43 protein-coding genes and 2 pseudogenes are annotated in these 51,763 nt (G+C 70.6%); 28 read left to right on the forward strand and 17 right to left on the reverse strand.

Translation table 11 applies throughout. The features are described from left to right. Positions 1–58: 58 nt before the first annotated feature. A complete protein-coding gene (locus GAS53_RS26590) occupies positions 59–1,141 on the forward strand; it encodes a sensor histidine kinase (RefSeq protein WP_151480243.1) in 1,083 nt (360 codons plus the stop codon). A 73-nt stretch (positions 1,142–1,214) separates the two neighbouring features. Here the strand turns inward: GAS53_RS26590 and GAS53_RS26595 are convergent, their stop codons facing one another. From GAS53_RS26595 to GAS53_RS26615, 5 genes are all read right to left on the reverse strand, one after another. Continuing rightward, on the reverse strand, positions 1,215–2,750 hold the full coding sequence (locus GAS53_RS26595) for a fused MFS/spermidine synthase (protein ID WP_151480244.1): 1,536 nt from the start codon (positions 2,748–2,750) through the stop codon (positions 1,215–1,217). Between the two features lie 186 nt (positions 2,751–2,936). Then, positions 2,937–3,344, reverse strand: coding sequence for a peptide-methionine (R)-S-oxide reductase MsrB (gene msrB, locus GAS53_RS26600; protein ID WP_151480245.1), 408 nt, complete (start codon positions 3,342–3,344; stop codon positions 2,937–2,939). A gap of 28 nt (positions 3,345–3,372) precedes the next feature. Then, entirely contained in the window at positions 3,373–4,761 is a 1,389-nt protein-coding gene (murC, locus tag GAS53_RS26605; RefSeq protein ID WP_151480246.1) for a UDP-N-acetylmuramate--L-alanine ligase, read from the reverse strand. 204 nt (positions 4,762–4,965) lie between these two features. Next, positions 4,966–5,439: an indole-3-glycerol phosphate synthase gene (locus GAS53_RS26610; RefSeq protein WP_192583295.1), complete on the reverse strand. Its 474-nt coding sequence runs from the start codon at positions 5,437–5,439 to the stop codon at positions 4,966–4,968. 133 nt (positions 5,440–5,572) lie between these two features. Continuing rightward, entirely contained in the window at positions 5,573–6,439 is an 867-nt protein-coding gene (locus GAS53_RS26615; RefSeq protein ID WP_151480247.1) for a pyrimidine reductase family protein, read from the reverse strand. Between GAS53_RS26615 and zapE the strand changes: the two genes are divergently transcribed. The 6 genes from zapE (at position 6,438) to GAS53_RS26645 (ending at position 13,027) form a co-directional block, all read left to right on the forward strand. Continuing rightward, the gene (zapE, locus tag GAS53_RS26620; RefSeq protein WP_404829294.1) at positions 6,438–7,583 is read left to right on the forward strand and encodes a cell division protein ZapE; all 1,146 of its coding nucleotides are present in this window, start codon (positions 6,438–6,440) and stop codon (positions 7,581–7,583) included. The two genes, GAS53_RS26615 and zapE, sit on opposite strands and share 2 nt — an antisense overlap. Positions 7,584–7,729: 146 nt before the next feature. After that, positions 7,730–8,104: a hypothetical protein gene (locus tag GAS53_RS26625; protein WP_151480249.1), complete on the forward strand. Its 375-nt coding sequence runs from the start codon at positions 7,730–7,732 to the stop codon at positions 8,102–8,104. A 157-nt stretch (positions 8,105–8,261) separates the two neighbouring features. After that, the gene (locus GAS53_RS26630; RefSeq protein ID WP_151480250.1) at positions 8,262–8,852 is read left to right on the forward strand and encodes a carbonic anhydrase; all 591 of its coding nucleotides are present in this window, start codon (positions 8,262–8,264) and stop codon (positions 8,850–8,852) included. 8 nt (positions 8,853–8,860) lie between these two features. Beyond that, entirely contained in the window at positions 8,861–10,336 is a 1,476-nt protein-coding gene (locus GAS53_RS26635; protein WP_151480336.1) for a SulP family inorganic anion transporter, read from the forward strand. A gap of 115 nt (positions 10,337–10,451) precedes the next feature. After that, the gene (locus GAS53_RS26640) at positions 10,452–11,570 is read left to right on the forward strand and encodes a slipin family protein (RefSeq protein WP_225859096.1); all 1,119 of its coding nucleotides are present in this window, start codon (positions 10,452–10,454) and stop codon (positions 11,568–11,570) included. Between the two features lie 95 nt (positions 11,571–11,665). Next, positions 11,666–13,027: a PhoX family protein gene (locus tag GAS53_RS26645; RefSeq protein ID WP_151480251.1), complete on the forward strand. Its 1,362-nt coding sequence runs from the start codon at positions 11,666–11,668 to the stop codon at positions 13,025–13,027. Between the two features lie 31 nt (positions 13,028–13,058). On the opposite strand, the gene GAS53_RS57665 is transcribed toward GAS53_RS26645, so the two are convergent. Next, a complete protein-coding gene (locus GAS53_RS57665) occupies positions 13,059–13,181 on the reverse strand; it encodes a hypothetical protein (protein WP_263974164.1) in 123 nt (40 codons plus the stop codon). 41 nt (positions 13,182–13,222) lie between these two features. On the opposite strand from GAS53_RS57665, the gene GAS53_RS26655 reads away from it, so the two are divergent. The 4 genes from GAS53_RS26655 to GAS53_RS26670 all read left to right on the forward strand — a co-directional run bounded on the left by GAS53_RS26655 (position 13,223) and on the right by GAS53_RS26670 (position 16,314). Next, complete coding sequence (locus GAS53_RS26655) at positions 13,223–14,116, forward strand: PPK2 family polyphosphate kinase (protein ID WP_151480252.1); 894 nt, start codon at positions 13,223–13,225, stop codon at positions 14,114–14,116. A gap of 108 nt (positions 14,117–14,224) precedes the next feature. Next, positions 14,225–15,043, forward strand: a complete 819-nt coding sequence (locus GAS53_RS26660; protein WP_151480253.1) for a polysaccharide deacetylase family protein — start codon at positions 14,225–14,227, stop codon at positions 15,041–15,043. Between the two features lie 147 nt (positions 15,044–15,190). Beyond that, positions 15,191–16,051 carry an aldo/keto reductase gene (locus GAS53_RS26665; protein WP_151480254.1) on the forward strand — a complete coding sequence of 287 codons (861 nt, stop codon included), beginning with the start codon at positions 15,191–15,193 and terminating at the stop codon, positions 16,049–16,051. 77 nt (positions 16,052–16,128) lie between these two features. Continuing rightward, a complete protein-coding gene (locus tag GAS53_RS26670) occupies positions 16,129–16,314 on the forward strand; it encodes a hypothetical protein (RefSeq protein ID WP_450164637.1) in 186 nt (61 codons plus the stop codon). 6 nt (positions 16,315–16,320) lie between these two features. Here GAS53_RS26670 and GAS53_RS56535 read toward each other — a convergent pair whose 3' ends face one another. Together GAS53_RS56535 and GAS53_RS56540 are read right to left on the reverse strand one after the other, a co-directional pair. Further along, a complete protein-coding gene (locus GAS53_RS56535; protein ID WP_151480256.1) occupies positions 16,321–16,998 on the reverse strand; it encodes an ABC transporter in 678 nt (225 codons plus the stop codon). Further along, positions 16,995–17,909 carry an ATP-binding cassette domain-containing protein gene (locus tag GAS53_RS56540; protein WP_151480257.1) on the reverse strand — a complete coding sequence of 305 codons (915 nt, stop codon included), beginning with the start codon at positions 17,907–17,909 and terminating at the stop codon, positions 16,995–16,997. Before GAS53_RS56540 ends, GAS53_RS56535 begins: the two co-directional genes overlap by 4 nt. A 98-nt stretch (positions 17,910–18,007) precedes the next feature. Here GAS53_RS56540 and GAS53_RS26685 point away from each other — a divergent pair, with 98 nt between their 5' ends. Further along, complete coding sequence (locus GAS53_RS26685) at positions 18,008–18,835, forward strand: aminoacyl-tRNA hydrolase (protein WP_192583301.1); 828 nt, start codon at positions 18,008–18,010, stop codon at positions 18,833–18,835. 90 nt (positions 18,836–18,925) lie between these two features. Here GAS53_RS26685 and GAS53_RS26690 read toward each other — a convergent pair whose 3' ends face one another. Together GAS53_RS26690 and GAS53_RS26695 are read right to left on the reverse strand one after the other, a co-directional pair. Then, on the reverse strand, positions 18,926–20,194 hold the full coding sequence (locus tag GAS53_RS26690; RefSeq protein ID WP_225859097.1) for an MFS transporter: 1,269 nt from the start codon (positions 20,192–20,194) through the stop codon (positions 18,926–18,928). 184 nt (positions 20,195–20,378) lie between these two features. Then, a complete protein-coding gene (locus GAS53_RS26695; RefSeq protein WP_151480259.1) occupies positions 20,379–20,834 on the reverse strand; it encodes a carboxymuconolactone decarboxylase family protein in 456 nt (151 codons plus the stop codon). 177 nt (positions 20,835–21,011) lie between these two features. Between GAS53_RS26695 and GAS53_RS26700 the strand changes: the two genes are divergently transcribed. The 6 genes and pseudogenes from GAS53_RS26700 to GAS53_RS26725 all read left to right on the forward strand — a co-directional run bounded on the left by GAS53_RS26700 (position 21,012) and on the right by GAS53_RS26725 (position 30,017). Next, positions 21,012–23,516: a tetratricopeptide repeat protein gene (locus GAS53_RS26700; RefSeq protein WP_225859098.1), complete on the forward strand. Its 2,505-nt coding sequence runs from the start codon at positions 21,012–21,014 to the stop codon at positions 23,514–23,516. Between the two features lie 175 nt (positions 23,517–23,691). Next, a pseudogene (locus tag GAS53_RS26705) lies at positions 23,692–24,467 on the forward strand (DUF4142 domain-containing protein). Positions 24,468–24,659: 192 nt separating this feature from the next. Next, the gene (locus GAS53_RS26710) at positions 24,660–26,033 is read left to right on the forward strand and encodes a DUF692 domain-containing protein (RefSeq protein ID WP_151480261.1); all 1,374 of its coding nucleotides are present in this window, start codon (positions 24,660–24,662) and stop codon (positions 26,031–26,033) included. Positions 26,034–26,497: 464 nt separating this feature from the next. Next, a pseudogene (locus GAS53_RS26715) lies at positions 26,498–27,262 on the forward strand (DUF4142 domain-containing protein); the annotation flags it as partial. 256 nt (positions 27,263–27,518) lie between these two features. After that, the gene (locus tag GAS53_RS26720) at positions 27,519–28,292 is read left to right on the forward strand and encodes a TIGR04222 domain-containing membrane protein (RefSeq protein ID WP_151480263.1); all 774 of its coding nucleotides are present in this window, start codon (positions 27,519–27,521) and stop codon (positions 28,290–28,292) included. Between the two features lie 129 nt (positions 28,293–28,421). Further along, a complete protein-coding gene (locus tag GAS53_RS26725; protein ID WP_151480264.1) occupies positions 28,422–30,017 on the forward strand; it encodes an alpha/beta hydrolase in 1,596 nt (531 codons plus the stop codon). A gap of 80 nt (positions 30,018–30,097) precedes the next feature. Here the strand turns inward: GAS53_RS26725 and hemQ are convergent, their stop codons facing one another. Both hemQ and hemG read right to left on the reverse strand, forming a co-directional pair. Next, entirely contained in the window at positions 30,098–30,829 is a 732-nt protein-coding gene (gene hemQ / locus GAS53_RS26730) for a hydrogen peroxide-dependent heme synthase (RefSeq protein WP_151480265.1), read from the reverse strand. Positions 30,830–30,833: 4 nt separating this feature from the next. Beyond that, entirely contained in the window at positions 30,834–32,387 is a 1,554-nt protein-coding gene (hemG, locus tag GAS53_RS26735) for a protoporphyrinogen oxidase (RefSeq protein WP_151480266.1), read from the reverse strand. A 161-nt stretch (positions 32,388–32,548) separates the two neighbouring features. On the opposite strand from hemG, the gene GAS53_RS26740 reads away from it, so the two are divergent. Together GAS53_RS26740 and GAS53_RS26745 are read left to right on the forward strand one after the other, a co-directional pair. Further along, positions 32,549–33,532, forward strand: coding sequence for a DUF4349 domain-containing protein (locus tag GAS53_RS26740; protein WP_151480267.1), 984 nt, complete (start codon positions 32,549–32,551; stop codon positions 33,530–33,532). Between the two features lie 132 nt (positions 33,533–33,664). After that, on the forward strand, positions 33,665–35,065 hold the full coding sequence (locus GAS53_RS26745; protein ID WP_151480268.1) for an FAD-dependent oxidoreductase: 1,401 nt from the start codon (positions 33,665–33,667) through the stop codon (positions 35,063–35,065). A gap of 143 nt (positions 35,066–35,208) precedes the next feature. On the opposite strand, the gene GAS53_RS56545 is transcribed toward GAS53_RS26745, so the two are convergent. Next, a complete protein-coding gene (locus GAS53_RS56545; RefSeq protein ID WP_151480269.1) occupies positions 35,209–35,565 on the reverse strand; it encodes a hypothetical protein in 357 nt (118 codons plus the stop codon). Between the two features lie 104 nt (positions 35,566–35,669). On the opposite strand from GAS53_RS56545, the gene GAS53_RS26755 reads away from it, so the two are divergent. Then, positions 35,670–36,488, forward strand: coding sequence for a rhomboid family intramembrane serine protease (locus tag GAS53_RS26755; RefSeq protein ID WP_151480270.1), 819 nt, complete (start codon positions 35,670–35,672; stop codon positions 36,486–36,488). 123 nt (positions 36,489–36,611) lie between these two features. Here GAS53_RS26755 and hemE read toward each other — a convergent pair whose 3' ends face one another. Continuing rightward, complete coding sequence (gene hemE, locus GAS53_RS26760) at positions 36,612–37,679, reverse strand: uroporphyrinogen decarboxylase (protein ID WP_151480271.1); 1,068 nt, start codon at positions 37,677–37,679, stop codon at positions 36,612–36,614. Positions 37,680–38,009: 330 nt separating this feature from the next. On the opposite strand from hemE, the gene GAS53_RS26765 reads away from it, so the two are divergent. The 3 genes from GAS53_RS26765 (at position 38,010) to GAS53_RS26775 (ending at position 41,149) form a co-directional block, all read left to right on the forward strand. Next, the gene (locus tag GAS53_RS26765) at positions 38,010–38,636 is read left to right on the forward strand and encodes a DUF3000 domain-containing protein (RefSeq protein WP_192583302.1); all 627 of its coding nucleotides are present in this window, start codon (positions 38,010–38,012) and stop codon (positions 38,634–38,636) included. Positions 38,637–39,029: 393 nt separating this feature from the next. Then, positions 39,030–39,692 carry a response regulator transcription factor gene (locus GAS53_RS26770; protein WP_129305965.1) on the forward strand — a complete coding sequence of 221 codons (663 nt, stop codon included), beginning with the start codon at positions 39,030–39,032 and terminating at the stop codon, positions 39,690–39,692. 170 nt (positions 39,693–39,862) lie between these two features. Continuing rightward, positions 39,863–41,149, forward strand: a complete 1,287-nt coding sequence (locus tag GAS53_RS26775; RefSeq protein ID WP_151480273.1) for a ribonuclease D — start codon at positions 39,863–39,865, stop codon at positions 41,147–41,149. A gap of 115 nt (positions 41,150–41,264) precedes the next feature. Here the strand turns inward: GAS53_RS26775 and GAS53_RS26780 are convergent, their stop codons facing one another. The 3 genes from GAS53_RS26780 to GAS53_RS26790 are packed head-to-tail and all read right to left on the reverse strand — an operon-like array spanning position 41,265 to position 44,352. Then, positions 41,265–42,095, reverse strand: a complete 831-nt coding sequence (locus GAS53_RS26780) for a carbohydrate ABC transporter permease (RefSeq protein ID WP_151480274.1) — start codon at positions 42,093–42,095, stop codon at positions 41,265–41,267. After that, positions 42,092–43,036: a carbohydrate ABC transporter permease gene (locus GAS53_RS26785; protein WP_151480275.1), complete on the reverse strand. Its 945-nt coding sequence runs from the start codon at positions 43,034–43,036 to the stop codon at positions 42,092–42,094. Before GAS53_RS26785 ends, GAS53_RS26780 begins: the two co-directional genes overlap by 4 nt. Next, a complete protein-coding gene (locus GAS53_RS26790) occupies positions 43,036–44,352 on the reverse strand; it encodes an extracellular solute-binding protein (RefSeq protein ID WP_151480276.1) in 1,317 nt (438 codons plus the stop codon). The genes GAS53_RS26785 and GAS53_RS26790 overlap by 1 nt, the downstream gene beginning before the upstream one ends. Positions 44,353–44,511: 159 nt before the next feature. On the opposite strand from GAS53_RS26790, the gene GAS53_RS26795 reads away from it, so the two are divergent. The 4 genes from GAS53_RS26795 to GAS53_RS26810 all read left to right on the forward strand — a co-directional run bounded on the left by GAS53_RS26795 (position 44,512) and on the right by GAS53_RS26810 (position 51,595). Then, complete coding sequence (locus GAS53_RS26795; RefSeq protein ID WP_151480277.1) at positions 44,512–46,950, forward strand: glycoside hydrolase family 2 protein; 2,439 nt, start codon at positions 44,512–44,514, stop codon at positions 46,948–46,950. Continuing rightward, positions 46,947–47,978, forward strand: a complete 1,032-nt coding sequence (locus tag GAS53_RS26800; RefSeq protein WP_151480278.1) for a LacI family DNA-binding transcriptional regulator — start codon at positions 46,947–46,949, stop codon at positions 47,976–47,978. Before GAS53_RS26795 ends, GAS53_RS26800 begins: the two co-directional genes overlap by 4 nt. 267 nt (positions 47,979–48,245) lie before the next feature. After that, positions 48,246–49,472 (forward strand): thiolase family protein, encoded by a 1,227-nt coding sequence (locus GAS53_RS26805; RefSeq protein ID WP_151480279.1) that lies wholly within the window; start codon positions 48,246–48,248, stop codon positions 49,470–49,472. Then, a complete protein-coding gene (locus tag GAS53_RS26810) occupies positions 49,469–51,595 on the forward strand; it encodes a 3-hydroxyacyl-CoA dehydrogenase NAD-binding domain-containing protein (RefSeq protein WP_151480280.1) in 2,127 nt (708 codons plus the stop codon). Before GAS53_RS26805 ends, GAS53_RS26810 begins: the two co-directional genes overlap by 4 nt. Positions 51,596–51,763: the final 168 nt, after the last annotated feature.

Below are 51,763 nucleotides of genomic sequence, written 5' to 3' on the forward strand. Positions count from 1 at the left end.
TCAGGTGTCGGCTACCGCATCCACACGCAGCCAGAGGCCGGACACGAGGGAGCAGACCGTGGATAGAACCCCTGGTTTGAGCGTTCGCGTCAAACTCACCCTCAGCTACGCCGGGTTCCTCATGCTGGCCGGCGTCCTGTTGCTCGCGGCGGTGTGGGTGTTCCTCCTGCGATCCTACCCATCGGAGATGCTGATCCGCTCCGTCCTCCTGCGGGGCTTCGGCCCAGCGGTGGCCGCAATACTGGCGTTCCTGCTGGTGTTCGGTCTCCTGGGAGGGTGGATCCTGGCCGGCCGCATGCTCGCCCCCCTGACGCGGATCACCGACGCCACCCGCATGGCCACGCACGGATCGCTCTCCCACCGGATCCGGCTGCCGGGCCGCAAAGACGAGTTCCGCGAACTCGCCGACGCCTTCGACGCGATGCTCGTACGGCTCGAAGCACACGTCGCCGAGCAGCAGAGATTCGCAGCCAACGCCTCCCACGAGTTGCGCACCCCGCTGGCGATCTCGAAGACCCTTCTCGACGTGGCCCGCACCGATCCGAACCACGACGTCGGCGAGGTCATCGACCGCCTCCACGCCGTCAACACCCGGGCGATCGACCTCACCGAGGCGCTGCTCCTGCTCAGCCGCGCCAACCAGCGGTCCTTCACCCCAGAACACGTCGACCTGTCCCTCATAGCGGAAGAAGCCACCGAAACACTCCTCCCCCTCGCGGAGAAGAACGGCGTCACCATCGAGACCTCCGGCGACATCACCCCCACGGTCGGATCGCAGGCGCTCCTGCTGCAGCTGACGACGAATCTCGTGCACAACGCGATCGTCCACAACCTGCCTGAACAGGGCACGGTGTGGGTGAATACCAGCGTCCTTCCCAGGACTGTGGTGCTCACTGTCGAGAACACCGGCGTGAAGCTCACCCCACAGCTGGCCTCGACACTCACCGAGCCGTTCCAGCGCGGCACCGAGCGCATACACGCAGACCACGCGGGCGTCGGCCTCGGCCTGGCAATCGTCAAAACCATCACCCAGGCACACGACGGAAAACTCACCCTCACCCCGCGCCCTGCCGGCGGGATCCGCATCACGGTGGAACTACCCGCGACATCCCCGCACACCGCACCAACTGATGGCGGCTGATGACAGGGTTTGATGACAGCCAGGGCCCGATCCGTTGTTCAGGTGCGTCGGCGGGGCCTGGACGTGTGTCCTGTCACTGGCTGCTCCGTGGACTGTAGGGCTGGAGGAGCTGGTCGACGGGTGCGTAGTCGTCGGTGAGCACTTGGGCATCGCCGATCCAGGAGGTGAGGTCGCCGCCGCCGGCGATCTTCCAGCCGGTTCGCCGGGCGTCCAGCGCCTCCTGGGTCGCGCGTAGGTCGACTGGCCGGTCGGAGGCGAGCACCACCATGTTGCCGCCCGCGGGGGTGGCGGTCGGGTCGAGACCGATATCGGCGGGTTCGCCGACGAGGGCGACGTGCTCGAAGGTCTCGCGGAGGGTGGCTGCTTCGGCACGCGCGAAGGCCATACCACCGTGATCGATGAGGTTGGCGACGTACAGGCCGTCCTCGTTGAGCACCCGCCGTACGTCAGTCATCGCTTCCTCCGTGGTGAGGTGCCACGGCACGCTGACACCCCCGAAGGCATCGCCGACGACGAGGTCACGACTGTCGGCGTCCAGTCGCCGCAGGCCGAGCCTGCCGTCCTCGACGCGTACGTCGATACCGCCTCCGGATCTCAGACCGAGTTGCTCGCGGTTGATGCGTACGACCCCGCCGTCGATCTCGGACACGAGGCTGCGCGTCCCGGGCCGCGTGGCCGCGAGGTAACGGGGGAAGGTGAGCCCGCCGCCGCCCACGTGGTGGGCAGCGAGTGGCTCAGCTTCGGGAAAGGCGGCATCGACCACCGACGCGATGGCGCGCACATACTCGAACTCCAGGAAGGTCGGGTCGTCGACATCGACGTAGGAGTGCCGCAAGCCGTCCAGGACGAGTGTGCGGCCGCCGCCCCGGTCGGGGTCTGCGACGACCCGTGCGCAGTGGTACTTGGTCTCCGTGTCGCAGGCGCCGGGAGCGACCGTGGTGGCGAGGCCGCCCGCAATGACCACGAGTGTGAGGGCAGGGGTGCCGGTCCACCCGCGCGTACGCCACTCAGCCAGCGCCGCGCCGACCACCAGCAGTGTTCCGAGGCCGATCAGGATGCCGCTGACCGGTAACCGCGATACGAGGACGAAGCCGGTGAGCACGGTGCCGACGATGGCGCCGACGGTGCCGACGCCGGACAGCCGGCCGACCACCGTTCCGGTCTCGGCAAGGCTGGTGAGACGCAACTTGGTGACGATCGGCGTCACCGCGGAGAGCAGCGCGCCCGGCACGAGGATGGTCCCCGCAGCGATCAACAAGAGCAGAGGTGCTGCCCACTCCGCGGTGGTGCGCAGCACGGCAGGGGTGAGCGCCACGACCGCTCCCGACACCCCGAGCGAGGGGCCTATGAGCCGGCGCGGATTGACCTGGTCGGCGAGGCGCCCACCCAGCCAGGAGCCGACGGCGATCGCGGAGAGGGCGATGCCGATCACCATGGTGCTGGTCTCGAGGGTGAGGCCGAGGTAGGGAGCGAGCAGCCGCAGAGCGACGATCTCGACCACCAGGACCGCGGCCGAGGACCCGAACACAAGCACGGCGGCGGCACGGGAACCCAGGCCGTGGTCGCCAGGCGTGCCCTCGGCGGCAGGCGACGAAGACGATCCGGTCACGGGCGACATCCTTGCACGGCCCTGGCGGAGCGAATACGGCCTTTGAGTTTGTGACGGGCCCGGCCTGAGAGCCGGTCGGAGTGACCGGCGAGTCAGGCGCGGACCTTGCGGGAGCGGTGCGCGAAGTGGCCGTCCGGGACGAGGTGTTGCCGGGAAGACGCTTCTGCGGCGCAGCCCGGCCGAGCCTCAGCCCTCGTCAGCCGCCAGACGCAGCGAGATGCTGTTGATGCAGTACCGCTGGTCGGTCGGGGTCGGATAGCCCTCCCCCTCGAACACATGCCCAAGATGCGACCCGCACCGAGCACACCGCACCTCCGTCCGCACCATCCCGTGCGACCGGTCCTCGATGAGCTCGACCGCGTCGGATTCCTTCGGGTCGTAGAAGGACGGCCAGCCGCAGTGCGACTCGAACTTCTCCGTGGAGGTGAAGAGTTCGGCGCCGCAGGCACGGCAGGAGTACACGCCCTTCGTCTTGGTGTCGGTGTACTCGCCGGTGAACGCGGGCTCCGTGCCGGCCTGGCGCAGGACCGCGTACTCCGCCGGGTTCAGCTCCGCGCGCCACTGCTCGTCCGGCTTTTCGATGTCGTACGACATGAAGCTCAACCCCTCACAACAGGTACGGCTACTTCGACAGGCGGGCCAGGATCTCGGGACCGAGGTCCGTCACGTCACCCGCGCCCATGGTGAGAACGAGATCACCCGGCTTCGCCATTCCCGCCACCGCATCGGGCACCCGCGCCTTGTCGTGCACCGGCGTCACGTCCGCGCCCGCCACCCGCGCCGCCTCGATGATCAGCTCGCTCGTCACGCCCGGGATCGGGTCCTCGCGGGCCGGATAGATGTCCAGGACCACGGAGGCGTCCGCCAGGGCCAGGGACTCGCCCATCTCCTTGCCCAGCTCCTGGGTGCGCGAGAAGAGGTGGGGCTGGAAGACCACCAGGATGCGCCCGGAGGCACCCGCCCGCATCGCCTCCAGGTCCGCCGTCATCTCCGTGGGGTGGTGCGCGTACGAGTCGATGACCTGCACGCCCGCCGCCTCGCCCTTCAGCTGGAGGCGGCGCTTCACACCGGTGTAGGAGGCGAGGGCCGGGGCCAGCTCGCCCGCCGGGATGCCCAGCGCCACGCCCGCCGCCAGCGCCGCCACCGCGTTGTGCGCGTAGTGACGGCCGGGGACGGAGACCGTGAAGGTGAGCGGAGAGCCGTCGAGCTCGACGGTCACCTCGCTCTTCAGCCCCTGAGGGACCACGGACAGGACCCGTACGTCCGCGTCCTCCGACTCGCCGTACGTGACCACCCGTACGTCACACGCGGTCACGCGGCGCGTCAGCTCCCGCGCACCCTCGTGGTCCGCGTTGATCACCAGCGTGCCGCCCTCGGTGATGCGGTCCGCGAACGTCTCGAAGGACTCGTAGATCTCGTCCATGGACGCGTAGTTGGCGTGGTGGTCCAGCTCCACGTTCAGCACGATCGCCACCTCGGGCGCGTACTTGTGGAAGCTGCGGTCCGACTCGTCGGCCTCGGCGACGAAGATCTCGCCCTCGCCGTGCAGGGCGTTGGAGCCGGGGGCGTCGAGGTCGCCGCCGATCGCGTACGAAGGGCTGCGGCCCAGGGTCGAAAGGGACACCGCCAGCATCGATGTCGTGGTCGTCTTGCCGTGGGTGCCCGCGACCGCGATCGGGCGCAGGCCGTCCATCAGGCGGGCGAGAGCGTCCGAACGGTGGACGACCGGGATGCCCAGCTCGGCGGCGCGGGCCAGCTCCGGGTTGTCCGCGCGGATCGCCGAGGAGACGACGACGCAGGTCGCGTCGGGGGCGAGATGCTCGGCCGCGTGGCCGATGTGCACCGTCGCGCCCAGCGCGCGCAGCGCCTCGGCGGTCGCGGACTCCTTCGCGTCACTGCCCGCCACCTTGGCCCCACGCTGCGCGAGGATCTTCGCGATACCCGACATTCCGGCGCCGCCGATGCCGATGAAGTGCGGTCGGTCCATGGCGGTGGGAAGGCCGGGTGCCATAGGTGTTTCTCCCAGGATTCGGGTACGACGGTGAGCGCGCCCAGCTTATTCGCTGCAGAGACAGGCGCCCCCCGAGGGCCTCGGGATGGGCGGGCGGCCCCGTCAAAGCGCGGGGACCGGGCGGCCCCGTAAGGGGCGCGGGGAACTGCGCGACCAGCCCGCACGCACCCGCAGCCGAAACTCACACCCTTGCGCAGCCCACACTCACACCTTGCTGTGCGAGAACAGCTTCAGCACCGGCACCCCCACCTTGTGCCGCGCCCGCGAGGCCCAGTCCCGGTGGAAGAACTCCTCCACATAGTGGGGATCGGTCAGCACGATGACCTCATCGGCCTCGATCTCGTCGACCAGCGCCTTGAGCGCATCCAGCGGATGATCCTCGATCAGCCGCCCGTCCGCCTCGTTGCCGGACGAACGCAGCGCCGTCAGGGACACGGCGAGCGCCTTCTGCCCCTGACTGAGGGCGTCCTCGCCCTCGGGCGTCTCCCGCTCGCGCGCCGCTTCGTCCAGCTCGCCGAGCGCCACGTCGTCGATGGCCCGCAGCAACCGGTCCGCCTGTTCCCCGCGGGGCTGGAGCAGCACATGGAAGGCGACCTGCTCGTCGCCGTGCAAGGTGGTGACGAACTCCACGTCCGCGGACGTCAGGGCCTTCTCGATCATCAGTACGCTTGTGAACACGACAGGCGCCCTTCTCATCCGTGGGCCGTCCGTAGGCCCCTGCGGAAACCATCCTGCCCCGTGACAGTACGGGGCCTGCGAGATTTAGTGTGCCCGGCGAAAGCTATACGGAACGGGTGATTCCGCCTATGTGTCAGGTCCGACGGTAGCGGCTGAAGAGGAACCCGGCCTCTTCCAGCAGGGACGTCAGCTCGAACCGCCTCGGCACCGCCACCGGCGGACCCCCCGCGATGCGCTGGGCGTCACCCGCTGTGAGCATCGGGGACACCGTCAGACAGAGCTCGTCGAGAACCCCGGCCGCGACCAGCTGGCCGAGCAGCCGGGGCCCGCCCTCGGTCAGGAGCCGGTACATGCCCCGGTCGGCGAGCGCGCGTACGGCCCGTGCGGGGTCCACTCCCATGCCGTCGCCCGCGATCACGACCTGGGCGCCGGCCTTCTCCGCGGCGGCGATCCTGTCCGGCGCCGCGGCGGCACCCGTGAGCAACAGCGTGGGCACCAGGGGTGACGTGAACAGCGGCAGCGAGAAGTCCAGGTCGAGGCTGGCGCTCACCACTGCGATCGCCGGGGCCGGGCCCTGCCCCGCCGCCTCCCGGAGCGCGGCGAAGTCCTCACGCGCGCGTGCCGGGCGGTACCCCTCCTGCCGTACCGTTTCCGCGCCGACCACCACGATGTCCGCGAGCCCCCGCAGCGTGCCGAAGATCCGCATGTCCGCGGCGCTGGAGATGGGCTGCGAACGCCCGTCGTGCTGGGCGGCGCCGTCGAGGGTGGAGACCATGTTGGCCCGCAGCCAGGGCTGACGCCCCGAGGGGCCCGGGGAACCCGTGGAGCCCGAGGGCCCCGCGGAGCCGGCCGGATAGGCATACGCCTCAGCCAGCTCCTCCAGCCCCCACTCCCGATCCGCCCGATCCGTACCATCCGCCCCGTCCGCCCCATCCCTACCGGGGGTCCCGCCCGAGGCCCGGGCTGCTGTCTCATCGGTCACAGGGAACAGACGTCGCATGTCCTGCAGTCTGGCACGGCCCGTAGAGTGGGGAACCGTGTCAACCTCCACCACCGCCTCCAGTTTCGGCCCGATAGCCGACGCGGCCCCGTCGTCCCTGTGCGCCCGCGAGCCGCACGTCCCCGCGGACCGGCTGGTCGGCGAGATGGTGCCGCCGCCGCGCTTCGACTCGGTCCGCTTCGATACGTACATACCGGACCCGAACCAGCCCAGCCAGACCGAGGCCGTACGCGTCCTGGACGGCTTCGCAGCCGGACTCGGCGGGGCGCACGCCATCGGCTCCGGATCCGGCAGGCGCGGCTTCTTCGGCTTCGGCAAGAAGCCCGCGAAGGCCCCGGCCGGCCCGCGCGGTGTCTACCTCGACGGCGGTTACGGCGTCGGCAAGACCCACCTGCTCGCCTCCCTCTGGCACGCGACCCCGGCGGAGCCCTCGCTCAAGGCCTTCGGCACGTTCGTGGAGCTGACGAACCTGGTCGGCGCGCTCGGCTTCCAGAAGACCGTGCAGACGCTGAGCGGCCACCGGCTGCTGTGCATCGACGAGTTCGAGCTCGACGACCCGGGCGACACCGTCCTGGTGTCCAGCCTGCTGCGCAAGCTGGTCGACGCGGGAGTGGCGCTCGCCGCGACCTCCAACACGCTGCCGGGCAAGCTCGGCGAGGGCCGTTTCGCGGCGGCCGACTTCCTGCGCGAGATCCAGGGCCTGTCGGCGCACTTCCGCGCGCTGCGCATCGACGGCGAGGACTACCGCCACCGTGGGCTGCCCGAGGCCCCGGCCCCGTACTCCGACGAGCAGGTCACCAAGGCCGCGTACGCCACCCCGGGCGCCTCGCTCGACGACTTCCCGCATCTGCTCGACCATCTGGCCCGGGTCCACCCCAGCCGGTACGGCGCGCTGACCGACGGGATCGAGGCGGTCTGCCTCACGGATGTACAGCCGGTCCCGGACCAGTCCACCGCGCTGCGGCTCGTCGTCCTCGCCGACCGGCTGTACGACCGCGAAGTGCCGGTACTCGCCTCGGGACTCCCCTTCGACCGGCTGTTCAGCGAGGAGATGCTGAACGGGGGCTACCGCAAGAAGTACTTCCGCGCGATATCCCGGCTCACCGCCCTGGCGCGGGACGCGAAGCCCCTGGTGAAGGACTGACCTCTTCAGCCCTCTTCGGCCCCGGTTCAGCTCTCTTCAGGCTCTCTTCAGGGTGAAACGTTAAGTTAACCCTGCAAACAACTCGCCGCGTTAACGTACATGTTGACGTGAGAGTACTTGACCTGAAGTCGGCCGGGAGGGGGCCCATGTTACGAGGTACGACGGCCCGGACGCTGTTCGTCGTTCTCGCCGCCGTCCTGCTGGCCCTGCAACTCTCCGCCCCCACCACGGCGTTCGCTTCCGCGCACAAGACACATGCCATGGGCCCGAAGGACGAGGCCGAGTTCGTCACCTGTGACGAGACCGTGCACTCGGACAGCCCGACCGGTCCCCTGCGCACCCGCGACCGGATCCGTGTCGCGGACCACGCCCCTCAGGCACCCGTGCGTTTCCTGCTCTGCAAGGACCCCGCGGCCTGCGCCGAGGACCCGTCGCACAGCGCGGCCCCCGCGTCGCACCACCGCACGACGAGATCATCGATATCCCACTCCTCAGCGGCGCTTCAGGTCTTCCGCTGCTGAGCCGACCCCCCACCGGGCACGAAGCGACTCCGACCTGACCGACCCTCACCACGCCACGTCCGCCGAGCGCGTCGACGTGGGGTCATGTCGCCGTACCCGCATGCGCTCCGTTTTGTACGCCGACGCGCCCTCGAAGCGCGCCAGGAGGAACTGACACATGCAGCCCCTCATCGATCACGCACGCTCCTTCCGCAAGCAGTCCGCGGACCGCCCGGAGGAGTTCGCCCGCCTCGCCGAAGGCCAGTCCCCGCAGGTCCTGTTCATCACCTGCTCCGACTCGCGGGTCGTCCCGGCCCTGATCACCGGAGCCCGGCCCGGTGAACTCTTCGAGTTGCGCACCGCGGGCAACATCGTCCCCCCTCACACCTCTTCGCAGCCGACCAGCGAAGCGGCCACCATCGAGTACGCGGTGGAGGTGCTCGGGGTCGCGGACATCGTCGTCTGCGGCCACTCCCACTGCGGAGCCGTCGGCGCGCTGGTACGCGGGGAGGACCTGACCGCCGTACCCGCTGTACGGGACTGGCTGGCGCACTCGACTCCGCGTCCCGAAGGGGCCGTCGAGGATCCGACCGTCACCGAGGCCGTCCAGAGCCACATACTCACGCAGCTGCTGCGCCTCCGCTCCTACCCGTGCGTGGCACGGCGTCTGACGGACGGTCAACTGCGGCTGCACGGCTGGTTCTACGAGGTCCACACCGGCTCCGTACGCGCGCACGACGTGCGGGCCGACTCCTTCGAGGAGCTGTGAGCAGCACCATGGGCACCACCGCAAGCAACCGAACGAAGTTCCCCTTCCTGCGGCAGGACTTCGCCGCATCGCTCGTCGTCTTCCTCGTCGCCCTGCCGCTGTGCGTGGGCGTCGCCGTGGCCTCGGGTGTACCGGCCGAACTCGGCCTGGTCACCGGCATCGTGGGCGGGCTCGTCACCGGGCTGCTGCCCGGCAGCAGCCTGCAGGTCTCGGGTCCGGCCGCGGGTCTGACCGTGCTGGTCTTCGAGGCCGTGCGCGAGTACGGACTGCCCGTGCTCGGAGTCATCGTGCTGGCCACGGGGCTGATCCAACTCGCCATGGGCGCCCTGAAGCTGGGGCGATACTTCCGGGCCATCTCGGTGGCCGTCGTCGAGGGCATGCTGGCCGGGATCGGACTCGTCCTGATCGCGGGACAGCTCTACTCGGTGGCCGGCACGGAGGCGCCCGCCTCGGGTCTGGGCAAGCTGGCCGGGCTGCCCGGCCTGATCGCCGACTCCGCCGGGTCCACCGAGGCGCTGGCCTCGTTCGGGCTCGGGGCCGGCACCATCGCCGTACTCGTGCTGTGGAAGCACCTGCCGCAGAAGGTGCGTACGGTGCCGGGGGCGCTCGGCGCGGTCGCGCTCGCCACGCTCGTGACGCTGGTGTTCAGCCTGCCCGTGGCGACCGTCGAGGTCCAGGGACTGCTCGACTCGATCCAGCTGCCGGGGCTCGAGGCAGTCGGCGAGCTGGCGAGCGTGGGCGTGCTCGGCACGATCCTGGCGTTCGTGCTGATCGCCTCGGCGGAGTCGCTGTTCAGCGCCGCCGCCGTGGACCGGCTGCACGACGGGCCGCGCACCGAGTACGACAAGGAACTGATGGCGCAGGGCGCCGGCAACACGGTCTGCGGGCTGCTCGGCGCGCTGCCGATGACCGCCGTGATCGTGCGCAGCGCGGCGAACGTACAGGCGGGCGCGCGGACGAAGGCGTCCCGGGTGCTGCACGGTGTGTGGCTGCTGCTGTTCGCGGCGCTGCTGCCGGCCGTGCTCGCCTACATTCCGCTGCCGGCGCTCGCGGGCATCCTCGTCCACGCGGGCTGGAAGCTCATCCCGCTGCGTGAGATCGCGGCGCTGTGGCGCGAGCACCGGGGCGAGGCACTGATCCTGGTCGTCACGGCCGTGTCGATCGTCGCGGTGAGCATGTTCGAGGGCGTGCTGATCGGTCTGGCCCTCGCGGTCGCCAAGACCGCCTGGGAGGCCTCGCACATCAAGCTGGAGGTCATAGACAAGGGAGCGGGGCCCGTGCAGGCGTACCTGTCGGGCAATGCCACGTTCCTGCGGCTGCCGAAGATACTCGACAGTCTGGAGGCGCTGCCCCAGGACCGGCCGGTCGTGCTGGACCTGGCGGGGCTGCACCACCTGGACCACGCGTGCAGGACGGCGCTGGAGAACTGGGCGGAGCGGCACAGTGCCACGGGGACGGAGCCGGTGAAGGTCACGACGCCGTAGCCCCCGTAACGCCGTAGACGCGGTAGGACCTGGTCCGAGGCTCGACCGGAGCCTCGGACCAGGCATATCGTTAAAATGATGACAAAAGCGGCGACTCGACTGACAGGGGGTCGTCATGCTCCAGGAACTCCTGGTCGCGGCCGCGACGGCCGGATCCGTCGGGGTCGTGTACCTCGCGGCGGCGGCACGGATCGTCAAGCAGTACGAGCGGGGCGTGGTCCTCAGGCTCGGGCGCCTGCTCGGATCGCCGCGCCCTCCGGGGTTCACGCTGGTGATCCCCGCGATCGACCGACTGCACAAGGTGAACATGCAGATCGTGACGATGCCGGTGCCCGCGCAGGAGGGCATCACCCGGGACAACGTCACGGTGCGCGTCGACGCCGTCGTCTACTTCAAGGTGGTCGACGCGGCGAACGCGATCATCCGGGTCGAGGACTACCGCTTCGCGGTCTCCCAGATGGCGCAGACGTCACTGCGGTCGATCATCGGCAAGAGCGACCTCGACGACCTCCTGTCGAACCGCGAGAAGCTCAACCAGGGCCTGGAGCTGATGATCGACAGCCCGGCCGTGGACTGGGGCGTCTCCATCGACCGCGTCGAGATCAAGGACGTGTCCCTGCCGGACGCGATGAAGCGGTCGATGGCCCGGCAGGCCGAGGCCGACCGTGAGCGGCGGGCCCGGATCATCAACGCCGACGCGGAACTCCAGGCGTCGAAGAAGCTCGCGGAGGCCGCCGGGGTGATGTCCCAGCAGCCGGCCGCGCTCCAACTGCGGCTGCTGCAGACCGTGGTGGCGGTCGCGGCCGAGAAGAACTCCACGCTCGTACTGCCGTTCCCGGTGGAGTTGCTGCGCTTCCTGGAGCGGGCGCAGCAGCCGAACGAGCCGCACGGGACGGACGGACGACCGGCGAACGACGCCCGTGGGACGGAGCTCCAGCGGACGAACGAGGCTCATGGGACAGATACCCAAGTGCTTAACGAGCCTTACGGAACAGACACCCAACCGCTGAACGAGCCTTATGGGACAGACACCCAGCAGCTGAACGAAGCCGACAGGACGGGCAGCCGACAGCTGGACGAGGCCGACGCGGCGGACAACCGCCAACTGAACGAGGCCGACGGGACAGACGAGCGGCAGCTGGACGAGGCCGACAGGACGGACAACCCGCAGGCGCCGGAGACAGCGGCGACGACGCCAACTCCCCCGCCATCCGGGTCATCTGACACTCCGTGAGAACGCCACGCTACGCGCGTGGTTCACGTGTTCCAGGCGGCGTGATACACACAGGCGGGTCACATTCTCCTGTCCGCCAACAGGAAGGTTGCCCCATGTCCGCAACACGACGCGAAGTGCTCGCCCGCTCCGGTGCCCTGGGAGTGGGCATCGCCTTCACCGGAGCCCTGTCGGAGCTCTTCACGGGTACGGCCGCCGCGCTGGGCCACACCGGATACGGTCCCCTGATCCCCGACCCGGACGGCCTGCTGGACCTGCCGAAAGGTTTCCGCTACCGGGTGCTGTCCCGCGAGGGCGACCAGCTGCTCTCCGGCGAGGGCCGGGTGCCCAGCAACCACGACGGCATGGCCGCCTTCGCCGGCAGACACGGCCGCGTCCACCTGGTCCGCAACCACGAGAACCGCAACACCGGCCGGATCCCGGTCCCGACGGTCCAGGGCCTCACGTACGACCCGATGGGCAAGGGCGGCTGTACGGCGCTGACGCTCGACGCGCACGGGCACGTGCTCGGCGAGCGGGTCGCGATCGCCGGTACGGCCGTCAACTGCGCGGGCGGGCCCACCCCTTGGGGCACGTGGCTCACGTGCGAGGAGACCGAGGACAAGGCCGGCACGAACGGCTACACCAAGGACCACGGCTTCATCTTCGAGGTCGACCCGACGAACCCGCACCGCACGGGCGCCGAACCCCTCGCCGCGATGGGCCGCTTCCAGCACGAGGCGATCGCCGTCGACCCGGAGCGCGGCATCGTCTACGAGACCGAGGACGCCTTCGAGAAGCCCTTCGGCCTCTTCTACCGTTTCCTGCCCAACAAGCCGGAGGGCGGCCGCGGTTCGCTCCGCGCGGGCGGCCGGCTCCAGGCGATGCGCGTGCCGGGCGTACCGGACCTCTCCTCGATCCAGGAGACCGGCGCGACCTTCGACCACATCGAGTGGGTGGACGTCCCGGACCCCCTGGCGGCCCAAACCCCCATCCGCTTCCAGGACTTCGGCCCCAAGGGCATCACCCACGCGCAGAAGCTGGAGGGCTGCTACTGGGGCGGGAAGTGTGTCTACTTCGTCTCGTCCTTCGCGCACGCCGACGAGGGTTCGGCCGCCGACCACTTCGGCCAGATCTGGCGGTACGACCCCGCCGCCCGCCGTCTCACGCTCGTGATCGTCTTCGGGCCCGACACGGACGTACAGCTCCCCGGCGAGTCCCCCGACAACATCTGCCTCGCCCCCACCGGCGGCCTCATGGTCTGCGAGGACGGCGAAGGGGCACAGCACGTGTACGGCGTGACGCGGCGCGGCGAGGTGTACGCGATGGCCCGCAACCGGCAGAACATCGGCACGCCCGAGGCCCCGGAGTGGGGCGAGTTCGCGGGCGTCGCCTTCTCGCCCGACGGCAGGACGATGTACGTGAACTGCTACACACCGGGGACGACGTTCGCGGTGACGGGGCCCTGGCGGAGGTAGCCGCCCCGCGCCCGGAGGGGACTCAGGGGACTCACTTCTTGCCGCCGACCGCCTCCTTCCGCATGAGGTCGAGGAGGCTCGGAGTCCCCTCCGTGGTGCGTACGTCGACGAAGGCGCGTGACGCCCCCGGGCCCGTGTGAGACGAGGGCCACACCGACCGGTCACCATGGAGAGAACCGACCTGAGGGGCGCGCGATGACCAAGAAGGACAGGAAGGACAGCAGGCGGAAGGCCGAGAACGCCACCCTGCGTGAGCTGCTGCGCGTCCCCGTCGGCGAACGGATCGCCCTCTCGGGGTACGACTCCTCGGCGACCCCGGGCGGCGCCATGGCCCCCGAGTCCAAGACCGCCGGTCTCGCCGCCACGACCCGGATGGGCGAACCCCTCGCCGACCTGCAGGAACGCCTCTGGGCCGCGAGCACGGCAGGCGACCAGCGCCGGATCCTCCTCGTCCTCCAGGGCATGGACACCAGCGGCAAGGGCGGCACGGTCAAGCACGTCATCGGCCTCTTCAACCCCGCCGGCTGCCGCATCCACGCCTTCAAGGCGCCGACCCGCGAGGAGCTGAGGCACAACTTCCTCTGGCGCGTCAGAAGGGCGCTCCCCCGCCCCGGCGAGTTCGGCATCTTCGACCGCTCCCACTACGAGGACGTCCTCGCCGCCCGGGTCCGCGAACTGGTCCCGCGCACCGAGATCGAGACCCGCTACGCCCAGATCAACGACTTCGAGAAGTCCCTCACGAACGACGGCGTCACCGTCGTCAAGTGCTTCCTGCACATCTCGTACGAGGAACAGCGGCGCCGCCTCCTGAAGCGCCTGGACAACCCACGCAAACACTGGAAGTTCAGCCCCGCGGACATCGACGACCGGGCCCTGTGGCCCGCCTACCAGGACGCCTACGAGCTCGCCCTGGAGCGATGCGCGACGGACGACGCCCCCTGGCACCTCGTCCCGGCCGACCGCAAGTGGTACCGGAACTGGGCGGTCAGCAGACTGCTCCTGGAACACCTGACGGCCCTGGACCCGCAGTACCCGAAGGCGGACTTCGACGTGGCGGAGTGCCGGAAGCGGCTGCTGGCGGACAGCTGAGCCCTGCCCTCGCCCGCTCCCCCGCCACCTGGACCGCCTTCATCGCGCACGCCCGACACCGAGCGCGACATAACCGGATACTCCAACCCATCCGGTTAACGTCGCTCCGTGAACACCTTTGTACGGAGAGTCATCGCCGCCTGCGCACTGGGAGCCGCCCTCACCTCCTGCGGCACCTCAGCAGCCCCTCGCGCGGTCATCACCAAACCCTCCACCGTTGCCACGCCTTCCCGGCCGCCCACCATGGCCCCCGGCCCCGCCGGCCTCACCCCGGTCTTCAAGAACGCCCCCCGCACCCACGGCAAGACCGTCGCCCTCACTTTCGACGCCGACATGACGGCCGACCAGGGCCCACGGGCAGCCGCAGGCGAGCGCTTCGACAATCCCCAGCTCATCGCGACACTGCGGCACCTGAAGGTCCCGGCAACCGTCTTCATGACGGGCCGGTGGGCAGAGGAGTACCCGACGCAGGCACGGGCCATCGGACGCGACCCCCTCTTCGAGATCGCCAACCACTCCTACAGCCACTACGCCTTCACGGACGACTGCTACGGACTGCCGACGGTCCCCGAGTCACGGATGCGGGCGGACGTGGAGCGGGCGTTCACGGCGTTCCGCAAGGCAGGCGTGGAGCACCCCATGCCGTACTTCCGTTTCCCCGGCGGGTGTTACGACCGCCGCGCGCTGCACGCGCTGCGCGCGACCGGCGTGACGGCCGTGCAGTGGGACGTGGTGAGCGGGGACGCGTTCGCGAAGGACGCGGGTGCCGTGGCGCGGGAGGTGCTGGACGGGGTGCGGCCCGGTTCCGTCGTAGTCATGCACTGCACGCGCAGTGCGGCTCCGGCGACCGAGGAGGCCGTACGGACGATCGTGCCCGAGCTGCGGAAGCGCGGGTACCGGTTCGTAAAGGTGTCGGACCTGATCTGATCCGGCCCGATCCGCCCTGTCTGATCTGATCCGACCCGGCCCGATTCATCGGCACAGCCGCTCAAAGCGATCGGATTCTTTTGTTGGACGGTTGAAACGTCACGGTGGAGGCTGGAGCGTACCGAAAGAATCCCAGGAGGAACCTCCATGCAGACACGCACCATCGGTGACGTCCAGGTCGGAGCGATCGGTCTGGGCGGTATGCCGATGTCCATCGAGGGGCGCCCCGACGAAGCGCGTTCGGTCGCGACGATCCACGCCGCGCTGGAGGCGGGCGTGACGCTGATCGACACCGCGGACGCGTATCACCTGCACGCTGACGAGGTCGGCCACAACGAGTCCCTGATCGCCCGCGCGGTGGCCGGGTACGGCGGCGACACCTCGGACGTGCTGATCGCGACGAAGGGCGGTCATCTGCGTCCGGGCGACGGCTCGTGGACACTGAACGGTTCGCCCGAGTACCTGAAGAAGGCCTGCGACGCGTCGCTCGAGCGGCTCGGCGTCGAGGCCATCGGGCTCTACCAGTTCCACCGGCCGGACCCGAGGGTCCCGTACGCCGAGTCGGTCGGGGCGATCCGCGATCTGCTGGACGCGGGCAAGATCCGCTTCGCGGGCATCTCCAACGCCGACCCCGACAAGATCCGGCAGGCCAACGAGATCCTCGGCGGCCGGCTGGTGAGCGTGCAGAACCAGTTCTCGCCCGCGTTCCGTTCCAGCGAGCGGGAGTTGGAGCTGTGCGCGGAGCTGGGTATCGCGTTCCTGCCGTGGAGTCCGCTGGGCGGGATCTCGCAGGCCGGCGAACTGGGCTCGCGCTTCGCGGTGTTCGCGGACGTGGCGCAGACACACGGGGTGAGCCCCCAGCAGGTGTGCCTGGCATGGATGCTCGCCAAGGCTCCGGTGGTGATCCCGATTCCGGGCTCCTCCCGCCCGGAGACCATCCGCGACTCGGTCGCCGCGACGGAGCTGAAGCTGTCGGCCGAGGAGCAGGCCCGCCTCGACGCGGCGTAACGAACCCGTCCTACGCTGAAAGCATGAGTGACTATTGCGGCTCCGAGGACCCTGCGCCCCGTGAGGGGCGCGGGGAACTGCGCGACCAGGCCACCACAACCCGCACGTCGCTTACCGGCCCTCCCGCGGAGCGCGTCGCGGAGCCCCTTGCCGATTGCGTCCTGTGCCGCAAGCCCACCGAGTACCCGGAGTCGTACAAGGGCATCACCCTGTGCCCCGTCTGCGAGTGGCAGGAGGCCCAGCGCACGGCCTGCTCCGGGTGACCGCGATCAGCCCCGGCGGGTGGTGAGCGCGCAAGCCACCGCAATGGCCGCCGCTGCCACAGCGCCGGCACCGATCAGCGGCAGCAAAGGTACCGGTACCGTCCCCGCCTGCGACCCCGTCACCAGGTCGCTGATCGCCGCCCGCGCAGGCGACCCCGTCACCACCAGCGCCAGCACCGCCCCGAGCAGCGTCGCCGGAACCGCCCGCCCCGCGGACCGCAGCAGCGGCCAGGTCGTGAGCGCGCCGACAGCCGTGCCGAGCAGGGCGCACACCAGCGCGGCGAGCAGCCCGGCGCCGCCCGCCGGTACGGCGGGTACGGGCGTCCGGTGATCCGTGCTCGCGGGGTCGCTGACCACCGTCACGACGACCGTCGCCACCGCCCCGAGCAGCCCCGCCGCCCCGAACGCCGTGAGCAGGCAGGCCAGATGCGCCCGCGCGGGCCCGGCCGCCGCGCCCACACAACTCCGCGCCGCGGGAGGCTCGTTGGTGGCGCAGATCCGTACGAACCAGGCGGCGACGGGGAGTACGGCGGCGGCCGCGTAACCGAGCGAGTCCAGCACCGGCTGGCCCGTCTGGACTCCGACGGCCAGGAACGCCGCGTACAGGATGACCGGCGGCAGCCAGCGCTGCGAGCGCAGCAGAAGGGCCGCCTGGTAGCGGAGGAGGGGGCGGAGGGCGGTCATGAGCGGACCTCGACATCGAGACCAGTGGCGGTGTCGGCGGGGCGGGGCGTCGATACTCCGTGCTGCCCTGCCGCCTCCCCCACGCTCACCACGTGCCACGGCGGGCGAGCCGTCAGCAGGGTCCGCAGGACGGTGTCCGAGTGGGACTCGGGGACGGTGAGGCGGAGCCTTCCGGGCCCCGGTTCCTCGACGGACACCGTCAGCCGTGCCACCTCGGCGGGCGGCTCGGCACCCGTCGCCCCCTGGACCTCGACTACGACGTACGAGTCCCGCGGCGCCGAACTCCCCGTAACCGTCCGCAGGTTGCCGTCGACCACCGCGTACGTCGCATCCGGCACCCCCGCCAGCCGCCGCGGATCGTGGTCGACGAACACCACCGTGCCGCCGGCGGCCGTGCGCTCCAGCACCGCCCGCTCCAGCACCGCGCGGGCGGCCATGTCGAGGCCGGACCAGGCCTCGTCGAGGACCAGGAGCTCCGGTTCGGCGAGCAGGGCCTGGGCGACTGCGACCTTCTGGCTGGTGCCCTTGGAGAGTTCCGACATCGCCGTACGCGCGTACTCGGCGGCGCCCAGGCGTTCCAGCCACTCGACCGCGGCATGGGCGGCCTCCGCACGGGAGAGACCGTGGATGCTGCCGAGGTGGATCAGATAGCCGGCCGCGGTGAAGGGGAGGGCGGCCGGGAAGCGCTCGGGGACGTACGCGGTGCGCGGGCGGCCGGTGATACGGCCCTCGGTGGGGGCGTCGATCCCGGCGAGCAGGCGCAACAGGGTCGACTTGCCGGTGCCGTTGGCGCCCTCGACGCGCGTCAGGGTGCCCGGGGCCAGCGTGAGGTCGACGCCGCGCAGGACCCATGGGGCGCCGCCGAGACCGTAACGGCGGCCGACCCCTTCAAGCAGCAACTCGCGATTCATGCGGGCCATCCTCGCCCGTACGTTCGGGTGCGCGCAGAGGAACCGGCCAGAGGAGCCGATCTTCCGGTCCGCCAGGGACCGATCTTCCGCCTGGCAGACTGGAGGGCGTGAGCAGCGACCAGACGACCACCTCCGGTGCCGGCCGGACGACCGACTCCGATACCGGCCGGACGACCGACTCAGGTGCCGGAGCGCAGGACAGCCCCTTCCGGCACGAGCAGACCGCCCGCGACGAGGCACCGCAGTTCGTGCTGCCCCTGGTCGTCCGTATCGAGCGGACCGATCCTCCGGCGCGTACGGACGCGTTGGAGACCGCGGCCCGTGCCGTTCTGGTGATCCTCAGCGACGAGCGGTCGCTCGGCGACGGCGAGTGGGCGCAGGCGATGCGGGACTGGCAGGACGCCCGGATCCGCAAGGTCGTCCGGCGGGCGCGCGGCGCCGAGTGGCGGCGGGCCGAAGCGCTGCCCGGCATCACGGTCACCGGCAGCTCGGCCGAGGTCCGCGTCTTCCCGCCGGTCCCGTTGGACGGCTGGCCCAAGGACCTGGCCCGTCTCCAGGTCTCCGGCACGGACCTGGACGACCCGGAACCGCCGGTGGACGCGGACCTGTCCGCGCCCGTGCTGTGGCTGAGCCCGGACCTGGACATGTCGGCCGGCAAGGCGATGGCCCAGGCGGGCCACGGCGCCCAACTGGCCTGGTGGGAGCTGTCGGACGAGGAGCGCACGGCCTGGCGCGAGGCGGGCTTCCCGCTCGCCGTCCGCACCCCGGACCCGGCACGCTGGGCCCAACTCACCACGAGCGGCCTGCCGTTGGTGCGCGACGCGGGCTTCACGGAGATCGCGCCCGGACTGACTGTCGCCGTCGACGGGTACGAGCGGGTCGGCGCTCTGCCGAAGCGCGTGCGACGGCCGGCCGCCTGGCGCTGAGGCGCTTTGCGGGCGCAGGCTGTCGCTTCACCTCACCGGGCGCCGCCTGTCACCTCACCTCACCTCACAGGGCGTCAGGGCGTCAGGGCGTCAGGGCGAAACTTCTCTCCGGTCCCCCGCCCGTGCCAGCACGCCCCAAGCCGCCAGCGGCGCCAGCAGCAGGGTCATGAGACCGGAGAGGACCAGGCTGGTGTGGATCCCCGTCAGGGCGATCAGCGGGCCGCCGGCGAGCAGGCCGAGCGGGGCGGCGACCGTCGAGCCCGTCGTCCAGAGGGTGACCACCGGCTGCTGCTCGCCGGGGTCGAGGCCGGACTGCAGGAAGCTGTACGCGATGGGGGTGAACGGAGCCCAGACCAGTCCGCCGATGCCGAAGACGACCATGGCCGCGACCTGATGCGCGACGCCGGCCAGCGCGATCGGGCACAGCGCCCACAGCGCGATGATCGCCACGAGCAGCGGGCGCTGGGGGAGGTTGCGGAGCCGGTCGACCAGCGCGGCGCCCGCGAGCGCCCCGACGCCCAGCGCGGTCCAGAGCAGACCCAGGCCGGACGCGCCGGTGTGCAGCGTCCCCCGCACGTACAGCGGCAGGGCCACCTCGATCGGCATGTAGAGAAAGTTGAAGAAGAAGACGACCACGAGCAGGCGCCCGGCCACCGGTCGCCGCCGCAGGATCCGCCACCCCGACTCGCGCCGCGGCCCTCGCCCGCCCGCCGCGCGGACTGCGGACGCCCGCGGCACGCACCACAGCACCGACGCCAGCAGGATCAGCGCCCCGCACGCGTCGGCGAACAGCGCCCAGCCGGCACCGGCCCACGCCACCAGGAGCCCGCCGGTCACCGGCCCGACGACATACAGCGCGAGGTTGCTGCCAAGACCCAGCAGCCCGTTGACGGCGAACAGGTCCGCGTCGTCCACCATCGAGGTGGCCAGCAGCCGTCGGCTGCTGGAGCCCGCCATCCGGCAGGTGCTGCCCAGCAGCAGCCCGCCGATCAGCACGGGCAGCGTGAGCCGGTCCGCCAGCGCGAGCACGCCCAGGCCGGTGAAGGCGACGGCGCGCAGCGCACAGTCCGCGAGCAGCAGCAGTCGCGGGGGCGCGGAGAACCGCCCCAGGCTGATGGCCAGGGCGAGCACCGTGGAGAGCAGGAACGGCGCCGCCTCCACCATCCCGATCGCGAGCGCCTCGTCCACGGTCCCGTGAATGGCCAGTGTCTGCACGGGCATCGCGACGATCAGCATGCCCGTCCCTGCGTTCGCCAGCAGATCGCCCAGCAGCAGGCCGGCCATCCGCGGGTTGCGCAGCAGGACGTCGCGGTACGAGCTGTTCGCCGCGGTGGACTCGGCGTCGGCTGCGGTGGACACGGGCGCTCCTTCGATGGCTGTCGGGGCGTCGGACGATGGCTGTCGGAGTCTCGGGGTGTCGGCGTGAGGAGGTGGCGAAGCGTGAACGGAACCGAGGGGTGCGGTCCCGGCCGACGGGTTCGCGCACGCCGGCCGGGACCATCGCCCCCCCATCCCTCACCCCGCACCTCTCACCCCGCACCCCTCATCCCCATGCGCCGGCGATCTGCCGGGTCGTGGCGTTGAGCCGGTTGTACAGGTTGGTGACGCCGATCATCAGGATGATCGCGGCCAGTTGCTTCTCGTCGAAGTAGCCGGCGGCCGTGTCCCAGATCTCGTCGCTCACCGCGTCGGGACGGTCGGCCAGCCGCGTCGCGGCCTCGGCCAGCGCGAGCGCCGCCCGCTCCTCCTCGGTGAAGTACGGGGCCTCCCGCCAGGCGGCGACCGTGGCGAGGCGCTCGTCGCTCACTCCGGCCTTTCGGGCCGTCTTGGCGCCGCCGTCGACACAGGCGCTGCAGCCGTTGATCTGGCTGACCCGCAGATGCACCAGCTCCAGCGTCTCCTTCTCCACCCCGCCGGAGTACACGGCCTTGGAGAGCGCCTGGATGGGCTGCATCGCGTCGGACAGGACGACGGCGGGGTTCTGCATACGAGACTGCATCTCGTTCTCCTCTTCCGGGTCGGTGCCCCGTTCTCTCGGGGCGTGACTCCATAACAGCCGCGTGGGCTTGCCATGACGACGGCGCTGGGACACCGTGGGACAGCTGAAACGGCCTTGAACAGCGACGACTCGGCCCGGGAAGTTTCCGCCGGGGTGGGACAGGGAGGCGGGGGAACGGTGGTTGCGCAACCGCGGACGGCAAGAGTCAACCCGCACGACCCGCAGGACGAACTGGCCGCCCGGCTGCGCCTGCTCCAGGAGGTGTCCGGGCGCGGCGTACGAGCCCTCGCGCGGGACACGGGCCTCAGCTCGTCGTCGCTGTCGCGCTACCTCAGCGGTCGGACGGTGCCGCCCTGGCCCGCGGTGATCGCGCTCTGCCGCCTCGTCAAGCGCGACCCGCGCCCGCTGCGCCCCCTGTGGGAACGGGCCTCGAACCCCCTGCCGGCGCCCCCGAAGACCAGCCGTCAGGTCCAGCCACCGTCGCCGCCCGCCGGGGCCCCGCGCCCGCCCCGCAACGATCTGCCGCGCGACGTGCCCGACTTCACCGGACGCGAGGCCGGGCTCGCCGCCGTGCTCGCCGCGGTGGACAGCAGCCGGGTGGTCGCCGTCGACGGCATGGCGGGCGTCGGCAAGACCTGTCTGGCGGTGCACGCCGCGCACCGGCTGGCCGCCGACTACCCGGACGCCCAGCTCTATCTGGACCTGCACGGATTCACCGACGGGCAGAGCCCGCTCGATCCCGAGCCCGCGCTGCGGGCGCTGCTCGCGGCGCTCGACGCCCCCTCCGAGAGGATCCCGCAGGAGGGGGGAGTCGAGCCGCTCGCCGCCTACTGGCGGTCCGAACTGGCGGGCCGGCGGGCCGTCGTGGTCCTCGACAACGCCGCCGACGCCGACCAGGTCCGCCCGCTGCTGCCCGGCGCCGGCCCCTCCGTCGCCGTGATCACGAGCCGCAACCGGCTGCTGGGCCTGGACGAGGTGCCCCCGGTGTCGCTGGACGTGCTGAGCGAGCAGGAGAGCGCGGAGCTGCTGGCCCGGGCCAGCGGCGACCCCAGCGGGCCCGACGGGCGGCTGGCCCGGGAACCTCAGGCGGCGGCCGAGGTGCTGCGGCTGTGCGGCCGTCTGCCGCTGGCCCTGCGACTGGCCGCGGCCCGGCTGCGGCACCGGCCGGGCTGGACCGTGGGCATCCTCGTCGAGCGGATGTCGGAGGGCGCGGGTGAGTTCGACGCCGCGTTCAGCGCGGCGTTCGCCATGTCCGTACGGCAGCTGGACCGGGCCCAGCGCCGCCTGTTCCGGCTGCTGGGCCTGCTGCCGGGCTCGTCCTTCGACGAGTACGTGGCGGCGGCGCTGGCGGACGTGCCGCTGCGCGACGCCCGGGCGACGCTGGAGGACCTGCTCGACACGCATCTCGTCCAGCAGCCGGCGGCCGGCCGCTACCGGCTGCACGACCTGGTGCACCAGCACGCGCGCCGGGCCACCACGGAGCAGGACTCATCGGCGGAGCGGGAGCGGGCGCTGGGCCGGGTGCTCGACTACTACGTACACACGGCGGCCGCCGCCGACGCCGCGATGCCGTTCCTGTCCCTGAGCCGGGCGGCCGCCGCGGGCCGGGCCCCGGCCGACCTGCCGCGGTTCACCGACAAGAACGCGGCCCTCGCCTGGTTCGGCACGGAGTACACGAACCTGCTCGCCGCCTTCGAGGCGGCGGACGCCGCCGGGGCCGACACGCACGTGTGCGAGCTGCCGCGCTTCATGCGGTCGTACTTCGCGCGGCGCTGCGGCACCACGATGCTCAACGGCCTCTTCGAGCGGTCGCTGGCCGCCGCGCAGCGCCTGGGCGATCCGCTGCAACTGGCCGAGGCGCACAGCGACCTGGGCTTCGCGCGGTACAACGCGGGCCGGATGGCGGAGGCCGGCGCCGCGTACGAGGCGGCGGCGCCGCTGGTGTCACAGGCGGGAGACACCCTGTCGGAGGCCGAGCTGACCATGCGCCGCGGCTACCTCGGCTGGGACGAGGGGTACGTCGAGGAGCCGCTCGGACTCTTCCGGCTGGCGGGGAAGCTGTACGCGGACGCCGGCTGCCCGATGGGCACGGCCCACGCGACCGCGTACGAGGCCTGGGCGATGCTGCAGCTGGGCCAGCGCGAGGAGGCCGCGCTGCTGGCCCGCGAGGCCCTGGACACCCCGCACGCCGACCCCGCGTGGCCGCCCACGCTGACGGCCCGGATCACGCTCGGCGTGGCCATCGCCCGCGAAGCGCCCGACGAGGCCGTGGAACACCTGCACCAGGCGCTGGCGCTGGCCCGCGAGGACGGCCACAAGCACAACGAGGCGTGGTGCCTCAACTGCCTGGGCGTCGCGCTGCGGCAGATGGGCCGGTACGAGGAGGCGCTGGCCAGGCACGAGGAGGCGTTCGCGCTGCTTGACCAGCTGTTCGAGGAACACTGGAAGATCCATTTCCTCAACGGCTACGGCGAGACCTGCCGGCTGGCGGGCCTGCCCGACCAGGCCCTGCGGCTGCACCGGCAGGCGCTGGAGCTGGCCCCGGAACTGGGCTACCGGAACGAGGAGGCGCTGGCCCACGAGGGGATCGCGGCCGTGCTCGACGCGATGGATCCGGCCGCGGCCGCCGAACACCGGGCTGCGGGTCAGGCCATCCTGCGGGAGCTCGAACCGGGGGCCTGACACGGGGTGTGGAGTGGCCGATCCCGGTCTGAAACAGTGGCCGTGTCCAGTCTGAACAGGGCTCGTGAGAGATTAAACATCGACTGTTGAACATCCCCGCCGTCCCGCATGTATCTCCTGGCGCTGGCCAAGTACAGATTCCCAACGACCAGTTGGTATCCCCCGGGAGGCACCTTTGCGGCGTATCAACGGTACGGCCCTCGTCATCGTGGCACTCGTCGGAACGCTCAGCGTGCTCGCGTTCCCCGTGTGGTCGTACACCGACCGCTCGGGTACCGGGCAGGCAAACCTCGCCGCCGGGACCGTACCGACCCGCTGGGCCCGCTGACCGCCGCCGACCGCGACCTGATCGTCCGTGTGCGGCTGGCCGGTCTGTGGGAGCTGCCCGCGGCGCAGCAGGCGCTCGAGCGTTTCCCCAGCGGTCCGATGAAGGAGGCGGCCAACCACCTGATCGTCGGCCACACCGACCTCGACAAGCGGGTACGGGTCGTCGCGCGGGACCTCGGCGTCGAGCTGCCGAACCAGCCGACCGATCAGCAGCAGGGCTGGCTGCAGCAGATGACGGCGGCGTCGAACCAGGACTACGCGAAGACGTGGGCGAACCTCCTGCGGTCCGCGCACGGCAAGATCTTCCCGGTGATCGGAGCGGTACGGAACCAGACGCGCAACTCGCTGGTGCGACAGCTCGCCTCGGACGCCAACCAGACCGTGCTGGATCACATCACGGTGCTCGAGAAGACCGGCGCGATCGCCAACGATTCGGTGGCCGGCACGACGGCCAGCCCGACCGGTCCTCCGCCGCCGGCGGCCGGGTCGATCCCGCCCGAGGCACCGGCCGTGGTGCCGTCCGGAGACATCGACACCACGTCGAGGCCCTCACCCGGAGAGCCGGGCACGGTCAACACGAACCGGCCGGATCCCGAGGATCCGGACGCCCAGGCCACGCAGTAGCGGTTCGTGGCCGCCGCCTGTCCGGAACGACTCGTGGCCGCCGCCCGTCCGAAAGCTCAAATGTTGCTCTGAACGTCCCCGCCGATGGGTTCGGCCCCGCCTGCCGGGGCCATGACTCCGTCACCGGAACACAGGTCCGTCGAAGGAGACGACACACAGGTCCTGGTGAAACCGTGGCGAAGGAGGGGGACGATGAAGCACTTGGGTACGGGAATCGGATGGCGGCCGGAGATCGCCGACGCCGTGGAGCGCATGCCCGGCATCGACTGGGTCGAGGCCGTCGCGGAGAACGTGTGCCCGGGGCATCTCCCCGAGTCGCTGGTGCGGTTGCGCGAGCGCGGCGTCACAGTGGTTCCGCACGGGGTGTCGCTCGGGCTCGGCGGCGCGGACCGTCCCGACGAGGGAAAGCTCGCCGATCTGGCGGCCCGCGCCGAGGCCCTCGGCTCCCCGCTGGTCACCGAGCACATCGCGTTCGTCCGCGCGGGCGGGGCCCTCACCGCCTCGCCGCTCCTGGAGGCCGGGCATCTGCTGCCCGTCCCCCGCACCCGGGACGCCCTCGACGTCCTGTGCGAGAACATCCGCATCGCCCAGGACGCGCTGCCCGTGCCGCTCGCGGTCGAGAACATCGCAGCGCTGATCTGCTGGCCCGGCGAGGAGATGACCGAGGGCCAGTTCCTGTACGACCTGGTCGACCGCACCGGCGTACGCCTCCTCATCGACGTGGCGAACCTCCACACCAACCACGTCAACCGCGGCGAGGACCCCGCCAAGGCGCTCGACGAACTGCCCGTCGAGGCCATCGCGTACGTCCACGTCGCCGGCGGCTTCGAGCGTGACGGCGTGTGGCACGACAGCCACGCCCACGCCGTGCCTCCGGCCGTCCTCGATGTCCTCGCCGACCTGTCCTCCAGGGTCCGCCCGCCCGGCGTACTCCTGGAGCGCGACGAGAACTTCCCCGAACCGGCCGAGCTGGAGCGGGAGTTGACGGCGATCCGGGAGACGGTGGAGAAGGGCACCGGCTCCGGAGCACGGGACGAGGCGCCGCCCGCTCCTGCCGACGAGCAGGCCTCCGAGGATTCCCGGGACGACTCACAAAGCGATTCCCAGAGCGATTCCAGGAGCGATTCTCGCAAGGCGGCGCCTCCCACCGACCCCGCCCGTCAGCGGCTCGCCCTCGCGCAGGCCGCCCTGCTGTCCGCGCTGGTCGCCGGGACGCCCGTGCCCGAGGGGTTCGACCGGACGCGGCTGGCCGTGCAGGCACGGGCCTTGGCGGGCAAGCGGGCCGACGTCGTGGCCAAGGTCGCTCCCGAGCTGCCGGAGATCCTGGCGGGGGCGTACCGGAAGGCGTACCTGGCGTACGCGCACGGCCACCCGATGACCGACGGCTACCGGCGCGACGCGCTGGACTTCGCCGAGCATCTGCTGCTCAACGGCCGGCTGGAGGACGCGGACGTACGGCGGAGGCTGAGCGACTGGTGGCTGGAGCGCTCGGGCCCCGCCCCGCTGTCACAGCGCCCGGCGGCCCGGCTGGCGCGCGCCACACGACGGGTCCTGCTCAGGCGTTGAGAGGCGACGGGGTCTGGTGAGGCGTTGGGGCTCGTCAGGCTTCTGCTGAGGCGTTGAGTCACGTAAGGCTTCTACTGAGTCGTTGAGAATCGGTCGACGGGAAGCGTAGGGGCCTTCGTCACCGCGTGATATCGCTCACCCGAGCCACAAGAGCGCCGGATTTGTACAGGAACGCGGACCCCTTGGCTGCTCAGCGCGGCCCCGCGGTGGCCGGGCCGCGCGAGCGCGCACCCAGCCGACGCCGGGCGCGCTCCTCGCGTACGCGCCGCAGACGCGACCACGCCGATCACCGGCCGCCCGCCGACGCACGCCCGCCGCCTGCGGAAACACCTCGCCCGCGGCCCGGCATCGCGCTCCCTACTGCCACCGTCCAAACCCGTACCGCAGGTGGCGTACACCGCGCAGTAATATGCCAGCCCATACCCGAAGCGCACTAACGTGCGGTGCCGCAACAGGAGGCACCAATGCGATCCATCAACAGCCGCGGACTGTTCAGCGGCACCGGGCTCATCATCACGGGCCTGGCGGCGACCCTCGTCGCGCTGATCTTCCCGATCTGGTCGTACGCGGACAGGTCGGGCACCGGCGTGGACACACTGAACGCCGAGACCGTGTCGACGAGGTACGGCCCGTTGTCCGCGCTGGACCGCGAGTTCATCACCAAGGTCCGGCTGGCGGGCCTGTGGGAGCTGCCCGCCGGCCAGCAGGCCGAGGAGCGCGGCACCACCCGGGCCGTGAAGACGGCGGGCGAACACCTCGTGGAGGGGCACACGTTCCTGGACGCACGCGTGCGCGACGTCGCCTCGCAGTTGGGGCTCGCACTGCCCAACCAGCCCAACGCGCAGCAGCAGGGGTGGCTCGACACCCTGAGCGCGGCGCGGGGCGGCGACTACGACATGCAGTTCGCGAACATTCTCCGCAAGGCGCACGGCAAGGTCTTCGGTCTGGTCGCCCAGATCCGCGCGAACACCCGTAACTCGCTGGTCCGTGACCTCGCCGACGACGCGAACACCACGGTCCTGGACCACATCGAGGTGCTGGAGGCCACCGGCCTCGTCGACTTCGACGCCCTGGCCCGCGACGCGGCGGCCGCGAGCACGCCCCCGCTCACCAAGTCCCCCGCCCCGCCCGGCCCGACGGACTCCCCCTCCCGGCCCGTCCCGGTCTCCCCGTCCCCTTCGCCGACCTACTCCCTGCCGCCCCCCGCGACCAGCCCACCGCCGGAGGAGGGGAAGGAGGAGTCGAAGGAAGCCGGCGAGTCCAAGGGCGCGAAGGAATCCGAGGCCTCAGCGGAATCCGGGAACGACGACGAGAGCTCCCAAGCGTCCAAGGGCGAGGGCGAGGGCGAGGGCGCGGACAGGTCCCAGGACAAGAAGCCGTAGCAACCGGAGAGCGCCGAAGCGAAACGTCACATAGTGGCGACGCTCCGTCCAAATTGTGAACAAGCCGTGGCGCGCCCGGCCTCCCTTCGCATAGAAATCCCGCATGTTCTGGGTCCTCCTCCTGCTCCTGGCCTGGGCCGCGGCCGGCACGACCTGTACGCGCCTGTGCCTGGCCTCCGTCCGCGCCGCCGCCGTCGACGACACGGAGGCGGGCCACGGACGCCGGCTGACGCTCTATGAGGCGGCGTTCCTGTCGGGCGGCCCCGCGCGGGTCGCCGATCTGACGCTGGTGTCGATGGCCCGCCAGCGCCGGCTGCTGCTCGCCCACACGGGCTGGGCGACCGTCGTGGACCCGCGCGGCCGGGACGAGATGGAGCGCTCGGTGCTGGGCGCGATAGGCCCGGACGGACAGTCGCGGATCGCGCCGGTCCGTACGACCGCGGCCGCCGCCGAGTCCGTACGCGCCCTCGCCGACCATCTCGTCGCGGCGGGCCTCGCCGTGCCGGACGGCGCGCGCACCACCGTCGCGGGAGCCGTGCGCCAGGTGCGGTCCGCCGCGGCGGCCGTGGTGGCGCTGGCCGCCGTCGCCCTGCTCATGCCCTCTCAGGCCCAGGAGAACGAGGCCCTGGTGGCCGTCTGGTTCACCCTCCCCCTCATCCTCACACTGAGCTGCCTCGCCATCGCCCGCATCGAGGTCCACCCCTACACGCGCTGGGCCTCCCCGGCCGGACAGCGCCTGCTCAGCGCCCTGGCCCGTCGCGCGGACAGCGGCAGCGACGACCGTACGTACCTCACCACGGTGGCCGTACGCGGCATCCGCGCGATCGGCGAACCGGACCTGCGGGCGGCCTTCGCGCACCGCGAGCCGCCCGTCTAGAACGCGCCCGGAACACATCTGGAACGCGCATCGGGGTCATTGGGCCGACACCGGCGGGCCGGTGCTTTACTTCGCCAAGTACCAGACGAAATATCCCTTTTATTGCTGCCGTGCACTGAAGGGATAGCGATGAGAGCTGCCATCCTCTACGGAACAGCCGGGTCCTTGGTTCTGAGCGCCCTCGTCGCCGCCCCCGCGGGCAGCGTCCCGCCCGGCTGGGCCGAACTGCACGGCACGGCGGTCGCCGCCGAACGTGCCGCCGCCGAAGGCATCCGCTTCGGCAAGTGCGCCAAGGAGCAGGACGCCCCGGGCCGCCTGCAGTGCGGCACGGTGACGGTGCCGCTCGACTACGCGCACCCCGACGGCAAGAAGATCAAACTGACCGTCAGCCGGGTGAAGGCGACCGGCAAGGACGGCAAGCGGAAGGTCGCACGGCAGGGCTCGCTCGTCTTCAACCCGGGCGGTCCCGGCGGCTCCGGCATGTACTTCCCGCTCATCGGGCTGGTCCCGGAGTGGAAGCGCATCGCGGCGGCGTACGACCTCGTCGGATACGCCCCGCGCGGGGTGGGCGCCTCGGCGCCGCTGTCCTGCCAGGACCCGAAACGGCTCCTGAAGGGGCCCACGCAGTCGCCGACGTACCCCTCGGAGTCCTACAAGAAGGAGCGCATCGCGCGAGCCAAGGCGTACGCGCGCGGCTGCCTCCAGCGTTCGGGACCCGGGATCCGGCACTTCACCTCGCTCAACAACGCCCGCGACCTGGACGTCCTGCGCGCCGCCCTCGGCGAGCGCAGGCTGACCTTCATGGGGGCCTCGTACGGCACGTACTTCGCGGCCCTGTACGCGGAAATGTTCCCCTCGCACGTACGCCGGATGGTCTTCGACTCGGCCGTGAACCCGGACCCGGTGCAGATCTGGTACCGGAACAACCTCGACCAGTCGGTCGCCTTCGAGGGCCGCTGGGCCGACTTTCGGACATGGATCGCCAAGCACGACAAGGTGTACGGGCTGGGCCGCACGCCTGAGGACGTGCAGCGCAGTTACGAGCGGGCGCGGGCGCGACTCGCCGCCGAGCCCGCGGGCGGCAAGGTCGGGCCGGGGCAGCTGCAGAGCGCCTTCCTTCAGGCCGGGTACTACGACGACTACTGGCCGCAGCGCGCGCTGGCGCTCTCCGCGTATCTGAAGGGCGATCCGAAGCCGCTGATCCGGCAGGCGGGGCCGCGCCCGGAGGGGGTGAAGGAGCAGGAGAACGGCAACGCCGTCTACACGGCCGTCGAGTGCAACGACGCACCCTGGCCACGGGACTGGGACGTGTGGGACCGCGACAACACGCGTATCGCGCGCGTGGCGCCCTTCGAGACCTGGGACAACGCCTGGATGAACCTGCCGTGCGCGTACTGGCCGCTGCCGCGCCACCGGCCTCTCGACGTCCGCACGTCATTCGGCGAGCTGCCGCCGACACTGATCCTGGCCGCCGAACGGGACGCGGCCACACCGTACCCGGGCGCACTGGAGATGCACCGACGCCTGTCCGGCTCGGTACTGGTGACCGAGGAGGAGTCGGGCACGCATGGGATCGGCGGCGGGGACAACGCATGCATCAACGCCCACCTGGACGCGTACCTGCTGGAGGGCCGGCTCCCGACGCGACGCGCGACGTGCGCACCACACAAGGAGCCAAGCCCCGCCGCACAATCTGACCAAGCCAAGCTGAAGGCGCCCCATTAGGGGCGCGGGGAACGGCGCGACAAGCCACGACGGACCCGCAGCCAACGCACCGCCCTTCCCGCGGAGCGCATCGCTGAGGGTTACGCGAGACCCTCGACCAGCTCAGCCACCGACTTACGACGGCCCGTGTAGAACGGGACCTCCTCGCGGACATGCATCCGCGCCTCGGACGCACGCAGGTGCCGCATGAGGTCAACAATGCGGTACAGCTCATCGGCCTCGAAGGCGAGGATCCACTCGTAGTCCCCGAGGGAGAACGACGCGACCGTGTTGGCCCGCACGTCCGGGAAGCCGCGCGCCATCTTGCCGTGGTCGGCGAGCATCCGGCGACGGTCCTCGTCGGGCAGCAGGTACCAGTCGTAGGAGCGGACGAAGGGGTAGACGCTGATGTAGTTCCGGGGCGTCTCGTCGGCGAGGAACGCCGGGATGTGCGAGCGGTTGAACTCCGCCGGCCGGTGCAGCGCCATGTTCGACCAGACCGGCTCCAGGGCGCGCCCCAGCTTCGTACGGCGGAAGAGGTTGTACGCCTCCTGGAGCTGGTCGGCGGTCTCGGCGTGCCACCAGATCATGAGGTCGGCGTCGGCGCGCAGCCCCGACACGTCGTACGTGCCACGGATCGTGACGTCCTTGGCGGCGAGCTGGTCGAAGAGATCCTGGACCTCGTCCGCGTAGCCCGCGCGGTCCTCGGGGAGCACGTCGCGCAGCTTGAACACGGACCAGAGGGTGTAGCGGATGACCTCGTTGAGGTCCTTGGCCTTCTTGCCGGCGTTCGGGATCTTGGCCGGGCCGGTGGTGGGGGCGTCGTCACTCATGGGGCTATTCTCCCGCTCCGCCGTGCAGGCTCTGCACCGGGTTCGCGATCAGCGCATCGGTGAGTCCGGCGCGGTCGCCGGTCAGCTTGTCCACGGCGGCGTTCGCGCTCGCGACGCAGGCCGGGATGCCGACGCCGTCGTACGCCGCTCCGCACACGGCGAGGCCCGGCAGCTTGCTGACGTGCTCGCGGATGCGGGCCACACGCGCGTAGTGCCCCACCGGGTACTGGGGCAGGCCGTCGTTCCAGCGCGTCACGCGGGTCTCCACGGGCTCCGCGTCCAGGCCGGTGGCCTCGCGCAGGTCGTGCCGGGAGACGTCGACGAGGTCGGCGTCGTCCCGGCCGAGGATCTCCGTCTCCCCGTACCGCCCGACGGACGTCCGCAGAACGACCACGCCGGGGTTCTCATCGGCGATCCACCCCCACTTCTGGGACGCGAACGTCGACGCCTTGATGGTGCGCCCGTCAACAGGCGGCACCAGAAAACCGCTCCCTACAGGGAGGCTGATTTCGCTGCGTCGGTAGGCGAGGGTGATCAGCGCCATGGACGCGTACTCGACGGCCGCGAGCTCGGCCGCGGCGGCGGGGGCCTCGGCGCCGAGCAGCGTCGCCGCGGCCCCGGCGGGTACCGCTACGACGACGGCGTCGGCGTGGAACACACGGCCTCCGGCCACGACGCGCCAGCGCGGATGCCCGCTCCGGGCGGCCGCCGGCGGCCGGCGGCCCTCGGCCTCGGGACCCGGCAGCCCGGCAGCCGCCGCGCCCGACATCTCGCCCTCCGCACCCTCGGCCCGCCGCAGTTCCCTCACCGGTGTTCCCGTCAGGATCTCGCCCCCGCGCGCCCGCACCGACTCCGCGACGGCGAGCGGGAGTTGGCCGATGCCGCCCTCGATGCCCGTGAAGACCGGCCCCGTCTGCTGATTGCGTGCGGCCTTCGCCTGGATCTCGCGGACCGCCTCCGTCAACGACGTGTGCGTACGGGCCGCTTCGAAGAGCTGGGGGACGGCCGAACGCATCGAGATGCGGTACGCGTCGCCCGCGTAGACGCCGCCGAGCAGGGGCTCGATGAGGCGGTCGACGACCTCGCGGCCGAGGCGCTCCGCGACGAACTCGCCCACCGCCACATCGTCGCCGACCTCCGTGCGCGGCAGGTCGCGGTCGCGCTCGATACGGCGCAGTCCTTCGTCGGACAGAACCCCGGACAGGGCGGCGGCATCACCGGGCACACCCATCACGTGGCCCTTGGGCATGGGCCGCAGTGCCCCGCGCGTCCAGATCGACGCGCTCGCCGTCGCGGGCGGCTGGAGCCGGTCGGCGAGGCCCGCCTCGCGGGCGAGCGCCACCGCCTCGGGACGCCGGGCGAGCATCGACTCGGCGCCGAGATCGACCCGAGCGCCCGCGATCTCGCCGGGCAGCAGCTTGCCGCCGAGCCGGTCCGAGGCCTCCAGAACGGTCACGCGCGCGCCGACGTCCAGCAGCCGGTGGGCGGCGGCCAGACCGGCGATGCCGCCCCCGATGACGACGACATGACCGGTGCCCGTACGTGTGTCTGCGTGCATGTCTCCACTGTCCCAGACCCCTCCGACAGTCCCGCGGGCCCCCGGTGTCCGGTACGAGTCCGGACCGTGACCTCTTCGGGACCGGATTCGGCCAACGTCGCGCCCCGCTCGGGCGTCGAAGGAGCGTCAGTCATCACGACACCCTCGGGGGGGAAGCCGACATGCAGACGCGTGGCAGTGGCACAACCAGGCACCGGTCCGCACGACCTGTCCAGATCCTTTCGGCGCTGCTCCTCGCCGCGGCCCTCGCGCTCACGGGGTGCACCGGCGCGGACGACGCAGGCAGTTCGGACTCGGCCGCCGGGGCCAAGCAAGACAGCAAGGGGGGCGCGGGCGCCGCCGAATCCAGGACCGACGGCGGCAGCGCCGACCAGGCCGCCGCGCCGCCGAAGCCGATCACCGCCCACATCATCCACACCGCCTCCCTGACCGTGCAGGTCAAGGACGTGCCGAAGGCGCTCGGCGAGGCCCGCACCGTGGTCGAGAACGCGGGCGGCATGGTCGGCGACGAGACCACGGACCGCGACTCCAAGGGCCGCGAGCGCTCCCGTGTCGTCCTGCGGGTGCCCGCGGACCGGTACGCGGAGGTGCTCGCCGACCTGGAGGGCTCCGGCAAGCTCCTCGAACGCACCGCGAAGGCGCAGGACGTCACGGAGCAGGTCGTCGACGTGGAGAGCCGCGTCAAGTCGCAGCGGGCCAGCGTGGCACGGATCCGCGAGCTGATGGACCAGGCGACCAAGCTGAGCGATGTGGTCACCCTGGAAGGCGAGTTGAGCACCCGTCAGGCCGACCTGGAGTCCCTGCTGGCCCAGCAGGCGTCCCTGAAGGACCGTACGAGCCTGGCCACGATCACCCTCTCGCTGTCGGAGACGCCGGTGAAGAAGACGGCCGAGGACGAGGACCCCGGGTTCGTGGACGCGCTCGCGGGCGGCTGGGACGCGTTCGTCACCATGTTCCGCTGGATCGCGCTGGCGCTCGGCGCGGTGCTGCCCTTCCTGGTGGGCGCGACGCTGCTGCTCCTCCTGTGGATGCGTTTCCTGCGCGGCCGGACGCCGAGCCGCCCGGTCGCGGCGACCCCGGGCGCGGGTCCGGGCTCGCTGCCGGTCGCCCCGCCCGTACGGCGAGAGGGCGACGACGAGGACTGAGCAGTACTGGTCGGGATGGAACTGAGCAGTACTGGTCGGGACGGAGGAGTACTGGTCGGGACTGGACAGGCCTGCGCAGGGCGGGGCAGGGCCGAGCAGGCCTGAAATGCGGGGCCCCCGTAGCGTGTTCGTATGAACATGAGCCGTGTGAGCCGTGCCAAGGAACGCCTGGTGGTCGTCGGAGGGGACGCGGCGGGCATGTCCGCCGCGTCCCAGGCGCGCCGGTTGAAGGGCCCCGACGAACTGGAGATCGTGGCGTTCGAGCGGGGCCACTTCAGCTCCTACTCGGCGTGCGGCATCCCGTACTGGGTGGGCGGTGACGTCTCCGACCGGGATGAGCTGATCGCCCGGACACCGGAGGAGCACCGGGCACGCGGGATCGACCTGCGGATGCGTACGGAGGTCACGGAACTCGACGTCGCGGGCGGCCGCGTACGCTCCCGCGACCTGGAGTCCGGGGCGGAGGCGTGGACGTCGTACGACAAGCTCGTGATCGCGACGGGCGCGCGCCCGATCCGGCCGCCGCTGCCCGGCATCGACGCCCCCGGCGTGCACGGCGTGCAGACCCTCGACGACGGGCAGGCCCTCCTCGACACGCTGTCCCGTACGGCCGGCCGCCGCGCGGTCGTGATCGGCGCGGGCTACATCGGCGTGGAGATGGCCGAGGCGCTGCTCAACCGCGGATACGAGGTGACGGTCGTCAATCGCGGCCCGAAACCCATGTCCACACTCGACCCGGACATGGGCCGTCTGGTGCACCAGGCCATGGAGGGCCTGGGCATCACGATGGTGAACGACGCCGAGGTCACCAAGATCCTCACCGGCGAGGACGGCCGGGTCCGCGCGGTCGCCACGGAGGACGCCGAGTACCCGGCGGACGTGGTGGTGCTCGGCATCGGCGTACGCCCCGAGACCACGCTCGCCGAGGCCGCGGGCCTGCCGCTCGGCGGCCACAAGGGGCTGCTGACCGACCTGGCGATGCGGGTGCGCGGGCACGAGAACATCTGGGCGGGCGGCGACTGCGTCGAGGTCCTCGACCTGGTCTCGGGCCGCGAGCGCCATATCGCCCTCGGCACCCACGCCAACAAGCACGGCCAGGTGATCGGCGCGAACGTCGGCGGCGGCTACGCCACGTTCCCCGGCGTCGTCGGCACAGCGGTCAGCAAGGTCTGCGACCTGGAGATCGCCCGCACCGGCCTGCGCGAGAAGGACGCCCGCCGGGCAGGCCTCCAGTTCGAGACGGTCACCATCGAGTCGACAAGCCGCGCGGGCTACTACCCGGGCGCCGACCTCATGACGGTGAAAATGCTCGCCGAACGCCGCACCGGCCGCCTCCTCGGCGTCCAGATCGTCGGCCAAGAAGGCGCCGGCAAACGCGTGGACATCGCCGCGGTGGCCCTCACCGCCTGCATGACAGTGGAACAGATGACAGCCCTGGACCTCGGCTACGCCCCACCGTTCTCCCCGGTCTGGGACCCGATCCTGGTAGCGGCCCGCAAGGCGGTAGGCGCGGTGCGGGCGGGGGGTTCGTAGCCCGAGGGGGGCGCCCCCTCAGGGGCGCGGGGAACTGCGCGACAAGCCCCCACAGGCCGGTGGCCAAGTGACAGCCTCAGCCCCCCAGGGGCGCGGGGAACTGCGCGATCAGCCCCCACACACCCGCAGCCGGCAAACGCCCCTCAGGCACCTTGCGCAGTCCCGGACCCATTCCCATTGATCTTCTCGATGGCCTGCCGAGCCTGCTCCCCAGGCGACCGCGGCAACGAAGAAACCGCGGACACCGCAGGCTGAGACACGGCAGCCGGCGCCCCCTGGGGCGCCCCCTGCGGCGGCCGCGCATGCGACCCCGCCACACGCCCCCGCAGCCGATGACTCGCCGCCTCGTCCAACGTCACAGGTCGCTGCATACTGGCGGCCAGCCGACCCGCCTCCTGGCCGAGCGCGGCCACGTCCTCCCACGACAACCTGACCACGAGGGCGAGTTCCGCCTCTCCGTCCGGCGTGGCGACCATCGGCTGAGTGACTCGGTCGTTCATGGACCTGTTCCTCACGTGTTGCTTGGATCACGGGCGGTTGCCGAAACATACGCACACGCCCGCGCTCCCGTTCAGAGCCCCCCGAACCCGGGCAGGATTTCCCCGTGGTCATACCCGTCCATGACGTGAACCCGATACGTCGCACGCCGTATGTGACGTACGTGCTGATCGCGGCCAACTTCCTTGTGTTCCTTCGGACTCCGGGCGTAGCCGGTTCGGTGGCCGGCGAGAGCGGCCTCGCCCAGCTGTGCCATCTCCAGGCGTTCCTGGACCAGTGGGCGGCGGTGCCACGGGAGTTGATCCACCATCAGACGCCGACGATCGTCCCCACCGGCGACGTGGGCGTGGGTCCGCAGGGTCCCGGCTGTCTGGTCGGTCCGCCCGACTACGACAAGTCGCCCCCGCTGTCGGTCTTCACGGCGATGTTCCTGCACGGCAGCTGGCTGCATCTGCTCGGCAACATGCTCTTCCTGCTGATCTTCGGCAACAACATCGAGGACCGCCTCGGCCACCTCCGCTACCTGCTGTTCTACGTGGCCTGCGGCTACGCGGCGGCGTACGGCTTCGCCGTGGTCAACGCCGACTCCGCCGACCCGCTGATCGGCGCGTCCGGCGCGATCGCGGGCGTCCTGGGCGCGTATCTGGTCCTCTACCCGAAGGCCAGAGTCTGGGTCCTGGTCCCGTTCCTGATCTTCCTGCCGCTGCGCCTGCCCGCCTGGCTCGTGCTGGGCTTCTGGTTCGCACTCCAGGCGGTGTACTCGTCCGGCCAAGGCGTCTCCGACGCCGGGACCGTGGCGTATGTGGCCCATGTCGTGGGCTTCGTGGCGGGCATGCTGATCGCCTGGCCGCTGCGCCCCGGCACCCCGCCCCCACCCGAACCACGCGGCATGCTGTGGGGCAGACGAGCCCACCCCCGCCGATGAGCCGGCCGCGCCCCTTCAGCGGCGCCCCGTAAGGGGCGCGGGGCTGTGACATTTGCGGCTCCGCCGCGGGGCGCGCCCAGCCCCCACCGGGCCGCAGACAAATCACCGTGCCCCAGCGGAGCGTCAGCGCGCCGTGCGCGTGTGAACGTACTCGACGAGCCGGGTCAGCGCGTCCGGGTTCGTCGTCGGCAGGACACCGTGGCCGAGGTTGAACACGTGCCCTTCCAGCCCGACCGCCGCGTCGAGAACCTCCTGAGTCTTCTCCTCGACGGCCTCGGTCGAGGAGAAGAGAACCGCAGGGTCGAGGTTCCCCTGCAGCGCCCGGCCAGGGCCAACGCGGCGGGCGGCCTCGTCGAGTGGGACGCGCCAGTCGACACCGACGACGTCCGCGCCGGCCTCGCCCATGAGGCCGAGCAGCTCACCTGTGCCGACACCGAAGTGGATGCGCGGCACCCCGTACTCCTCGACGGCCTTGAACACCTTCGTGGAGGCGGGCATCACGGACCGCCGGTAGTCGGCGGGAGCGAGGGCCCCGACCCAGGAGTCGAAGAGCTGGACGGCACTGGCCCCCGCCTCGATCTGCACCTTCAGGAAGGCCGCCGTGATGTCGGCGAGCCGGTCCAGCAGGTCGGCCCACAGCTGCGGGTCGCCGTACATGAGCGCCTTCGTGTGCTCGTGGTTGCGGGACGGCCCGCCCTCCACGAGGTAGCTCGCGAGGGTGAAGGGCGCGCCGGCGAAACCGATGAGGGGCGTCGAGCCGAGCTCACGCGTCAACAGCCCGATCGCCTCGGTGACGTACGAGACGTCCTCGGGCGTCAGATCGCGGAGCTGAGCGAGGTCGGCGCGGGAGCGAATCGGCTTCTCGACGACCGGCCCCACGCCCGGCTTGATGTCCAGATCGATACCGATGGCCTTCAGGGGAACGACGATGTCGCTGAAGTAGATCGCCGCGTCCACGTGGTGCCGGCGCACCGGCTGGAGCGTGATCTCGGCGACCAGCTCGGGCCGCATGCAGGACTCCAGCATGGGGATGCCCTCGCGCACCTTCAGGTACTCGGGCAGCGAGCGCCCTGCCTGCCGCATGAACCACACGGGCGTGTGCGACACGGCCTCGCGTCGGCACGCCTTGAGGAACGTGGAGTCGTACGTCGCTGTCGGCGGCTGGCCCTTGGGGCGGTCATTGGCACTCACGCCCAAAAGTCTCGCACGCCGCACTGACGACGAAGCTCGGGGCCAGGCAAGTGCCCCGTAAGGGGCGCGGGGCTGTGACATCGTGCGGCTCCGCCGCGTGGGCGCGAGCAACCCAAGACGACCGGGAGCCGCCACAGAACCGAACCGCCCCAGACGAACCACGCACGGCCACACGCACTCACGGTCACCGTCACGAACACGCAGAAACCAAGCCGTTCCTACCGAACCGCCGGAGGCAGGGGGTGTCTCTCCCTGCGCGAAGCCTCCGTTCCCCTTAATCTTCCCCGCATGGCTGCGGCTCAGGGACGACTGTCGGACGGCGCTGGCGGAATGGACGACCCGAAGGAGGGGGAACGGGATGCGATGGAGGCGGCTCCGCTGCCTTTTCGGGCCGCCGTCGACGCGCTGAGGTCCGCGCGGCTGCGGCCGCAGATCGAGATCGACCCGACGAAGGCGCCCCAGCGGCTCGCCCCGTTCGCGTACGCGCTGGAGGCCACGGTCGTCGACGGTGACGAGGACCTGGCGGACGGCCGCCTCATCCTGCTCCACGACCCGGCGGGGCACGACGCCTGGCAGGGCTCGTTCCGCCTGGTGACCCTGGTCCGCGCGGAGCTGGAGCCGGAGATGGCCGCCGACCCGCTGCTCCCCGACGTCTGCTGGTCCTGGCTGACCGGCGCCCTCGCGTCCCGCGGCCTCTCCTACGGCGAACCCAGCGGCACGGTCACCCGGGCCAGCTCCCACTACTTCGGCGGCCTCGCCGAACGCCCCGCCGCCTCCCAGATCGAGATCCGAGCCTCCTGGACCCCCCGAGAGGGCCTGGGCGGCGTCCCCGACACGGCCTCCCACCTGGCCTCCTGGTGCGACCTCCTGGCCCAGATCGCAGGCCTCCCCCCAGCCGCCCCGGGCGACGCCTCCATCGTCACCCTCCCCCAACGCCGAGGCCCCCAGTCCCGCTGAGCCCCGTAACGGAGAGCGCCCCGTAAGGGGCGCGGGATCGGCGTGCGCGCTGGGGACGCCCCGTAAGGGGCGCGGGGAACTGCGCGCCCAGCCACACACCACCCGCACCCGCGGCACGACACCACGCCCCGACGGCGCAAAGGCGTGCCCACAACCACGCCCACCCTTCATCGATACGACCACTTTCAGCCCCGTAACGAAGCGGAGCGAACTCGTTTCGATCTTCGGATGATCGATCACCCGTCCGAATTGCCCGCATTGTTACTCACCAAATCGTGATCATTCTCTAAAGCCGGACGCGTTTGATGCCGAAGACCTCTGTGACCTTGAAAGCACGGTTCGTCCCGGCTTCATCCCCCCAGCCGGTCCCCGTCCCGCACCCCAGGAGGCCTGGTGTCCGTTCTCCTCGAGCAGCCCGCAAGCCTGGTCGCCTACCGCCCGAACAAGCCGACCGCGATGGTGGTCGTGGCCGACCCCCGCGTGCGCTCCACCGTCACCCGCCACCTGTGGGCGCTCGGTGTTCGCGACGTGATCGAGGCCTCGTCCGTCGCGGAGGCTCGTCCCCGCATCGGCAACCCCCGCGACATCTGTGTCGCAGACGTCCATCTCCCCGACGGCTCCGGCCTCACCCTCCTGTCCGAAACCCGCGCCGCGGGCTGGCCGAACGGCCTGGCCCTCTCCGCCGCCGACGACATCGGCGCCGTACGCAACGCCCTGGCGGGCGGCGTCAAGGGCTACGTCGTCACCGGCACCCGTACGAACATCGGGCTCCCCACCCGCCCGGGCGCCGCCCCCATCGGCTCGGCCGCCGCCCGTATGCACCGCCGCCCCCCGGGTGCCCCGAGCCACCCGGGCGGCTACCGCGAGTTGTCCGGCCGGGAGGTCGAGGTGCTCCGACTGGTGGCGGAGGGCCAGTCGAACAAGGCCATCGGCGTCTCTATGGGCCTGTCCGCGCTGACCGTCAAGAGCCACCTCGCCCGCATCGCCCGCAAGCTCGGCACGGGCGACCGCGCCGGCATGGTGGCGGTGGCCCTGCGCACCGGAATCATCCACTGACCGTAGTCGCCGTCCCTGCCCGGACCACAGAACGGAACCATTCACTCCACATGAACCGGAATCGCCTACTGATTCAGGATTCACTGACCTGACTGGTTTACGACCCCCAGACGCCCGTCGACGGAACGTTCCGTCGACGGGCGTAGTCCATACACAGATACCCTTGACAGGTGACCGACGCCCAAGAGACCGCAGCAGACAGTTCACTGCGAACCACCGGAGGCGCTCCTCCGGACGACGTCGAATCGGCGCCGATCCCCTTGCTGGAGCCCCGCGACGGAATTCCGCCCGTGATCGCCGACGAGGCCTCGCTCGCCGAGGTGATCGCCACGTTCGAGGCCGGCAGCGGCCCCGTCGCCGTGGACGCCGAGCGGGCGTCCGGCTATCGATACGGCCAGCGCGCGTATCTGGTGCAGCTGCGCCGCGAGGGCGCCGGCACCGCCCTGATCGACCCCGTCGCCTGCCCCGACCTGTCCGGCCTCGGCGAGGCCCTCTCCGGTGTGGAGTGGGTGCTGCACGCGGCCACGCAGGACCTGCCGTGCCTCCGCGAAATAGGTATGGTCCCCAGCCGCCTGTTCGACACCGAGCTGGCCGGGAGGCTCGCCGGGTTCCCGCGGGTCGGCCTCGGCGCGATGGTCGAAGGCGTCCTGGGCTTCGTACTGGAGAAGGGGCACTCGGCGGTCGACTGGTCGACCCGTCCGCTGCCCGAGCCGTGGCTGCGCTATGCCGCGCTCGACGTGGAGCTCCTCACGGACCTGCGGGACGCGCTGGAGAAGGAGCTCGACCGGCAGGGCAAGCTGGAGTGGGCGCGGCAGGAGTTCGACGCGATCGCCGCGGCGCCTCCGGCGGAGCCCCGCAAGGACCCGTGGCGCCGCACCTCCGGCATGCACAAGGTGCGTCGTCGCCGGCAGATGGCGGTCGTACGGGAGCTGTGGCAGACCCGGGACCGGGTGGCGCAGCGCCGGGACATCTCGCCGGGCAAAGTGCTGGGGGACGCGGCCATTGTGGAGGCCGCGCTCTCTCTTCCGGCCAACGTGCACGCGCTCGCCGCGTTGACCGGGTTCGGGCATCGGATGGGGCGGCGCCAGCTCGAGCAGTGGCAGGCCGCCGTCGATCGCGCGAAGGCGCTGCCGGACGGCGAGCTGCCGCAGCCGGGGCAGCCGGTGACCGGGCCTCCGCCGCCGCGGGCCTGGGCGGAGAAGGATCCGGTGGCCGCGGCTCGGCTGTCCGCCGCGCGGGCCGCCGTCTCCGCGCTTGCGGAGACGTTGAACATGCCGCAGGAGAATCTGATCACTCCGGACACGGTTCGGCGCGTGTGCTGGGAGCCGCCCGCTTCCGCGGACGCCGAGTCCGTGGGGGCGGCGCTCGCCTCCTACGGGGCTCGGCCGTGGCAGGTGGAGCAGGTTACGCCGGTGTTGGTGGCGGCGCTGGCTGCCGAGGCCAAGGCCAAGGATTGAAAGACGCGTAGCCGCCGTACGTGGTTCGGACGTATGGCGGCTGCGGGTCCGTTGTGGCTGGTCGCGCCCACGCGGCGGAGCCGCAAAATGTCACAGCCCCGCGCCCCTTGAGGGGCTACTTCGTCGCGCCCCTCGTAAAACCGTTGTAGATGTAGCGCTGCAGGAACAGGAAGACGAGCAGCGTCGGGAGGATGACAAGGACCGCGCCCGCCGAGATGTTCTCCCAGTGCGCTCCGAACGGACCCTTGAAGCGGAACAGTGACGTCGAGATCACGCCAAGGTCCTCGGACGGCATGTAGAGGAACGGGATGTAGAAGTCGTTGTAGACGGTGATCCCCTTGACGATGACCACCGTCGCGATCGCGGGCTTCAGGAGCGGGAAGATGATCTTCCGGTAGATCGTGAAGGCGTTGGCGCCGTCGAGCCGCGCGGACTCGTCGAGGGAGACCGGGATCGACCGCACGAACTGCAGGAAGATGTAGATCGAGACGATGTCCGTGCCCATGTAGAGCACGATCGGCGCCCAGCGGCTGTCGAACATGCCGAAGCTGTCGACGATCTGGAAGGTCGCCACCTGGGTGGTCACCCCCGGTACGAGCGTGGCGACCAGGAACAGCGCGACGACCAGCTTCCTGAAGCGGAAGGTGAAGCGGTCGATCGCGTACGCCGCCATCGACCCGATGATCACCGTGCCGGTGACGGAGATGAGCAGGATGACCGCGGTGTTCCCGAACGCCGAGAGCATCCGACCGTCCTGGAACGCCGTCACGTAGTTGTCGAAGTTCAGCAGGTTGTCGGGCAGTTGGAGCGCCCCGCTGTCGTTCGCCATCTCCTTCTCGGACTTGAGGGATGTGAGGAGGACAACGAGGAGCGGCAGCAGGACGACCACGCCGGCGACGACCAGCGACAGGTAGGTGAGGGTCCGGGCCAGTCCCCTGCGGGTCATACGAGATCCACCTTGTCGTCCGGGACGAGGCGTCGCTGCACCCAGGTCACCGCCAGGATGATCAGCAGCAGCACCACCGCGGCCGCCGAGGCGAGCCCCGTCTTGTTGAACTGGAAGGCCAGCTTCACCGTCTGGATCACGAAGGTCTCGGTGCCGGTCGCGCCGCCGGTCATGATGAACGGCACCTCGAAGGCGGCGAGCGAGCCGGAGACGGAGAGGATGACGGTCAGGCTGAGTACGGGCCTGATGCCGGGCGCGATGATGTGCCGGAACTGTTGCCAGCGGTTCGCCCCGTCCAGCTCGGCGGCCTCGTACAACTCCCCCGGGATGGACTGGATCGCGCCGAGGAACAGGACGAAGTTCAGGCCCATGTAGCGCCAGACGGAGACACCGGCCAGCGAGACGTTCGCGGAGACCGGGGTGCCGAGCCAGGCGCGGTCGGAGTCGACGCCGAAGAGGCTCAGCACCGAGTCGAGCGTGCCGCCGTCCTGGAAGAAGTAGAGGAAGACGAAACCGATCGCGACCCCGTTGATCAGATACGGGAAGAAGAGCACGCCCTTGAAGAAGTTCCGGAAGCGCACATTGAAGCTCAGGATCGTCGCGAAGTAGAGCGCGGCGATGATCTGGACCACCGAGGCGGCCAGGTAGTAGCCGCTGACGAAGAAGACCTCGAACAGTTCGGGGCGGGTGAAGAGTTCGACGTAGTTCTCGGCGCCCGTGTAGCTGAGCTCGGGGCTGACGCCGTCCCAGTCGGTGAAGCTGTACGCGACCATGTTGGCGACCGGCGCGTACGTGAACGTGATCAGCAGGACCAGCGGGGCGGCGAGGAAGAGCCAGGGCGTGAGCCCCCGCCAGAGGCGTACCTTGCGCGGGGCCTTCGCCTTTCGGACGGCGGACGCGGCCACGTTCGGCCGCGCCACCTTCTCGGTCGTGTCCGTCATCAGGACCCCGAGGACTTGCGTGCCTCTTCCCAGCGCTCGCCCAGGTCGCCCAGGAAGTCGTCGAGGCTGCCCTTCCTGGCGCCGCGGGCGAGGTCGACGAGGTCCTGGCGGTAGTCCGGCTTGTAGATGCCGACCTCCGACTGGTTGTCGATCTCCTTGACCGCCCCGCCCTTCGCGTCGTCGAGCTCGATGATCTTCACGTCGGCGTCCTCGTACGGCTTCAGCACCTCGGGCAGCGGGGCGCCCTTGACGGGCGAGAGGGTCAGATTGTCGTCCGCGTAGCCGGACTTGTCGGTGAACCAGTCGATCCAGGCGCGGGCCGCGTCCTTGTGGTCGGAGTTGATGTTGACGGCCTGGTTGTAGTCGGGCGACATGGTCGCGCAGAACTTCCCGTCCTGCTGGGCGGGGAAGGGCATGAAGCCGACGTCGTCGGGGTTCGAGCCGGCCTGCTCGGCCGCCGCCCGGAACTGGGTGATCGCCCAGGAGCCGAGCCACATCGTGGCGATGTCGCCCTTGGCCAACTCGGGCTTGGAACCTTCCCAGTTGGTGGTCGTCGGGTCCTTCTCGATGAGCCCGCCGCGCACGATGTCGTACAGCAGGGTGTCGCCGACGCGCAGGTCCTCGCCCTCGGCCCACGGGTCGCCCTCGGCGAGCCTGGTCGTCGCCCGGGTGTCACAGCTGACCGCGCCGTCGACGTACGTCCAGTTGGTCAGCGGCCACATGTCCTTGAAGTTCGTGTAGTACGGGATCGCGTCGGTCTTGGCCTTGATGGCCTTCAGACCGTCGATGAACTGGGCGGGTGTGGTGGGCCATTCGGTGATCCCGGCTTCCTTCCAGACCCGCTTGTTGTAGATGAAGCCGGGGAGCGCGCCCATCGGGCTCTGCCCGTAGACCTTGCCGTCGACCGTGGTGAAGTCGGTGAAGTGGTACTTCTCGCTGCGCTCGGCCTGCGTGCCCAGCGAGGCGAAGAACTTGGGGTAGTCGTTCTTCTTGATCACGGCGGGGATCATCAGCACATCGCCGTAGTTCTCCGTGTTCATACGGATCTTGACCTCGCCCTCGTAGTCCGTGAGGGCGTCGAACTCGACCTTGACCTTCGGATAGGTCTTGTTGAACTCGGCGGCGTACTTCTTCATCGTGCCGTCCTGCACGAGGTCGGTCCGGTGGGTGAGGACCGTGATCGTGCCTGACACCTTGTCCGCGTCGACGGGGGCCTTGGCGTCCGCGCCTTTCGACGTGCCTCCGCTTCCGGTACAGCCCGCGGCCAGCAGCGCGGCGGCGAGGAGTGGTCCGGCGAGTTTCGTGCGGCGGTTCATCTGCACCAGCTCCGTTCGGGGACGGATGAGCACGAGTGGGATGGCTGGTTCCGCACTCTGGCAGTCGGCACTAAACCGGTAAAGTCCTTATTTCGCCAAGGATGCAGAAGTGTGTACCAGTCCTGGTCAGCAGTTGCCTATACCGGTTTAGGAGTGCGCATGCTGGACGTCACACCGATCGACCAGGGGTGGATCCTGCGGCACGACGGGGCCGCGCTCCCCGCCACGGTGCCGGGCTGTGTGCACACGGATCTGCTGGCGGCGGGGATCATCCCGGACCCGTTCCTCGGGCGGAACGAGACCGAGGTGGCGTGGGTGGGGCGGCGCGACTGGACGTACGAGACGACGCTCGCTCCGATTCCGGGCGGGCACGAGCAGACGGACCTCGTCTTCGACGGCCTCGACACCGCCGCGGAGATCCGGCTCGACGGCCGGCTCCTCGGCTCCGTACAGAACATGCACCGCCAGCATCGCTTCGACGTGACGGGCCTCAGCGGCCGGCTCTCGGTGCGCTTCAGGTCCGCCTACGGCGAGGCAGAGGCGGTGCGCGGGCGCCTCGGAGAGCGGCCGAACGCCTATCCCGAGCCCTTCCAGTACCTCCGCAAGATGGCCTGCTCCTTCGGCTGGGACTGGGGGCCGACACTGGTGACGGCCGGCATCTGGAAGCCGGTCCGACTGGAGCACTGGTCGACGGCACGGATCGCCCGGGTACGGCCCGTGGTGACGGTGGAACGGGACCAACAGCACCTGGGCCGTGTCGAGTTGCACGTGGAGGTCGAGCGGACCAGGGTCGAGGCGAGGCTCACCCTCGGCGCCCGGATCGGTGGTGTCCAGGCGAGCGCGGAGGTCGACGGCACGAGCGGAGTCGTCCGCCTCGAAGTGCCGGACGTCGATCTGTGGTGGCCGCGCGGATACGGCCAACAGCCGCTGTACGACGTCGAGTTGTGGCTCAGTCACGAAGGTCTGCTCGACATCTGGAGGCGTCGGATCGGCTTCCGGACCGTCGAGTTGGACCGGCGCGCCGACGAGCACGGCTCCGGCTTCACCTTCGTCGTCAACGGCGAGCGGCTGTTCGCCCGTGGCGTCAACTGGATCCCGGACGACGTCTTCCCCTCCCGGATCACCCGCGAGCGCTACCGCACCCGCCTGACCCAGGCGGCCGAGGCCGGCGTCGATCTCGTACGCGTCTGGGGCGGCGGCATCTACGAGAGCGAGGACTTCTACGACGCCTGCGACGAGCTGGGGTTGATGGTCTGGCAGGACTTCCCCTTCGCCTGCGCCGCGTATCCCGAGGAACAGCCCCTGCGCGGCGAGGTGGAGGCCGAGGCCCGCGAGAACGTCGTACGGCTGATGCCGCATCCCTCGCTCGTGCTGTGGAACGGCAACAACGAGAACCTGTGGGGCTTCAAGGACTGGGGCTGGGAGCGGCGGCTGGCCGGGGACTCATGGGGCGAGGGGTACTACCTGGGCGTACTCCCCCGTGTCGTCGCCGAGTTGGACCCGACAAGGCCGTACACGGCGGGCAGCCCCTGGTCCGGTTCCTGGGACCACCACCCCAACGACCCGGCGCACGGCACCCACCACTCGTGGGAGGTGTGGAACCGGGAGGACTACACGGACTACCGGCTCCAAGTCCCGCGTTTTGTTGCGGAGTTCGGCTGGCAGGCACCGCCCGCGTACGCCACTCTGCGGCGTGCCCTGCCCGATGAGGAACTCGCTTCAGACTCCCCCGGCATGCTGCACCACCAGAAGGCCGACGACGGGAACGGGAAGCTGGCGCGCGGGCTCGCGCGTCACTTCGCCGTAGCCGAACAAGGCTTCTCTGCAAACGACTTCGACCGGTGGCACTACCTCACCCAGGTCAACCAGGCGCGGGCCGTCGCCGCCGGCATCGAGCACTGGCGCTCGCACTGGCCCGTGTGCGCGGGCACGATCGTCTGGCAGCTCAACGACTGCTGGCCTGTGACCTCTTGGGCGGCGATCGACGGAGACGGCCGCGAGAAGCCGCTCTATCACGAGCTCAAACGGCTGTACGCGGACCGGCTGCTGACCCTTCAACTCCGGGAGGGAGGCCTGGTGTTGGCGGCCGTCAATCAGGCGGCCGACGCCTGGAAGAGTCGTGTGACGCTGCGCCGGATGTCCGTCGAGGGTGGTGTGGTGGCCGAGACGAGTGTGGGGTTGACGGCCGGGGCGCGGGCGGTCGCCGACATCCGCGTACCCAAGGAGCTGGAGCCCGTCGGACCCAAGGAGTTCCTGGTGGCGGACACGTGGGGGTCCCCCCGCTCGAGCGAAGTCGAGAGTGAGGGAGGACTGCGGGCCCTGCGCTTCCCGGTGCCGGACCGTGAAGTCCCCTACCCCCGGCCGCGGTTCGACGTCTCGGTCGCTCCGGGCCGGGTGACCGTCACGGCCCACACCCTCGTACGGGATCTGTTGCTGCAGGCCGATCGGCTGGCGCCGGAGGCGTCGGCCGACCGGGGGCTCGTGACGCTGCTCCCCGGAGAACAGGTGACCATCGGTGTGCGCGGCTGGGAGACTCTGGACGATCTGGACCCTGTGAGCGCACGATCCGCCCTGTACTGCGTGGAGCCCGCACGATGACGACACCACCCCGCGTCACGATCAAGGACGTCGCGGCCCGCGCCGGGGTGTCCAAGGGGGCCGTGTCGCTCGCCTTCAACCACAAGCCGGGGCTCTCCGATGCGACCCGGGACCGGATCTTCGAGGCGGCGCGCGAGCTGGGCTGGGCGCCGAACCTCGCCGCCCGGTCGCTGTCCAGCCGGCGCGTGGACGTGGTCGGCCTCGCCATCTGCCGGCCGGCGAAGCTGCTCGGGCTCGAACCGTTCTACATGGAGTTCATCTCGGGCGTGGAGAGCGTGCTGACCGAGCACTCGTGCTCCCTGCTGCTGCGGCTCGTGCGCACGGTGGAGGAGGAGGTCGGACTCCAGGACTCCTGGTGGCGGGGCAAGCAGATCAGCGGGTCGATCCTGGTGGACTTCCGCGCCGACGACCCGCGCGTGGCCGCCGTCGATCGCCTCGGCATGCCCGTCGTGGCCGTCGGGCATCCCTCGCTCACCGGCGGCCTCACCTCCGTGTGGACCGACGACGCCACCGCCGTCACCGAGGCCGTGCGGTATCTCGCGGCGCTCGGGCATCGGCGGGTCGCCCGGGTGGGCGGGGCGGCCGCACTCGGGCACACGGCGATTCGAACGGCCGCGTTCGATGAGGCGGCGCGGGTGCTGGAGCTGGCCGGGGCGTGGCAAGTCGCCACGGATTTCTCGGGGGACGCGGGGGCTCGGGCGACGCGGTCGTTGCTGACCGCCGCGCCCGCGGATCGGCCGACGGCGATCGTGTATGACAACGACATCATGGCTGTGGCGGGGCTGTCGGTGGCTTCAGAGATGGGGCTGTCGGTGCCGGGTGATGTTTCGTTGCTTGCTTGGGACGACTCTCAGTTGTGTCGGCTGACGCATCCGACGTTGTCCGCGATGAGTCATGACGTGCATGGATTTGGGGCGGATGTGGCGCGGACGCTGTTCGGAGTGATCACTGGGGACGGGGCGGGGTCTCATCCGGTGCCCACGCCTGTTCTTACGCCTCGGGGGTCTACGGCGCCGCCAAGGGGGTGAGAGCGGATGTCGTGTGCGGGGTGCGGGCCGTATGTGGCTGGTCGCGCCCACGCGGCGGAGCCGCATATGTCACAGCCCCGCGCCCCTGACGGGGCGCCCACGCCGGGGCACGATTCAGATGCCGGGGCAAGATTCAAAAAAATCGTGTGACCTTCGCCGCTCCCCGCCGTGGGACTGGGCAGCTACGTTACCCACAAGTAGCATGGGTTCTGAGCGCGCGCTCAGCGCATCGCAGCAGTGCCATCCCGCATCTGGAGGAGAGCCATCGTGCCTCGTACCGTCAGGGACGTCGTCTTCGTCGACGGCGTCCGTACCCCGTTCGGCAAGGCGGGCCCGAAGGGCATCTACCACGAGACCCGCGCCGACGACCTCGTCGTGAAGGCGATCCGGGAGCTGCTGCGCCGCAACCCCGGTCTCGACCCGAAGAAGATCGACGAGGTCGCCATCGCCGCGACCACGCAGATCGGCGACCAGGGCCTGACGCTCGGCCGCACGGCCGGAATCCTGGCCGGGCTGCCGCAGTCCGTGCCCGGTTACTCGATCGACCGCATGTGTGCCGGTGCTCTCACCGCCGTCACCACGACCGCGGGCTCCATCGCCTTCGGCGCGTACGACGCCGTCATCGCCGGTGGTGTCGAGCACATGGGCCGCCACCCCATGGGCGAGGGCGTGGACCCGAACCCGCGGTTCGTCAGCGAGAAGCTGGTCGACGAGTCCGCCCTGTTCATGGGCATGACCGCCGAGAACCTGCACGACCGCTACCCGCACATCACCAAGCAGCGCGCCGACGAGTACGCCGTGCGCTCGCAGGAGAAGGCCGCCAAGGCGTACGCCAACGGCAAGATCCAGCAGGACCTGGTGCCGATCTCGGTGCGCAACACCAACTCGGAGGTCGGTGAGACCGGCTGGGGTCTGGTCACCGCCGACGAGCCGATGCGCCCGGGGACCACCCTGGAGAACCTGGCCGGTCTGAAGACGCCGTTCCGTGTGCACGGCCGGGTCACCGCCGGTAACGCGGCCGGTCTGAACGACGGCGCCACGGCTTCGATCATCGCGTCCGAGGACTTCGCCCGCGAGAACAACCTGCCGGTCAAGATGCGCCTGGTCTCGTACGCATTCGCGGGTGTCGAGCCCGAGGTGATGGGCTACGGCCCGATCCCGGCCACCGAGAAGGCCCTCGCCAAGGCGGGCCTGTCGATCGAGGACATCAACCTCTTCGAGATCAACGAGGCGTTCGCCGTCCAGGTCCTGGCCTTCCTCGACCACTACGGCATCGCCGACGACGACGCGCGCGTCAACCAGTACGGCGGCGCGATCGCGTACGGCCACCCGCTGGCCTCCTCCGGCGTCCGCCTCATGACGCAGCTGGCCCGCCAGTTCGAGGAGCAGCCGGAGGTCCGTTACGGCCTCACCACCATGTGCGTCGGCTTCGGCATGGGCGCCACCGTGATCTGGGAGAACCCGCACCACAAGGACGCCGGAGGCGACAAGTGAGCACCACTGAACTCCTCAAGGGCGCGGCCGAGCTGTTCCCCGACGAGGTCGTGACGTCCGCGCACGTACGTCACCTCGACCTGCCGTTCGGCGCCGGGCGCTTCGCGCTCATCACGCTTGACAACGGCTTCGACCACACCAAGCCGACCACGTTCGGCCCGGCCTCGCTGGCGAACCTCAACACCGCCATCGACCAGGTCGAGAAGGAGGCCGCGGCCGGCGAGATCGTCGGTGTCGGCGTCACCGGCAAGCCGTTCATCTTCGCGGTCGGCGCGGACCTCAAGGGCGTGGAGCTCCTGAAGGAGCACAAGGACGCGCTCGCCATCGGCAAGGGCGGCCACGAGGTCTTCAAGCGCCTCGCGGGTCTGGCCGTGCCGACCTTCGCGTACTACAACGGCGCGGCCATGGGCGGCGGTGTCGAGGTCGGTCTGCACTGCGAGTACCGCACGGTGTCGAAGGCCATCGCGGCGTTCTCGCTCCCCGAGGTGTTCCTGGGCCTGGTCCCGGGCTGGGGCGGCTGCACGCTGCTCCCGAACCTCATCGGCGCGGACCGCGCGGTCAGCGTCATCATCGAGAACTCGCTCAACCAGAACAAGCAGCTCAAGGGCCAGCAGGTCTTCGACCTCGGCATCGCCGACGCCGTCTTCGAGGGCGCGGACTTCCTTGAGCAGTCGCTGATCTGGACCGCCGAGGTTCTGAAGGGTGACGTCGAGGTCGAGCGTCCGGTCATCGACCGCGGCGAGGCCTGGGACCAGGCCGTCGCCAAGGGCCGCTTCATCGCGGACGGCAAGGTGCACGGGGCGGCTCCGGCCGCGTACCGCGCGCTCGACATCATCGCCGCGGCCAAGAACGGCGACCTGCAGCAGGGATACGACGCCGAGGACCTGGCCCTCGCCGACCTGATCATGGGTGGCGAACTGCGCGCCGGTATCTACGCGTTCAACCTGGTGCAGAAGCGCGGCAAGCGTCCGGCGGGTGCTCCGGACAAGAACCTGGCGCGTCCGGTCACCAAGGTCGGTGTCGTCGGCGCCGGTCTGATGGCCTCGCAGCTCGCCCTGCTGTTCCTGCGCCGCCTCGAGGTGCCGGTCGTGCTGACCGACATCGACCAGGAGCGCGTCGACAAGGGTGTGGGTTACGTCCACGCCGAGATCGAGAAGCTGCTCGGCAAGGGCCGTATCAACCAGGACAAGGCCAACCGCCTGAAGGCCCTGGTCACGGGTGTCCTCGACAAGGCGGAGGGCTTCTCCGACGCCGACTTCATCATCGAGGCCGTCTTCGAGGAGATCGGTGTCAAGCAGCAGGTGTTCGCGGAGGTCGAGGCGGTCGCTCCGGCGCACGCGATCCTCGCCACCAACACCTCGTCCCTGTCGGTGTCGGAGATGGCGTCGAAGCTCAAGAACCCCGAGCGGGTCGTGGGCTTCCACTTCTTCAACCCGGTCGCGGTTCTGCCGCTGCTCGAGATCGTGCGGGGCGAGGCGACGGACGACGCCTCGCTCGCCACGGCCTTCGCTGTCGCCAAGAAGCTGAAGAAGACGGCGGTTCTGGTGAAGGACGCCCCGGCGTTCGTCGTGAACCGCATCCTCACGCGCTTCATGGGCGAGATCCAGAACGTCATCGACGAGGGCACGCCCGTGGCTGTGGCGGAGAAGGCGGTCGAGCCGCTGGGCCTCCCGATGTCTCCTCTCGTCCTCCTCGAGCTGGTCGGTCCCGCGATCGGTCTGCATGTCTCGGAGACCCTCAACCGGGCCTTCCCGGACCGCTTCACGGTCTCCCCGAACCTCGCGGCCGTCGTCAAGGCGGGCAAGCGCGGCTTCTACGTCTACGACAGCGGGAAGCCGGAGCTGGACCCTGAGGTCGCCGCGCTGCTGAAGCAGGGCGACACCGTCCTGACGGAGGAGCAGGTGCGGGCCCGCGTCCTCGACGCCGTCGCCCAGGAGATCGGGCTCATGCTCGACGAGGGTGTCGTCGCTGAGGCCCAGGACATCGACCTGTGCCTGATCACGGGTGCCGGCTGGCCCTTCCACCTGGGCGGTATCACGCCGTACCTGGACCGTGAGGGTGTCTCCGAGCGTGTGAACGGCAAGCGGTTCCTGGAGCAGGGCGTGGCTTCCGTCCCTGCGTGAGCGTTCCACTGGGTTGCGCCTGGTGCCCCGCACGCCGACTTGGTGTGCGGGGCACCCTGCGTTCGTGCCGGGGCAGTCGTTTTTCGCCCCCGCCGCCCCTACCCGTCCCATCCCTGGGAGCTGCGCCCCCAGACCCCGCTTTATCGGCCTGAACGGCCTCGGGGGGCA

It is taken from the genome of Streptomyces albicerus (genome assembly GCF_008905045.1).
Lineage (GTDB): Bacteria > Actinomycetota > Actinomycetes > Streptomycetales > Streptomycetaceae > Streptomyces > Streptomyces albicerus.

Excerpts from the sequence above, each read along its gene's own strand:
- msrB (WP_151480245.1), bottom strand. The coding sequence starts at position 3,344 with ATGTCGTACGACATCGAAAAGCCGGACGAGCAGTGGCGCGCGGAGCTG.
- murC (WP_151480246.1), bottom strand. The coding sequence starts at position 4,761 with ATGGCACCCGGCCTTCCCACCGCCATGGACCGACCGCACTTCATCGGC.
- zapE (WP_404829294.1), top strand. The coding sequence starts at position 6,438 with ATGTCCTGCAGTCTGGCACGGCCCGTAGAGTGGGGAACCGTGTCAACC.
- GAS53_RS26615 (WP_151480247.1), bottom strand. The coding sequence starts at position 6,439 with ATGCGACGTCTGTTCCCTGTGACCGATGAGACAGCAGCCCGGGCCTCG.
- GAS53_RS26625 (WP_151480249.1), top strand. The coding sequence starts at position 7,730 with ATGTTACGAGGTACGACGGCCCGGACGCTGTTCGTCGTTCTCGCCGCC.
- GAS53_RS26630 (WP_151480250.1), top strand. The coding sequence starts at position 8,262 with ATGCAGCCCCTCATCGATCACGCACGCTCCTTCCGCAAGCAGTCCGCG.
- GAS53_RS26635 (WP_151480336.1), top strand. The coding sequence starts at position 8,861 with ATGGGCACCACCGCAAGCAACCGAACGAAGTTCCCCTTCCTGCGGCAG.
- GAS53_RS26640 (WP_225859096.1), top strand. The coding sequence starts at position 10,452 with ATGCTCCAGGAACTCCTGGTCGCGGCCGCGACGGCCGGATCCGTCGGG.
- GAS53_RS26645 (WP_151480251.1), top strand. The coding sequence starts at position 11,666 with ATGTCCGCAACACGACGCGAAGTGCTCGCCCGCTCCGGTGCCCTGGGA.
- GAS53_RS26655 (WP_151480252.1), top strand. The coding sequence starts at position 13,223 with ATGACCAAGAAGGACAGGAAGGACAGCAGGCGGAAGGCCGAGAACGCC.
- GAS53_RS26665 (WP_151480254.1), top strand. The coding sequence starts at position 15,191 with ATGCAGACACGCACCATCGGTGACGTCCAGGTCGGAGCGATCGGTCTG.
- GAS53_RS56535 (WP_151480256.1), bottom strand. The coding sequence starts at position 16,998 with ATGACCGCCCTCCGCCCCCTCCTCCGCTACCAGGCGGCCCTTCTGCTG.
- GAS53_RS56540 (WP_151480257.1), bottom strand. The coding sequence starts at position 17,909 with ATGAATCGCGAGTTGCTGCTTGAAGGGGTCGGCCGCCGTTACGGTCTC.
- GAS53_RS26695 (WP_151480259.1), bottom strand. The coding sequence starts at position 20,834 with ATGCAGTCTCGTATGCAGAACCCCGCCGTCGTCCTGTCCGACGCGATG.
- GAS53_RS26710 (WP_151480261.1), top strand. The coding sequence starts at position 24,660 with ATGAAGCACTTGGGTACGGGAATCGGATGGCGGCCGGAGATCGCCGAC.
- GAS53_RS26720 (WP_151480263.1), top strand. The coding sequence starts at position 27,519 with ATGTTCTGGGTCCTCCTCCTGCTCCTGGCCTGGGCCGCGGCCGGCACG.
- GAS53_RS26725 (WP_151480264.1), top strand. The coding sequence starts at position 28,422 with ATGAGAGCTGCCATCCTCTACGGAACAGCCGGGTCCTTGGTTCTGAGC.
- hemQ (WP_151480265.1), bottom strand. The coding sequence starts at position 30,829 with ATGAGTGACGACGCCCCCACCACCGGCCCGGCCAAGATCCCGAACGCC.
- hemG (WP_151480266.1), bottom strand. The coding sequence starts at position 32,387 with ATGCACGCAGACACACGTACGGGCACCGGTCATGTCGTCGTCATCGGG.
- GAS53_RS26740 (WP_151480267.1), top strand. The coding sequence starts at position 32,549 with ATGCAGACGCGTGGCAGTGGCACAACCAGGCACCGGTCCGCACGACCT.
- GAS53_RS26745 (WP_151480268.1), top strand. The coding sequence starts at position 33,665 with ATGAACATGAGCCGTGTGAGCCGTGCCAAGGAACGCCTGGTGGTCGTC.
- GAS53_RS56545 (WP_151480269.1), bottom strand. The coding sequence starts at position 35,565 with ATGAACGACCGAGTCACTCAGCCGATGGTCGCCACGCCGGACGGAGAG.
- GAS53_RS26765 (WP_192583302.1), top strand. The coding sequence starts at position 38,010 with ATGGACGACCCGAAGGAGGGGGAACGGGATGCGATGGAGGCGGCTCCG.
- GAS53_RS26780 (WP_151480274.1), bottom strand. The coding sequence starts at position 42,095 with ATGACCCGCAGGGGACTGGCCCGGACCCTCACCTACCTGTCGCTGGTC.
- GAS53_RS26785 (WP_151480275.1), bottom strand. The coding sequence starts at position 43,036 with ATGACGGACACGACCGAGAAGGTGGCGCGGCCGAACGTGGCCGCGTCC.
- GAS53_RS26790 (WP_151480276.1), bottom strand. The coding sequence starts at position 44,352 with ATGAACCGCCGCACGAAACTCGCCGGACCACTCCTCGCCGCCGCGCTG.
- GAS53_RS26795 (WP_151480277.1), top strand. The coding sequence starts at position 44,512 with ATGCTGGACGTCACACCGATCGACCAGGGGTGGATCCTGCGGCACGAC.
- GAS53_RS26800 (WP_151480278.1), top strand. The coding sequence starts at position 46,947 with ATGACGACACCACCCCGCGTCACGATCAAGGACGTCGCGGCCCGCGCC.